A 54,623-nucleotide genomic window follows, 5' to 3' on the forward strand; every position below is an offset into this window, starting at 1 on the left:
GCGCCGGCATTATCGGCTGGCGGACTAGGTATCAGGTACCATTGTTGGATTCACGGCCAGGAACGGTACCTGTTTTTCGACGAGGGCCGCTGGTTCGCTGAGCGGGTGGGGTCGACCCGGCCGCTGCGGGAGGGCGAGGGGCGGTAATTACTCCGGCCCCTCTTTGTCGATAAGGTCGGCGGTGCGGGCGGCCTCCACGCATTCGCTGCACAGGTCAGGCTCTACCCAATAACAACCGCCGGGGCAGGCTTCGTTATCGGTGCATCCGCATACTCGGCAGCGGTGGCCGCTCTTTTTGATCTCCTCGACGGATTCTAGTAATTCGGGAATGTCAACGCAAATATAGGGCGTCATCGCATACATGAGCTCGGGCTCCATGCCTTCGGCCAGCAATATTACTGTTGGCTTGCTGGCTCCGATGGCCCATCCTGCTTCCAGGTGAGCGCTACGGCCGCACGGAAGGACGAGGACGCAACAATCGCAGTCATCCAGGGCATTCATATCAGACCAGAACCCAGCGCCCGCTATTTCGGTACACAGGGCATCCTTAAATTGTCGGGGCGACCAGGTCCGCCACTGCGGATCGATCTCCGACCAGTGAAAGCCGTTGTTGCCGGGGGCCGGATTTTTGAAGTCGTAAACTTCATGGCCGGCCTCGCGCAGCAATCGCACGATTTCCTGCTGAATCTCGTTACGCCAGGAACTGGCGACATAAATTTTCATTTCAGGTTCTCCTTTTCCTGGAATAGAGTGATATAAACGATTATCAGCATCCCGCTCACCATAGCCACATTGGCGATATAGTCGCACATCATTTCTGCCGGTGATTGCGGCTTCAAGTTCCAGCCGAAATACCACGTCTCAATGAAGTTGAACATTAGGCCGCCCCACACCCCGAATGCGCCGACAAAATATCGGCCTTTTCTTGAAGCAAGCCAATCGCTCACAGTTTCACGCCCTTTCCGGGAATGAGCCAGAACCTTGCCGGTAGTCTCCGCAATTTATCCCAGGCGCGCTGGCGGCGCCAGACGCGGGAATGGTTCATGTTCATCAGTTAACCCTCCCAATAATCCGGGTAGGTACCCGCCGTACGCCCCACTCCTGGGCTTCATGTACGGCGGACATGCCCACGAATATGTCGATATGGTCCGGGCCCCGGACGGCGGCGCCGGTGTCCAGGATGGTCACTAGGCCGACGCCGGCGCCGAATATTTTTGTACCGGCCGGGTAGTGCTCCGGATCGGCGGCCGCTACGCGCCAGGCGTCGGCGTCGGTCAGGCGGTACCCGGCGGAGGTGATGCCGTACGCGGGATGACCGGGGGCTTTGCCCGTCGATTCGGGGCCGGCGGTGTAGGCTGTGACCTTCATCACCCGGGCGCCGCCCCGGCTGGGCCCCGGTGTCGTGTTGACGCGCAGGGCCCGCTCCAGGACGTCGATGCGCTCGTGAGCCTGCTGGGCCAGCGCCGCTTGCTCCAGGACGACGGCCGCCGTGTGCATGATGATGGGGAATATGTAGACGGCGCCGGCCAGCAGCAGGCAGTTGGCGACGATGAGGGCGACGAGCAGGAAGCGCCTCATGTCAGCTTCTCCGTCATTTTGCCGATCAGGCCGGTCACGACGACCTTGTACTTCTCGCCGGCGTCGGCGTCGGCGACCTTGATCTCGCCCAGGGCGGTAAGCAGGTTGCGGAAATTGACCACCAAGGCGTCGAACTGGAGGCCAAATTTCATGACGGCGACAGCCGCGGGGTCGGGCTTAACAGTAGCCTCGACGGTGACCGGTTCTGCCAGCTGCTCGGTAAGTCGCCGGACCTCTTCCTTGGCCTCATCGAGCTCACCCTTCATTTCGGTGAGCTTTTCATCCGATGCGCCGGCCTTCTTCGCTTCGGTTAGCTGAGCGGTCAGGCGGTCAATGTCCTTCTTGGCCTTGTCCTGGGCGTCCTTCAGGGCTTTTTCGGCACTAGCCCGGGCGGTTTCTGCCGTTGTCGCCTTCGTCTCCGCTGTTGTCGCCCGCTTATCCGCGGCGGCTGCCTTGTCTTCGGCCTCCTTCTGTTTCCGGATGGCCTCCTGCAGTTCGCGGGTCTTCATGCTGGTGACGTCGTTCGCCTCCATGAATGCTTCCCGCTGATCAGCCGATAGCCCCAGCAGGGCAACCGCCTGGGTATAGCTCAAATCCGCAAGCGCTTGCGTTTTTGCGTTATCGCCGAATAGCGGGAGTTGGTCGGCGCCGTACTCCTCGAATATCTTCATGAGGTTCTGGGCGGTGCGCGGCGAGTAGTCGACCGATTTCTCTAGCCAGTCGGTCCACTGCCCATGCTCGAGCATGTCCTTGGCCTCGACCAGCCGACGGCCAATCTCGATGCTACCGCAGAGCATGACGGCCCGGGTCTGGGCCTTGATACCGTTTATCTCCGCCGCGATGACGTCGGCGGTTCTGGTGATGGTAATGTCGTTCATGGGTTACGCTCCTTTCATTATGCCGGGACAGTAACTCGGACGCGGACTTCATTCTCGGGCTGCATCCTGGCCGCGGTAAATGCGTCAACGAATTTTTTCACCCTGGCATCGGGATCGCAATTTCGGAGGCCGCGGCATTGGGTAATCATCATCTTGCCGTTGTATCCTTTATGGATTTCCATCGTGAAAAATGGCTTGTCAGGTTGTTTCTTGTTGCGGATCAGCAAAATGATAGATCGACCTTCAGCGTAGGCCCGGGCATAACCACCAACACAGTGTTCCAGCGACTTGCCTTCGGCGATTAATTCCTTCTGGTCTGCAGCCGGCCGGATAAACAGCCCCGATTTCTCGAAGCAGTATTTCTGCAGCTCGGCCACCTTGGCGACAAGTTTTTGGGCAAGCAGCTCATCGGCCTGATGCTGAACCTGCTTAATCGTGTTCTGGTGGGCTCGATACAGGTTCCGGGGGAACAGGGTCCGCTCGTTTGTCAGCTCCAGGTCGAGCTTAACGCAGTCGGCCAGGTAGTCACGCCAGGAGTGCAAAACAGCCTGCTCAGAATAGAAAGCCTGTTTTTTATCCGGGCGGAGCAGGGGAAACTGCTTGCTTATGTACGTCCAGGCCCGGCGCAACGTGGTTTGTTTTAGGATTTTCTGAAGGTCGCTATAGCACCAGCCGATGGCATTATCCACCTGCTTGATCTCGGTGAACGATAGGTTCGAGCCGTCTTTTCGGGAAACTTGCAGGTATCTGAGAAACGACGGGTCGACATGAATATCGGCGGCCTTGAGTTCACGCAGGTCTTTTTTTGACAACCTCAGAACCTTCATCACCGTCTTCCCGCGCCAGTTGATGCAACCAAAGGTATTGCCGCCTTCCAGCTTGGTCTCCACCAGATGGCTGAAGCCCATCTTTGTCAGATACTCGACGCATGGGTATTTCGCATATAAGGCAAAGAACTTGACCATGTCGCCGTGATCGTACTGCTCCCAGGTGCTGAATCGGAACTGAGTGCCGGCCACAGCTGCCGCGATGCTATTTCGGGAATAGCTGATAACAACGTCATTGCTTCCTCCCCAGCCGTTTGCCGTAATCGGAGTAAACAGGGAATAAACCGACTTGCATTGACTGAGGCTGCCCTTTTCCATTCTCGGGCGGCCGTCCCAAGTGACATAGTAACCGTGCTTGTGGCAGAGCATATGGGCCTGGCCAGGCCGGAACAGATAAAACGCCTTGGTAAGATAGATGGTTTTTACTTGCCGGTAGTCACCGCGATAGTCGCGTACTGCGTAAATCCCCCTGGCGATAATAGCCTCCGGGTCGTATGTCGACTTTTCGTAGTACACAAAATATCCCTCATCCAACAGCCGCTTTCGGCCGATACCAGCTGCCTTAACAATACAGGTGCTTCCGCAATGAGGGCATTTGGCCTGGCTATTGTGTCGTAGCTTGGTGTTGGCGGTTTCTTTCCGGCAATGGGTGCAGTAGGCGTACTGGCGTTTCCCTTCACGTCGGGTGAACAGGTACCGGCTCCACCGAAACACACTGTCAGTTGCATACTGCTTGATTTCATCGGACCGGTCGTCGGGGAAATGTTCCAGAATCTCGTTAATCTCCATGTGGTCAACCTCTCAGCAGGTCATCCAGGCTTACGTCGAAATCGGTGGATGCCGTTTTGGGGATAAGTAAAGCCGCCGGTACCGGCGAAGGGATCGACGCAGTGCCGCTGATTCCGAAGTACTCGAGTACGACTGCGAAGCCCTCGGCATCCGTCAGTACCGCGCAGTTGCCCGATTTCTTCTTTTCAGCAGCGGATCTCATTGCGGACAAGCTGCCGGCAATGGTTTTGCCACTGGCCATGACCTTCTCGGCCGCGGCGGGGTTGGCCGTCAAATGGTGCAGCAGCATATCACCGACAACCTGAACATAGGTATCGTTCTTCGCCACCATTTCGTCGCGAATTTTTTCGATGGCTTTATCAAGCATGATGGTACCTCCCTATTTACTCGGTCTCGTAACAACGGCCATACAGGCGACCCCGAGGCAAGGAATGTTCTCGGGCTTTGGTTTCGCCTTACAGCAGCCGGCGTAATTGTGCTGGCAGTTCGCCTTTGCGCCCATGATGCAGAGGGTCATTGACGTTCACCACCCTCGGCCAACAGCCTGTCGATCTCGGCGGCGATCAGGGCGCCGGCTTTTTGTAGTTCGTAGATTCGATCTTCGGGGCATGGTTTCCACCATTCAAGCCCCCAAGGCCAAAGCCGTTGTGCCATTCCCCATGCCATACGAACAATTTGAGGGAAAGCGTAACACCCTGCGGCGATAGCCAATTCACCTCTTGAGTGCTGGCGATCGTGCTCGGCTGTCCAGCCCTCCTGATCTATTTGCCGCTGACGCTCTTCGGCAATCAGTTGTACCCCTTTGGTCATGCTAACAGCTCCTTTCGCTCAGTCCCGGCATCAGAGCCGGCATTTGGTTCCGTTCATACGCCGCCGCGATCTGCGGTACCGCCCACTGACCGACCGTCTGACCATTCGGTAACAGCATCGGCGCCAGAAATTCATCATCGAAGGTGACGATGCCGGATTCGATTGCCTCCAGCTTCGCCTTGATAAGCAGAGACATCGCCCGCCACCGCTGCCGGCAGGCTTGCTCCCAGGCAGCTCTCGCCGCTGCGGGGCTTCGACGAACCTGCCGTTCCGGAGTGTACGTAAATTCCCTGTCGTTCTGGTCCGGCATCGGCAGGAGAAATCGACACATTCGGCCGTTAGCCTTGAACGTCAGCATGGCGTTGTTGCCCTCCCATGCGTAACCGAATCCCTGGGCGCCATACCTCCGCAAGGTGCGCTCGATCTCGCCGCGGGAACGGGATTCGTCGACCTGGGTACCCTCAGCGTAGCGGGTCATCCGACCTCACCCTTCCGCAATTTTGCCACCATACCCTCGATATACCCGAGAGCATAATCCAGAGATGGGCAAAACTTCGTGACGTGGTACCGGAGGAACTTGCTGTTTCGGAAAGCCTGGCCCCAGACAATGACTATTTTTCCCATCTCCCACGCCTCTCGGATCTCCATGGCGGTACCGATGTAACCGCCGGCTGCATTATTCATTTCAACCAGAACAATATCCGCCGACGCAATGTCGGCCAAGTCACGCTCGACGACCTCCTGAGGCGTCCAAGAAAGTGCCCCGTCTCGGGTCGGGTCAATAACCGTGACACCTATGGCTTCCAGCTCAGCTGTCGCTGCCAGTCTCCATTCGGAAGCATACTCACCGGTCACGTAGTCAATGGCTCCACATAGATAAACGATTATCGGTCGATTACCCGTTGCCGGTCTTTTCTCCCCGAACACGTCGGCCAATTCCTCCACCGTCGGCGTGTGCGCTGCGGCTTCCTGGTTGGCGGCGACGATCTCCTGAAACTTCTCAGAACCGATGAACGCGGCCATAGCGGCGGCGACGGCACCCGGTTGCTGGTCGGCTGCGGCCGGCTGGTCCTTAGGCTGCACAGCTGTGCCCCCCCCGGAGACGTTTTCCGGCTTTGTATTTTCCGGAGTGACAATCTTCGCCGGCCTGGCGCTGGGGAACTTAAATTTCATCTGGCTGGCCTTCCAGGACAGTGACGCCGGCGTCGTTCCGTACCCCTTTGCCATTTCCTCGCGGCTCAGACCGGCGTCTACGCACGCCTGCAGTCCTTCGACGGTAATATCTTTCATCCGGGATGGCTCACACGTTTCCAGCGCTTTCGTCGGCGCCATGCCCGCTAAAATACCTTCGTGAAATTTCATTGAGCATCTTTCCTCTCTTTTTGTTTGGTCAAACCCATAGAGGTCAATATCTTTTTCCGACGCCTCGTGCCGCTGGCCACCGCCAGCTATATGCGATCGAATAGAGTTAATCCATGACCGGCTGTGCCGATATAGTTCCTTAACTTGCGACTCGGTAAGCCCGGCGGCCAGTAGCCGCGCCTTCAGCTTAGGGGTCAATTCTTCCCGCGGCAGCCGCCGACAGTCGGACATAATGCGCTCCGGTGGCCAGCCAAGATCCAGGGCCTCATCGGGCGGCGGGAAATAGCTCTGCGTCACGCGGCAGGCGCTAGGCGCTGGCGCCGGTATGCGGCCCACTGGCGGTACCGAGATGCCCAATCGGTACGATTTGATTGATTTACGGCCGGACATAGACGATCACTTCCCGTCAAAATAGGTTGCAGCCAGGTCCGCCATGTGCAAAGCGGTGATGAGCGGATACTTTTTCAGGGCGGCGGCCAGGGCTTGTCCACTTGCGTACTGTCGGGCCGCGTCATCGAAGCCGGCCATGTGCCAACGGATGGCCATGATCTCGTCACCGGTCAGCGGCATGTGCCGCATGGCCAGGATGACGCTTTTCTCGCCGTGGCCGAGGGGGATTGTATCCTCGATGGCGTAATACGGCACCTTTTCCCATTGGCCAGTTTGTTCGTTTTTAACGTTCCTGGTACTGACGGTGTAGAAGTCGGCCTTGCAGATATCGTGGAGAAGGGCGACGATGATAGCCGTGGAATTACTGACGGGCAACAGCTTTTCCTCAAAGGTACCGGCAATTTTACAGAGATTGTTATACACCGCCAGGCTGTGCTCCAGTAATCCGCCCTCGTGAGCGCCGTGGTATTGGGTGCTGGCGGGGGCCGTGAAGAAGTCGGTGGATTCTAACCAGCTGGCGAGATCAGTTCTGCCGGGCCGGCCGGTAGAGGCCAGGAGTTCAAGATAGCGTTTTCGCATTGGCCGCCCTCCCTGCCAGTATCTCTTCAATGACTCGGGCCTGGCCGAGGGCATGTCCCGAGCCGGCGGACACAAAAACAGCGGCGAGCTGCTTTAGAGTCCCTGTCGAATATCCCTGCCAGGTCGCCAGGTGGTGCCGGCGGGCGTATTCGTAACCGCTGTCAAAATCTTGTTGTTCCATATGCGCCTCCATTGACTGATACCGCGGCGCGTGGTACGATATCAGTAGATTCGTGTCGTTAGGCTGCTCTTGTGGCAGTCTTTTTCTTTTTCTCGTTGAGTCTCCGTGCCAGTCGCTCGGCTATCCTCAGGGCGACTTTCATTTTTCGATAGCACCGGCGCCGGCAGTGGGGGTCATTAATCAGCGGAATGATTTGCTGGTAGGCGTTAACGACGCGCTGCTGTTCCCTCAACCGGATCGCCGTGGTTCTGATTGAGGCCACCTCTACACACCTCCCCTCGGTCGATTTCTAACCGTCGACACCGCTGGCATCGTCGCCATTCCCGGTTGAATATCCGTATGTGGCGCCATCGGTGGATACCAAGCCAGCAGAGCAGCCTCGCCCATGCCGGAGGACGGTTTTCCGATGGAAATGTCGTCGTAACGTACACCTTTCTGTTCATCTCCATCCTCCTACAAGCCAGGCCAGCCAGATCAGCACGCCGGCCAGGGCTACCGGGCCCCATCGACCGGCTAACCAGAACAGCAGACGCCGGCAGTTGATGATCACCCAGGCAACCAGGCGCGCGTCCCGCGATTGGCGCCATTGTTTGTCGAGTTGGATACGGATGCGGGACATAAGACATCATCTCCTTTACAGGAAATTGTTTCCTCCCGTCGAAATATGCGGCGAAGGGAGGTGATGTGCGTGGCGACGATTGAAGAGAAACAAATTGCCAAGGAGATTCTTATTGAACTAATTAGAAAGAACGCTCTTGATTTCGAGGCTTTCCCGGGAACTAAAAACTACAAAGATTTATCACTTCTGGCCTACAAAGACATTCTCAAGGTTGTTTCTGAGTCCGAATAACAACCGACAACTCAACTAGCGCCCTTACGACCTCCGGCAGCGTCTGAACCACGCTACTGGGGGTTTCTTCTTCTGTTGCCTTGATAATGAACTGGCACAGCGCATCGTGCACATCAAATAAGTTTGCCATCCCCTCACCTCCTTTCAGCCATTCATTGACCTGCCAGCCGCAGACGCGGATCGCGCTCATCACCTGGACGCTGCCGAGCAGTTCGTTCATGCGAATCCGCCTTCCTACTGCTCTTCCGGTTTCCCGCTCTTGAAATGAGCCAGCAGCTCGTCTGCGCGAAATCGCATGACGGCTTGACTCAATCGCACAATATGTGCGAAATTTAGGCATAGAAAAACCTAGGCCCCTTTGATTTCCTCTACAAAGAGATCGCCGATTTCGACGCCCAGCGCATCGGCAAGTAAGGGCACATCTTTGGCGTAAATCTGAACACTGCCGCCCTCTACCTGGCTTAACCACGAACCGTACTTGCCCAGCTTCTTTTGAACATGTCGTTGCGAAATGCCTTTGTCGATGCGAATTTGTCGAATTCTGTTGCCTATATCCATTTTCAACCCTCCTTTTTTGACAATTATTTCTTTTATCTGACTTTAGTATAATCTCACATTTTGTGCGTGTCAATTATAAATAGCACATATTGAAATATTTTTTTGACTTTTTCCCACATTTTGTATATAATCAAAACAAATATAAAAAGAGGTGTGATGATAAAAGAATGTTTGATAAGGAATTGTTGTTAAAAAGACTTAGGCAGGCTAGAGAAGATGCAAGATTAACACACGAAGAAGTTGCTAAAAACTTAGGATACAATTCATCAAGCACGATCGGAAACTACGAGGCAGGCAGAAGAGAAATTTCCGCTAAAGACCTGATTGCTATGGCTAAGCTCTACGATGTTTCTTTAAGTTGGCTCTATGGCCAAAATGATGAAAAGGATTTGTCACTTACTAAGGTTGATCGCAGAGAATGGTTATTGCTTCTAGCCTTTAGAAAAGCATCTGAAAGAGATAAGACTATTATCGAAAACATTCTCAACTCGTTTCCTGATAAAGGAGATGATGCTAATGAGCGTTCAGTTTAAAGATAACATATGGTATGCAGTTGTTTATTACCGCGACGAATTCAACAAAAAACGCTACAAATGGTACCCGGCCGAAGGGCAAAAGGCTGCCGAGCGCCTTGAAAGAGAAATCAGATCGAAGCTCGACAAAGGTGAGTTGACCATTACCAATAAAACTACTGTAAAACAGTATCTTAATAAATGGTTGGAGCTTGAAATAAAACCTCGCCGCCGGCCGGCAACAGTGCAAAATTATCAGGACCGGATCGACGCTCTCTGCGCCAACCTCGGCGAAGCCCAACTGGACAAACTGAAGCCGACGACCATCACCGAACATCTCAACAAGGAGCTTGCGCGGGGTCTGAAGCCGACCAGCATACAGGCGCAATTTGCCGTACTTAACCAGGCGCTTAAAAAGGCCGTGCTCTGGCAGTTACTCTCCCGGAATCCCTGCGACGCCGTTACCCCGCCGCAAAGAAACGAGCCGAACAACATGGTTTGGTCGCATGAACAGGTTACGCGATTCCTTGACTTCCACCGCGAAAACAGTATTTATCTCGTCTGGCTCCTCGGGTTCCTTTGCGGCCTGCGCCGGGGGGAAATTCTTGGACTCCAATGGGGGAATGTCGATTTAAAGAACAAGGGCGCTTACGTCGAATATTCGCTCGACAGGATGGATGAGGAAGAAGCAAAGCGGCTTTTGGAGCAGAAAGAAATTAAATGGTATGGCTGCAAGTCGAAAACCAAGGCTGACAAAAAGGGTAACCCCATCCCGCCCACCGTTCTGGCGCTCGGCCCCACGAAAACCAAACAATCAAAAGGATATGCCTCTCTTCCTGACATCGTTATTGCGGTCATGGAAGATATTCGCAAAAAACAGATGGCCGGCATCGGCAACAAGAAGAAGAATTCGAAGGTTAAGCAGGCGCAGCTCTGCGATCAGAACTTCGTGATCCGTCACCGGGACGGTCTGCCCTACGAGCCGGATTATATCACTCACGCGCTGCCCAAAGCCATCGAAGCATATAACAATGCCCAGACGGAAGAAAAAAACAAGTTGCCCGCTCTCCGGGTCCACGACATGCGTCACACCTACGTCACGATACTATACGAGCTTGGCCTGGACACTAAGGCCGTCTCAGAGGCCGCCAGACACGCAAAAACCAGTTTCACGGCGGATTACTACGTCCACCTCCGCAAAGAGGTTAAACAGCGGCCAGCAGAGATTATCAACCTCACTTTTAAAAAGGGATTAGGATAAGATTAGGAAAACACAAAAAAGGGCGCTCAGCTGCAATAGCCGAGCGCCCTTTGATTTCAATATGGTGGGGTTAAACGGACTCGAACCGCTGGCCTCCTCGATGTCAACGAGGCGCTCTAACCAACTGAGCTATAACCCCATATTTTTGCGGCAGAGATAGCAACTGCCGCAAGAAACATTATATTACTGTAAACAAGAATTGTCAAGGGGGCTGTTTAATACAAAATCTGGTTGGCGATAACGAGACGCTGAATCTGGTTGGTGCCTTCGTATATCTGCATGATCTTGGCGTCGCGCATGTACTTCTCGGTGGGGTATTCCTTGATATAGCCGTAGCCGCCGAGAACCTGAACGGCATCGGTGGTAACTTTCATGGCGACATCGGCCGCATAGCACTTGGCCATGGCCGCCTCTTTGGCGAACGGCAGGTTTTGGTCTTTGAGCCAGCAGGCCTTGAAGACCATGAGCCGGGCTGTTTCCACGGCGATAGCCATGTCGGCGAGCATCGCCTGAACGAGTTGGAACGAGGCGATGGGCTTACCAAACTGCTCGCGCTCTTTGGAATATTTGACGGCAGCGTCAAAGGCGGCCTGAGCGATGCCTACCGATACGGCCCCGACTAGCGGGCGAGCGGCGTCGAGGGTTTTCATGGCAATTTTGAAGCCTTCCCCTTCCCTGCCAAGTCGGTTGGCGGTGGGAATACGGACGTTGTCGAGGATGAGTTCGCAGGTGTTGGAGGCGCGGATGCCCATTTTGTCTTCCTCTTTGCCGACCGAAAAACCGGGGGTGTTTCGGTCGACAATGAAGGCCGTCAGGCCGCGGATGCCCGCAGATTTGCGGGCGTTGGCAAATATGATGAAGATGTCGGCGAGGCCGCCATTGGTGATAAAGCATTTGGTGCCGTTGAGGATGTAGTAATCATCGCCGTCTTTGACGGCGGTGGTTGCTACCGCACCTGCGTCGGAACCGGCTCCCGGCTCGGTAAGGGCAAAGGCCGCCAGTTTGCCGCTGTTGATGATATCAAAGTAGTGTTTCTTCTGCTCATCGGTACCCATGAGTATGACAGGATATGAGGCCAGGGCATTTGCGGCGACACTGGTGGCTACACCGGCGCAGCCTTTGCCAAGTTCTTCGTAGATAAGGGCGATGGTGACAGCATCCAGCCCCGGACCGTCGAATTCTTCAGGCACGACCAGGCTAACAATACCGGCTTCGTCAAGCTTTTGGAGCAGACCGGGCCGCATTTCCCCGTTGTGGTCCATCTCAAGGGCGTAGGGAGTAATCTCTTTGGCAACTACTTCCTGAGCCATCTTCTTGAGGGCAAGCTGGTCGGGAGTAAAGTTAAAATCCATTACTTATCCTCCTTGTTAAGATTCGGCGTGGCAAAAAATTACTTAAAAGGACATGGGGAAAAAACCCTAAAAATAAGTATACATTATAATAATTTTTTTGTGAAGGAAAATCTACTTTAGCAGCAACCTGGCACCGATCGCCAAAAGCGCCAGACCGGCGACCTGGCTCCAGCCGCACGGTATTTTCTGGAGACCGAAGCCGCCGAAATGGTCGATTACGACTGCAGTCATCACTTGGCCGACGATTATGGCCGTGGTGGCGTTGGCTACTCCGACGCGTGGGATGCTGGCAGCCACCAGGTAGATAATGAATACGCTTATCACGCCCCCGAGGTAGGAATACCATGGAGCCTGGAACAAACCGCCGAGATCGCCGCGTCCCATTTTGAGGATAAATAAAACGACGAGCAAGACTAGCGTCCCTATGGCGTGAACGACAAATGTCGCTTCCCACAGGCCTACTGCCTTGCTCAGCGCGGTATTGACCGAACCCTGCACAGCCATCAGCACGCCGGACACTAGCGCCAGGAGGAGCGGCAGCAAATGGGCGGGTACCAAGTCCAATGGGCTGAGCCTCCCTTGTCAAGCAGAATGCTTTCCTGGGTAGTATAAGCCCAATTCGCGATTATATGCAGGTCGGCTTCACCAGTCGCGCGGAGCCGAAAAGCCGGCCTCCAGCCAGGCGAGCAATGCCGCGGACGCTTGTTCGTGGCCACTGAGAAAGCGGTGATCGGCTCCGGGGACGACGGTCATCTTTTTCGGTTCACCAGCCTGATCGAATATTTCGACAGCCTGCCGCAGGGGGACTATTTCGTCGTTTTCGCCGTGGACAACGAGCATTGGCCGGCCGCTGACCAGCCTGGCGCAAGCAAGGAGGTCGAAACGGTCGAAATCGCCGAGAAAATCGGGGGTCATGCAAACATGGCCGAATTCGTCGGCTATGCTGACTGGTTCCCCACCAAGCAGCCGGCTGTACGCTTCCTCTCCCAGAGAGAGGCGGAATGTCTCGTGGAGGTTGTGGGGAGCGGACCACAGGCAGAGGCCGCCGATGAGCCTGTCGGCGGCTGCGACGGCGAGAGCGGCGCTGCCGCCCATGCTGCGCCCGAAAAGAACGATTCGGTCGCTGACCTCGCGTCGGCTGTAGGACACAACTGCCCGCAGCTCTTCGACCTGTTCGGAAAGCAGGCTGAGAGGCGCAAAGTCGAACAGCAGGGCGACAAAACCGTTTTCGGCAACCCTTGCAGCGAGTGACGACGCCCGCCCGCCCCCCTCTTTGGAGCCCCGGAAGCCATGACAGAATATGACGGCATAATCGCGCTGGCGTTCCACGGGAAGATAGAGGATAGCGTTCAGTTTGCCTGCCGCGGTTGGGATCATTATTTCCCGTTTTTTAATCAAGGTCGAGGCTGCCGACGACAAAGAAGGTTCCCCTCGCTTTTGCCAAAAGTCTGCCGGCCGTGTCGCGATGTTCGGCTTCCACGACGACGGTGTGCTGGCCGTTGTGCACGACCTTCGCCACAGCTGTCATCGTCTCGCCGTCGGCCGCGCCGTATATGTAGTTGATGTTGAGATCCAGGGTCACGACCCTTTTACCGAGTGATACGCAGACGAGTCCCATCGCCGTGTCGGCCAGTGACGCCGTAGCACCGCCGTGCGCCATCCCGTACAGATTGCCGTGGATTGCCTGGATGACCGGCATCGACAGCGTTGCTTCCCCTTCTTTGACATCCTCCACTTTCATCTGCAGAAGCCCGACGAAGGGATTGCGTTTGTAAAGGTTATGCATTTTTTCTTTGAGTCTGTCGATTTTGTCTGTCATAGCGCCGCTTCCTGGATGAATTCCAGCCTCTCCCCGTCCGGGCCGGCGAAAAAAAAGATCTTTTTGTCGCCCAGAGCAGTGCGGGGCGCGTCGAAAAGCAGCGTTACCCCTTTTTCCCGCAGTTTGGCAATAGCGGCGTCGATATCATTCACTTTGAAGGCGAGGTGATCCACAATCCCGGCCCGGCGCGGTTCCTTTTCGCCAGCCTGGTATTGGACCAGCTCGATTATCTGCGTCCCTGCCTTCAAGAAGGCGATCTTGACCCTTTCATCCTCATAAGCGCCCGCCGGCTGACAGCCGAGAACATCGCGGTAAAACCGGCCGGAGCGGTCGGCATCTTTTACGACAAGGCCGATGTGAGCTATTTCGTACATGAGCATCTTCCCTTCTGTGTAGGTTAATATGGTATACGCCACAGCCAAGCGCCATTCCTTTTTATGAAAAAAAAGCAGGTTTGACCTGCTCTTTAATCGAGAATATAGACTGTAACCTTCTGGACGCCGAATTGGAGAGCGTCAGCGCGGTTTTCGAACGCGAGGTCGATTTTGTTGCCCTTGATGGCGCCGCCGATATCGTCGGCGATTGCAAAACCGTAGCCTTTGATGAATAACCGCGTGCCAAGCGGGATAACTCGGGGATCGACCGCCGCCAGCCCCCGTCTGAGTTCGTGCCCGCGGTAGGTGTGACTGCCGTTGCCGTCATCCTGAGCCGTGTAGGCGGTAGCGGTCATCGTCAGTTCGCGGTTGTAGCGATTTGGCGCAGTGCTGGCCCGTTCGCGCTGGAGGAAGGCGATGGTTTCTTTGCCGACCACGCCGTCGGGCTTCAGGCCGTTATAGGTCTGAAATCTCTGAACGGCCTCAAGGGTAGCGCCGCCGAAGATGCCGTCGATCTGCCCGGCGTAATAGCCGGTATCGGCCAGCAGCTTCTGAACCATCTTGACGTCCTCGCCCCGCGCTCCCTGTTTGAGGGGCTTGTCCGCCGCAGGCGCAGGGGCAACCGCTGCAAGCGCGGTGGCGTTGGCAAGCAACAGCGCCGCCAGTATCGCCGCAATATAAACTTTTTTCATCAATTCACCCCTCTTGTTGCTGGCCTCCGCGGCGCCGTTCGCGTATAACGGAACCGCTTGGCCTAATGCCTCGGGGATTAGCTGTCGGGTTCGGGCGAAGAGGATTAGACGCCCTTCCGCTGTCGCGGATTCACCCCTGTGTCTCTAGTGGTTCTCCCCTACCGGTTAGGATTCGGCATTATAATGTATTCGACAAAAGACGGCAAAATCATTTATTTTGCCCTAAAAACGCTCCGGTGCCGCCAAACAGGCACCTTTACACTGTCGCCAGCCACGCTATAGGCCAAGCTTTTCGAGCGTTTTGCGGTCGGCGACCCCGGTCGGCCTGAGTCCTTTGTCGTGCTGAAACCTTTTCAGCGCCTCTTCGACGTCCCGGTTGAACAACCCGTCGGCTCGCCCTTCATAATAGCCGTTTTTGCGCAGCCTGGTCTGCAGCAGGACAACGTCGGGCCCCGTGGAGGTGTAGCGCAGCTGGCGTTCGATGCGCACCCTGCCCCCTTCGATGCGCACGGGGGTGCCGACAGGCACCCACTCAAACAATTCCTCGATGTCCCTGTTCCGCATGCGGATGCAGCCCTGGCTGGCGAATTGGCCTATTGACCACGGTCTGTTGGTGCCGTGGATGCCGTACCCGCCCCACGGGACGTTGAGGCCTAGGAATCTGGTGCCGAAGATGTCGCCGGAGTGATAGGCTTTCCAGGTGACGATCCACTCCCCGTACGGCGATGGGGTTTCCGAACGGCCGACGGCAATGCGGTATTGCTTGTATAATTTGCCGTCGCTCAGCACTTCAAGACGGCGTGCCGGCACATTCACCACCAGAATTACACTGCCTTCGGGCCGTGTCGCCGGCTGATTGGGAACGGACGCGAGTTCCTGTTCGTCCCAGTATTCGAAACCGGCCAGCCCGGTAAGCAGCCCGGCGACAGCCAGCAGGGCAACGCAAAAGGATACACCATGCCTCCTGTTCCTAAGCGCGGTCAGCAAATTTTTCTCCCCCTCCCGGCATTTCCTGGTCAAATATATGTAGCGTCTGCGGGCGATATCCCTGCAGGCGGCTTTGCTGCGTCGCCGGTGTCGGGTATAATGGGTTTGAATGCGCATAACGGAGGTAAGGGCAACTGTGACTGAAAAATTGTATTATGTTGATTGTTATCAAAAAGAGTTTACAGCGAGAATTAAGGAATTGCGCACTCTGCCCGATGGCAGCTATGGCGTCGTACTTGACCGGACGGCATTTTATCCCGAGGGCGGCGGCCAGCCCTGCGACAAAGGTTGGTTGGACGATATCCCGGTGGTGGCGGTATACGAGGAGAACGGCTCGGTCGTGCACGTCACCGCCGTCAGACCGGCGTCGGAAGCGGTCCATGGCCGCCTGGACTGGGAACGGCGTTTCGACCATATGCAGCAGCACAGCGGCGAACATATCCTGTCGGCGGTGTTCTCCGACCTCTTCGGCGGGGAGAATATCGGGTTTCATCTCGGCAGCGACGGGGTATACATCGATGTCACTATGGAAACGCTGACCGTTGAGCAGGCGGCTGCGGCGGAAGCGGCAGCCAACGCAATTGTGTTCGCCAATCTGCCGGTCAAGAGCGAATTTGTCGCCGGCGGCGACCTCGCCGGGTTCCCGCTGCGCAAACAGCCGGCGAAAGGCTTCGCCGCCATCCGCCTTGTCAGCGTGGCAGGAGTGGACTGCTGCCCGTGCGGCGGCACGCATGTAGCGGCCAGCGGCGAAATCGGCCTGATCAGGATTCGTTCCTGGGAACGCAAGGCCGGGGCTGTCCGGGTGGACTTCGTGTGCGGCGGCCGGGCCCTTGAGGACTACCGGCTGAACAGCGCCGTGGCCCGCGATCTATCCGTACGGTTGTCCGTGCCTGTCGTTGAGGTACCGGCAGCGGCCGAACGGCAACAGTGCAAGCTGGAAACGGCCACCCGGCAACTGCAGGCCGCAAAACAGGAACTCGCCGGCTACAGGGCCGACGAGTTATATGAAAAGGCTGACAAGTTTTCTGACATAAAGCTGGCCGTTTCTGTCATCGCGGACGCGTCGGCTGCCGAACTGTCGGATCTGGCCAGAGCGGTGCTGGCCCGCGGCCGCGCCGTCGTCCTGTTGGCGGCCGGGAGCGCCGAGCTTGACAAATCTCACTTTGTCTTTGCCTGCACTGCGGGCATCCCGGCCGATATGGGCAAGCTGCTGAAGAAGACGCTTGCGCTTACTGGGGGCAAGGGCGGCGGCAACGCCCACTGGGCGCAAGGCGGCGGCAGCTGGAGCGACAAGTTGGAAGACGCCCTGCGGGCTGCCCGCGCGGACGTCTTCAGTTAGCCGCTTAGGTATTAACGCTCCCGGCCGCACATCAGGAAAGCGGCAATCAGGGCTGTCAGCGGGATGGCGCAGATAAGGCCGATGCTGCCGGTAAGGGCGCGGGCGATCTCGGTGACGATCATATTGAGATTCATGATTTTGAGCGCCGAGGCCTGCGGCTGGGAGGCGATCAGCAGCATAAGCGGCAGGGATGTGCCTACATAAGCCAGGATGAGGGTGTTGGACATCGTACCCATTATATCCCGGCCGACATTCATCCCGGTCATGAACAGGCTTTTCCTGTCCATATCCGGCTGGAGGGCTTTTACTTCGTAGAGGGCCGACGCAATCGAGATGGCAACATCCATTACCGCGCCGAGGGCTCCGAATACCATGCCCGAGAACAAGACCCCCTGGAAATCGATGTCGGCCATTTTCGTTGCCTTGAGCATCATGGCTTCCTCGCTATCGAGCCCCGTCAGGTGCATCAGTTGGATGGCGAGCAGGGAGAGCAGCCCGGCGATGGCCACGCCGCCCACCGTGCCGAGAATGGCGGCTAAGGACTTCTTGTTCCAGCCGCTGATGGCGACCTGAGTCACGGTGGCAATCACGGCGCAGACGAGCAGGGTCAGGAGCGTCAGGTTTATTCCCCTGGCCAGCACCTGACCGATATAGACCTGAAAAATCAGAGCGGTGGAAAAGCCGATTACGAAAACTGTCTTTACGCCTACGACACCGGCGAATATCACCAGTGTGCCGATAAACAGGGCCAGCAGGACATAAACATAATCGAAGCGGTCGAAATCGCTTACGTGGTATGACGTCCGGCCGAGGTCGTAGGCCACGGCGACGATGATTTTGTCGCCTGGTGCTACTTTGATTGCGTAGGGCGAACGCTCGGAAACAAAATTCAAAGTGTCGACGACCTTGCCTGTTTCCGGACCGGTGGTAATTCGTACCGTGACAAGTTCGCCGCGTTCGAGGAGGTACTGCTTCCGCGTAGCATCATCGAGCGGAGCGACCGACAGCACAAGACCTTTTTCGTACTGGACGGGGGGCGGGGCGGCGGGAGCGGCGCCGGCAAGGTTTAACCCGACGCTGAGGAGCATTATCAGTATAATGAATGTCTTTTTCAAGCCTCTTCCCCTTGTGGTCATTTTGTTTTCCTCTCATATATTCGTCATTTATCATAGTTGTTCCTAGTAAAAAAAACCGGCCTTACCGGTTTTTATTTATGTAAACGGTAAGCCGGCCCTTGCCGCTTACCGTTTTTGAATGTTGCTAGTCTTCGTTGCTATCGATCCCGGTCACTTAAGGATTTGCGCCGCCCCGGCCAGGCTGCTGCTGTCGCGGACGGTTTGGGGAATAAGCCCGGCGTTCTGCAGAATAGAGGCAAGCAGGTTGAGGCTCTCTTCGTAAGGACCGAGCCTGGATGCCAACTGGGTTGTGACTTCTTGCCGAACGGCGGTTTCCACAGTGCCCCGGATATCCCCGCCGTTTGCGGCGGCGGTTACCAGTCCGGCCAATTCTCCCTGACCGGCCCGATCAATGGCGACCTGGGTCACGCGGCTGACGATCGCTCCCCGGCCGCCTTGCTCAATGTCCTGCTTGAGGGCAAGCAGTTCCTGGACTTGGGCGGCTTTAGGGTTCTGGGCAATTATCTGCGCGAGCACATCGTCGGCGGTTGCGGCGTGAACCGAGGGCATCAGGGGTGAATAGGCAGCGGCAGCCATGGCGAGCATGGCCATGATAACGATTTTTTTCATAGACATCCCCTTTCCACGTTGCTCAGCCTCCATTTTACCATGCATGTTACGTAAACTAAAGGCGAAATATTTACCTTAAGATAACCGACCCGACTGCTAGCAGGCAGCCGGGTCGGTTATTTCTCCGCTGAGAAATTCAGGGACGATGTCGTAAAGATCATGCCGCAGGCAATAGCCAATATCTCCTCCGTAGCCGATGGCGGCAAGATTCCTGGCATGGGCGCCCTGGGACGTCCGCCGCACAAGGTCGGCGCGGTAATCGTTGTATATCGCCCGGGCGGCTAGGGCCGCATCGCTAAGGTCGCTATGGCCAGTAAGCCTATCGGCAAGCAGTCCGGCGCACAGCGCGTCCTCGATGGTCAGGTGGCCGCGGGTTCCGGCGCAGAGAATTACAATATTCATCGATATTGAGGAAAGCTTCCGGCAAAGGGCGGCGGCGTTGACAAACGCACCGACATAGACTTTCGCCGCTTTCTCGGCCGTCTTAAGAGCGGCGGTGCCGTTGGTGGTCGTCATGATGATCGTCTTGCCGGCTACCGCGGCTCGGTCGTACTCACCGGGCGAGTTGCCAAGGTCGAAGCCCGGAATGGGGCGGGCCTGGCGTTCACCCGCAAGCAGCGCCCCGAGGTGCAGTTCCTTGAGAGTTATGGCTTCTTCTACTGTCATGACCGGTATGATGCGGCGGCACCCGTTGGCGAAGGCGGTGGCCATCGATGTCGTAGCGCGGAAGATGTCGAGGACGGCGACGGCATGGTCTCCCTCGGGCGGCCTGGCAATATAGTCCAGGGGGGTAAAGTATACGTCGACTGTCATGTAAACACCTACTTGGCGAGCTGCTTGATAGTGGCTGTCAGGACGTCGATGCCCTTCACAATGTCGTCGGCGTCGGCCTCTTCTTCCGGATTGTGGCTGATGCCGCTCCGGCAGGGAATGAATATCATCCCGGTGGGGGCTATGGCGGCCATGTTCATAGCGTCGTGGCCGGCGCCGCTGTTCATCAGCCGGTAAGGCATGGTGAGCTGACGGCAGACGGTTTCGATCGTCTGGATGATGTCTGCGTTCATGGGGACCGGTTTGTCGGCGGTCACCACTTCGATCGCCACCGGCGTTTCCTGGCCGTCGGCGATAGTGCTGACAGCGTCTTTGATGTCCTGGATGGTTTCGATTATGCTGTCGTGGTCCACGCCGCGAATGTCGACGCCCATCTCCACCCGCCCGGGGATGACGTTCATTACATTAGGGTGGTTGCGGATTACGCCTACCGTCCCGACTGTGCCGCGATGGTGCTGCTCAAGGGCGATTTCCTGCACTGCGAGGATTATCATTGCCGCGCTCACGAGGGCGTCCTGACGGTCGCCCATCGGCGTCGTTCCCGAGTGTCCGGCCACTCCGTCGACAACGATCTTGAGGCGGGTGGGGGCTGCGATTGCCTCGACGATGCCGATCGTATCATTTGTCCTCTCGAGGACCGGTCCTTGTTCGATATGCAGCTCAATGAAGGCCTTTAACTCGTCCCGGCTACGGCCGGCGGCCCGGGCATTGGCCAGGTCGAGGCCATGGCGGCCGATAGCGTCGGGAAAGCTTTCGCCGGCCTGATCTTTGGCTTTCGACCATGACGGGTTGACGGAACCTGTCATCGCTTTGCTGCCCATGGTGGCAAAACCGAAGCGGCTGGATTCTTCCGCCATGAATACAATGAGCTCCAAGGGATGGGCCAACGGACCTTGCCCGGCCAAGCGGCGGATGGCAGCCAAGCCGCCGACTACCCCCAGGACGCCGTCGAAGCGGCCGCCCTCGGGAACGGTGTCAAGGTGCGAGCCGGTGGCTACCGCCGGAGCTCCCGCTACAGCGCCTTCCAGCCGCCCGATAATGTTGCCGAACGCGTCGCGGTGCACGGTCAGGCCTGACTGGCGCATCAATTCCTGGATATATTCTCCGGCGCGGCGATCCTCGTCGCTGAAAGCGAGGCGGGTGATTCCCGGCCCGCCTGTGCTGAATCCGGCCAATTCGGCGATAGTGGCCATTACCCATTCTCTGTCCACGGCAATGCCTCCTTAATTATTCATGTCCGCTGCCGCGCCCGATCAGAGGGTGATCATCAAGGTGTGGATGAACATCACCACGCCGGCGCCACCGCTGACCAAAGCCATGTACCAGTAATACGGCACTTTGTTTATTGAAGCCAGGGAACTCAAAAGGATGCCTATCTGCAGGAAAATCATCGATTGCCCGAAGCGCGAGTTGAAATCCCGGGCGATGTCCCGCTCTTTCTCCAAGCGCTGGGCCTCTTCCATTATCTCCTTCTTTTCCCCTTTGTAACGGCTGATTTCTTTATCGAACTCAGCGAGTTTCGCCGCGTAAGTCTGTTCTTTGCCCGGCAGGGGCGAAACGAAGCTTAGGCTGTCGCGTTGGACCTGATAAGCGGTTTCTTTGATACTCTTCGCCTGGTAATAGGCCCACTGATCCGACGCCTGGCTTTGCGCCAGCACCATTTTGTTGCCGTAGCCGGCGGCCTTGAAGGACGCAAGTGTGGCGCAGACAGCGAGAATCACCGTCGTTACGGCAATCAGAGTCGGCAGTTTTTCGGACAAAAAAGAGCGAGCGGCAGGACCGGTCTTCTGAGCAACTGCATCGGTTCCGGGCATCAACTATCCTCCCCGTATCTTTCAAAAAATAAGCGCCGTAAGGCGCTTGGGCTGCAACAATTACCTAATAAAGGATACAACCATCACCAACAAAAGGACGGCTGCGGTAACACCTCCGACGACAAGGGCGGTGCGGTTCACCTTCTGCATGTCCTGCTTGTGATAGCCTCGCTTGCTGGGTCCCCTAGGCATCGCCCATCCCCCTATTCAGAAGTTCGTCATTAATTCAATTTTACATTATTTGGCGAATAATTCAAGCCGTCCTAAGCCCCGAAGGCAAAATCCTGCTGGCATTTCGAACAAAATATTTGTTCGCCGTTGACAGCCTTGCACATGGGAACGACAACGATGGCGCCGCAGTGGGGACAGATAATCTTTACTCCTTTTTCGATCGGACATTTGCGGCGCCGATGCCGCCTCAGCATGACACATCCCTCCCGCTAACATGATATGCGGGGTGGGCTGCGTCGGAAACGTCAATACTTTACGGGCTTGATGACGTTGTGGGCATAGGTTTCCACAAGATATTCCAGGATGTTGTCAGCGGAGGTGAGAATCGTTTCGCCGTCCACCAGCACCGGCACCGAGTATTGTCCGGTCAACTCGAATACCTGGGTGCGCTTGGCTTTCGCCGGACTGACGTTGACACATATATACGTAAGCTCAAGTTCGGCGAGCTTTTCTCTGATGCTCTGGCATTCCGGACAGGCATGGAGGTTATAGAGTATAAGCCTCGCATCCATTACCGTTCCCTCCTTCGCTTACGCCCAGGCGTCGATCATTTCGCGGAGTTTGACGACATGGGCCTGTTCTTCGCCCTTCAGGAGACGGAAGACGTCCCTGGCCTCGGCGAACTTTGCCCTGGCGGCCAGTTCATCGTAAAACAGCACTGAGTCTTTCTCCGCCTGCATGGCAGCCTGCAGGACAGCCTGCACGCTTGTCAGCTCGGCGACGTGTTTGCCGGCGTCGTAAGGTTTGGGGAAAACGTGTTCTTCGGCGATAACCGTAAGGTAGCGGGAAGTCTCGGGGTCGAAGAGGTATTCGGCCGAATGGGCTTCCTTTCGGTTTTCGATCATGTTGAAGAGGGTGGTAAATCTAGCCAGATGGTGTATTTCCTCGTTTTTCAGCCACAGGAACAATTCTTTGTGGGCAGGGTTAGTGGTTTGCTGGTAAGCCTGTTGATAAAAGTCCCGCCCGCGGGCCTCCATCGCCATTGCGATGCGCAACCCTTCAAGATCACTGAACATGTTGGCCATACCGTATTCCTCCTAATGGGTTTTGGTATTATATTCATTGCGCCGCTATCATATTCCTTCTTGGCGGGGAGCTTGGGTCACTGGCTGTGATAAAGGCGCCAGTACAGTCCCCGGCAGGCGACGAGCTCTTCGTGGGTGCCGGCCTCGGCGATTAAACCACGGTGAAGGACAAGGATGCGATCGGCATTCTGAATGGTGGACAGGCGATGGGCGACAACAAGCATGGTGCGCTGTTTGGCGATGTGTTCAAGCGCCCCCTGGATCAGCATCTCGGTTTCGCCGTCGATATTGGAGGTGGCTTCGTCCAGTACCAGCACGTCGGCACGGCAGGCCAGCATTCGGGCGAGAGAAAGCAATTGGCGCTGCCCGACCGAAATCATCGCTCCCTGATAGCCAATCGGCGTATCGTAGCCTTGCGGGAGCTTTGCGATGAATTCGTGGCAATTCGCCACAGTGGCGGCGTCGATGATATCCCGGCGGGATATCGCGGGATCGAAGAGGCTGATATTTTCGGCCACCGTGCCGTTAAACAGGTGAACATCCTGAAACACCACGCCGATCGTCCGCCGGAGAACGTCCAGGGGGATCTCGCGAATATCGACACCATCGACGAGGATTCGGCCCCGCTGCGGCTCGTACAGACGGAGCAGGAGATTGATGACCGTGGTCTTGCCTGAGCCGGAGAGACCGGCAATACCGATGAATTCGCCGACTGCCACCGAGAATGACAAGCCGCACAGCACCCAATGCGGTTCTTCATAAGCGAACCATACGTCTTCGAAAGCTATTTCGCCGTTGACGCGCCGGTGGGTGTTTTGTCCGTCAGGCTCTTCGGCCGGGCGATCGGCGGCAATCAGTTCGTAGACCCGCTCGGCCGCCGCCAGGGCCGACTGCAGCAGGCTGTATTTCTCGGCCAGATCTCTGATTGGCCAGAAGAATTTCTCCATATATCGCAGGAAGGCAACAACTACGCCGATCTCTACGCCCCCCAGGCTGCTTTGCCAGTCGCCGTACCACAGGAGTAGCACGACCGCAAGGGTATAGACGAGATCGACAAACGGCCGGAAAAGGGCAAAAGTGCGCATTTCCTTCAAGCCGGCGGCCAGGTATTCACGGTTGACGACGGTGTATTCGGCCTCGCTGCGCAGGAAACGGGCAAACGCTTTGACAACGCTGACTCCGTTGAGACTTTCCTGGAGAAAGCTATTGATGGCGGCCGTTTTCTCGCGCACCTGGCGGTAGGCCCGCCGGGCGTATTTCTGATAGAGAGCGGCGAGGACGATCATCACCGGGATGACGGTGAACGAGACGAGCGCCAGCCGCCAGTCGATGGCAAGCATGACGGCGATGATGCCGATCAGTACCAGCAAATCGCTGGCGAAGGCGACGAGCACATCGGTGTAGAGGTCTTTGATAGCGTCGGTGTCGTTTGTCACCCGCGTGACGATACGCCCCACCGGCTGGCTTTCAATGTCGGTGTAACGCATGTAGATGAGTTGCTTGAAAACTTTCTGCCGGACGTCGAAGATTATTTTCTGGCCGATATACTGGAGCAGGAGGGTTTGCCCCCAGGCAAAAAGCATACCGGCGGCGATAGTGGCGGCGTAAAGCCATGCGGTGTTACGTAGGCCGGCGAGGTCGCCGAGGAGTATCTGGTTATCGATGGCGATTTTGAGAAGATATGGCCGGGCCAGATCGGCGGCCGTGCCGAGGAGCATTACGGCAAGAGCCGCCGCCATAAGCCCCCTGAAAGGCCGGGAAAAACTCCACAGCACCTTCGCCACTTCCCGGTCGAGTGGACGGTCGGGGGGAGCGGAGTCGTATTCCCTGCCGCGAAAATACATGCTCATGGCTGTTCACCGTTTACGAGCTGCTGCTCGTACAGTCTGAAGTACAGGCCGCCCTGGGCGATGAGTGCGGCATGCGTTCCTTGCTCGGCGACGCCGCCATCATCGAGGACAACGATAAAATCGGCATCTTTGACCGCGGCGACCCGTTGGGAAACAATGATGGTGGTGCGGCCGCCGCTGAAGTCCTTCATATTGGCGAGAAGCTCGGTCTGAGTTTCGTAATCCAGCGAAGCGAAGACGTCGTCGAGGAGAAGGATTTCCGGAGTCTTTACCAACGCACGGGCGATCGCTACGCGCTGCTGCTGGCCGCCAGACAGACGACGGCCCTTTTCGCCGAGAACGGTGCCAAAGCCGTAAGGCTTGTCGTCGATTGCTTCCCTGACAGCGGCAAGACCAGCCGCTTTTTCCACGTCGTCGCGCGGGTAGTCGCGATCATAGGCGATATTTTCGCCAATGGTACGGGCGAAAAGGAAGCTGTCCTGCGGTACATAGCCGATTCCTTGGCGGAGTGACAGAAAGTCCAGCGTAAGTATCTCCCGGCCGCCGATGAAAATGGCATCGGCAGGCGGTTCGTAAAGACGAAGAAGAAGTTTGAGCAGGGTGGATTTGCCGGAACCGGTTCTGCCGACGATCCCGACGACAGCTCCCGCAGGAATGGAAATAGTGACGTCTTTGAGAGCGGGGTTGGGGCTGTCCGGGTACCGAAAGGTCAGATGACGCAGTTCGACGCTACTGCCGGGAAGGGCGGACGGTGACGCCGGCAAGCCGGTCTCGTAGGCCGGTTCGGCCAGCAGGGCGGCAATGCGGGCCAGCGACGCCGAACCGCGCTGCACGGTCGCGATGAGGTAGCTGAAGCCGGTGACCGGCCATATCATTAGGCCGAGGTAGCCGAGGAAGGCTACAAGGTCGCCGACGGTAAGGACGCCGGCAACGATAAGCTGCCCGCCGCCGTGAAGGGCGATGGCGTAGCAAAACAGCGGCGCGGTATGGGAGACGGGGAAATAAGCGGCCTGCAGACGGGCCATGGCCAGATTGGCTGCAACATTATCCCGGCTCACGGCGGTGAAGCGGTCGATGGCCACTGCCTCGGCGGCGAAACCTTTTACTACCCTGGCGCCGGCAAACGTTTCCTGTACCATCTCGGTGAACTGGCTGAATTTTTCCTGGACGATGCGAAAGCGGTCATGGATCGGCCGGCCCATCAGGGCGGTGGCTAGCAGCACGAACGGCAGCGGTACGACCGACTGCCAGGTGAGTTCCCAGTTAACCACTTCGACCATTACGATCAGCGAGGCCAGCCCCATGATGAGTGCGTCTACGAGCAGGAGAGCGCCGAGGCCGACCGCGACGCGGACCGCCGTGACGTCGCTGATGGTGAGGGCCATGACCCGACCGGGGCCGAAGCGATCGAAGTATACTGGCGGCAGACGGAGAGCATGGGCAAAGAGTTTATCCCGCAGGTAGTATTCGAGGTGACGGGTGGTGCCCATAATGAGTACCCGATAGCAGTAGCGAAGGATGGCGATTAAGATGGCCAGAGCCGTCAGCGCGCCAAGCAGCCTGACAAGGCCCGCGTCGCCTGCCAAGAGCAGATCGACCGCCTTCCCCGTCAGACGAGGAATGGCGAGCTGCAGTAAGTCGACAACTATGAGAACAAGGACGCCAAGCCCGTAATAAGGCCAGCGCCGCCGGAAGAATGGCGTCAGTATGTGGATGTGGCGCAAAAAATCCATATTTTTCACCTTTGCCGGAAATACCCTTAGTTATGAAATACGGCCCGCGCCCCCTCAATTCCTGCGAAATAATCATACTGGTGATACTTTGCCCCGCGACGCCTCAAATACTAATCCGACAGTCGGGGCAAAATATGGTATAGTGAAAATACCGCCCCAATAAGGGCGGCGAAGTGACCGAGTGTTTAAACCCCGGAGCGACCGCTCCGGGGTTTTGGGTGCCTTTTGTCAGGGCAGATTGATCTTTTTTGCGGCAATAGGCGTGGACAGCACGAGGTGGGTCTCGGTGCGGCCGTAAATAGTCAGATCGTCGAGCAGTTTTTCTAACGCTGCGGTATCGGCGACGGCCGCAGCAAGCAGATAGGAGGCGCTGCCGGCAAGACGGTGGCACTCGAGAAGCCGGGCATGGCGGCGGCAATAGTCGAGGAGCTCTTCACCCGAGCCGCCGCCGATGGTGACGAGGATGAAGGCCCGAACCGGCAGGCCGGCTTTGGCAATGTTTATGTCGGCCCGGTATCCGCCGATGATGCCGCTGTCTTCGAGCTTCTTGACGCGCTCTATAGTGGCCGGGCTTGTCAGCCCTACCCTCTGGCCCAATTCTTTCATGGTTATCCGGCCGTCGGTCTGAAGGATGTCGACAATCCTCAAGTCGATATTGTCCATATTCCACCTCAGAAATAATTCTCCTAATCCATTTTAGGTTAATTTTCTTCTGATTTCAAGTAATATTCCGACAAAAAATTAAATCCCCCGGCTGGATGCCGGGGGATTAATTCAGCCTGCTAGATTATATTGCGTTTGTATTGGGCATAAAGGGCTTTGATTTCGCCCATTTTTGCGGCCATCTCGATTTGCATGTTCGAGGCGGCTGCATAGTCGCCGTTTGCCACTGCTTCCCTGATCCGACTGAACAGGCTTTTGGCGGCGGGTGTATCTTTTGCGATATAGGTGCGCAGGGCGCTTACTTTCTGCCAGGCCTTTTCGTCAATTTCGTCCTTGGCATCATGCACGGGTTTGCACTCTTTAATCATTTCGCAATTCTCGCCGATAATGCGGTTGACCAGCTCGGTCCGCCAGCGGAGAAGCGCCCCGGCCACGAACGCGTCGATGAGTTCCTTGCGGAAGGCGTTGCCGGCGGTAAGAACGGCAACCTTCTGCGGATACTTTTCGATGTTGAGCATGTTTTCCCAGACGGTGGCAGGCGGCTTGCTGAAGAGACGGTCACGTTCCTCGGCGGTGTAGTCCTCGAAAACGTCATGTTCGCTTCGATAGGCGCGCCCCTTCTCCAGGTAGAACCCAGCGGTCGCCGGGTCTTTTGAAAGTTCGGCCTCAAGCTCCTTGGTGGTCTTGCCGGCGCTGACGGCGGCCTTGATGCCGTCGAGCATGCTCAGATAGAAAGCGGTGACGGCGATATAGGTGTTGGTGAAGGGGTTCGGAGCACGGACCTCGAAACGGGTGGCCAGCGGATTGTTGACGTCGCGGACAAGGCCGGCCAGGATGGTGCGGTTACGGGACGGCACGGCCGGGCTGTGACCAAGCGAGGTTACGATGCAGACCGGGGCTTCGAAACCGGGCTTAAGGCGGTTGAGCGAGTCGTTGGTGGCGGAGATGAACGGGTTGACAACTTCGTAATTTTTGAGGAGGCCCATGATGGCGCCGTAACCGATAGCGCTCAGGAAGTCGCCTTTCATATCGCCGGGCGCGAAGAGGTTCACCAGTTTACCCGACTTCAGCCTGGCGGCAATCCCTACGTGGGTGTGTTCGCCGCTGCCGGCGACACCGGTGATGGGCTTCGCTTTGAATGTTACCTCAAGGCCGTTCTCGCGGAATACTTCCTTAACAAGGATGCGGGCCTGGAGTTCGTTGTCGGCGGCCTGCGTGGCATTGGCGAAACGCCAGTCGATCTCCATCTGCTCGACTACATGGGCGAGGTTGCCTGATTCGCCGATACGGGCCTTGAGACCGCCGACCTCTTTGTGACCCATCTCGGGCTCGAGGCCGTACCTCTCCAGCATAAGCATGGCTTCTTCCAGGGCGGTGCGGGCCTGGCCGCGCGCCCGGGCCCAGTAGTTCTCCTGCATGACCTGGGTAGCCGACAGTTCTTCGATTTCCGCGGTTTCGTCAGGCGTCTTGACCCAGAATTCGAGCTCAGTGCCGACAGTAAAAACGATATCGTCGATTTCAGCGGGATCGAGATGCTCAAGACCGGATACTTTACCGGCTTTCTTCAATAACTCGAGGATTTCCCCTTTAACGTATTCAAGGCTCTGCGCCAGAATAGAGCGAGAGTCGACCCGCAGGCCGTTGTGGACGAGGAAAGCAGGGATGCGGAGTGAGCCGACCGGTTTGCCGGTCTCTTCATCGACACTCTCCCAGTTGTAATCGATAAACCAGTTGACATTGGGGTCAACTACCATATCAACCTTGGCGTTGTTTAGAGTCGCCAGGCCGGTGAGGACGACTGACGAACCGTCTGTTTCGACGGCGCCGCCCAGGAAGAATTTCTCAATATCTTTCAAAAATAAATTTATGGGGATTTTTTCGTCGGTATCGTTGCCTGCCAAGTCAATGCCGACCAGGGACACGAACTTGATTTCGGGATGCTCCTTCAGCAGATTGACCAACTGTCCGTTGGTGTATTTTCCTGCCGGGATGAAGTAAAGCAAATCGTTTAACATACTAAAATCCACCTCTCAAAATAATTTAGTTTAAACAATACTCAGGTATTAAGCCACTATGTTATTATCCCGCCCCTGGCTTTGAGGCATTCCCCCGCCATCGCCGCTAGACCAGAAATGCAGCAAGGAAGCGACTTGCCAGTATAGTGGCATGCGGGTGAAATCTTCGCTGCCGGCTAACATCATATCCCTCCTTTATCCCTCTGAAACAAGCTCGACTCCGGGATATTTTCGCGCCGCACGGCCGTCGCATGCAGCGGCCGAGAAAAGCGCAAAGGACTTCCTAAAATATTTCAGGAAGTCCTCATCGACTTATAGTTATTAATTTTGTATTTATTATAGTTTTCGCCGACGCTGTTTGTCAATACTGCGTCAGCAATTTTTTCGTAATTTCCTCCGGGATTGTTGCTGTACACGTGCGGACATGGTATCTTTAAATCTGGAGACTCATTCGGGGAGGTTTTTTTCCATGGCCCACGCCAGCCTCGTCATACTAAACGCCGCCGTGTGGACGGGCATCGGCTCGGCAGGTCGCTGCCAGGCGATAGCCGTTAATGCTGACCGAATCGTCGCCATAGGAAGCAACGCAGATATTTCACCGCTCGTCGGGACGGCGACGAAAGTGATCGACGCCGGCGGCAGGCTTATCCTGCCAGGCTTTAACGACAGCCATGCCCACTTCCTCCTCGGCGGCCGCCAGCTTTTAGCCGTCGATCTGCGTGATGCTTGCAGTTGTAATGATCTTGCCGCCAAAATCGCGTCAGTTGCCCAGACGGTTCCTGCGGGGCGCTGGCTGATAGGCGGCAATTGGGATAACGGTGCATGGTCCGATCCGCGCTTGCCGACTAAGGAAGACATCGATCCTTTCACTCCGGCCACACCGGTTTTCGTCACCCGCAGCGACTTGCATATGGGCTTGGCCAACAGCGCTGCCCTGACCGCCGCCGGAATAACGGCCGGAACGCCGACTCCGTCCGGCGGCGCGATAATACGCCACCCCGTTACCGGCGAACCGACCGGCATATTGAAGGATGCCGCACTCGAACTTATCCGCCGGGCGATACCGCCGCCCAGCATGGACGAGTCGCTCGCTGCTGTCGGAAAAGCGTCCGAACTCGCCGCCTCTCTGGGTGTGACCTCGCTCCAGGATATGGCTGTCGGGAAAGAATGGGAAAGCTGGCGCGTGTTTCAGACTTTTCGCAGTCAACAAGCGCTGACAGTCAGACTAAGCCTCCACATGCCCTTGCCCGACTGGACCAGAACCCGTCAACTGCCTGACGGTCAGCAGGACGCCTGGCTAAGGCTTACCGGTGTAAAGGCTTTTATCGACGGATCGCTCGGTTCTTCCACCGCACTGTTCTTCGCCCCTTACGACGATGAGCCGGATAATTCCGGCCTCCTGATGCAGACTGCGGACCAACTGGGCGGACAGCTCGCTGCAGCCGACCTGGCCGGCCTGCAGGCAGCCGTTCACGCCATCGGCGACAAGGCCAACAACATTCTGCTGAACATATTTGACGAAATAGCGGCACGAAACGACCGGCGCGAACGGCGCTTCCGCATCGAGCACGCCCAGCATCTCTGCGCTGAAGACATCGGCCGGATGGCGGCTCTGGGGGTTATCGCCTCGGTGCAGCCTAGCCACGTCATCGACGACGGTCGCTGGGCCGAAAAGCGTATCGGCCCTGAGCGGGCAAAGTATGCCTACCCCTTCCGCTCTCTTATAGACGCCGGAGTCAGGCTGGCCTTCGGAAGCGACTGGCCGGTCGCATCTCTAAATCCTCTTGAGGGCATTCAGGCTGCCGTAACCCGCAAACTTGACGGCGGACAATCCTGGCATCCAGAACAAAAGATAACCGTCGCTGAGGCAGTCAACGCCTACACCGCCAACGCAGCCTACGCGGAGTTCGCAGAAAGAGAAAAAGGCGTTTTGTCTCCTGGTATGCTTGCCGATTTTGTCGTTCTGTCCCAAGATATCTTCGCTATACCGCCGGAAGAAATCGCTGCTGCCAAAGTAGTTTGTACCGTCTGCGGCGGCAGAGTTGTCTACGAAAAGTAGTGAGGAGGACCGCAAGTGGCGAAGACGGCGCATGCAATCAAAACCCTGCTGGCGTTGGCCGATACTGCGAAAACAAAGGGTTGCCACGAAGCCGAACCGCTTCTGACGCGCGAAATCGTCGTTGATCCGCGCGTCAGGCTCAAATGCCGGCTTAACCTGTGCGGCCAGTTCGGCCGAAACCTGATGTGCCCGCCAAAAGTGTGGGCTTTGGACGAAACTTTGGCAATCCTGACTCGGTACACATTCTCTCTTCTTGTGCAAATCACCCGCGAGGCTGAGCCCCATGAATGCCAAAATGTGTTCGACAGGGAAAAGATCGCTATGAACAAGATTATTGTCAGCCTTGAGCAAGAAGCATTCCGCAACGGCTTCAGTCTGGCTGTAGGTCTTGGCTGCGGACATTGTCAGCTCTGCCAAGCATGTGCGGACGGAGATTGTCCGCCCGTTTGCCGTCTGCCTTCACAAGCCCGTCCTTCCTTGGAGGCGGTGGGAATCGACGTGGAAAAAACCTGTGCCGCAGCCGGGCTTCCGGCCGGATTTTCTCCTGGCCGCGTCACGCTCACCGGACTTTTGCTCTTGGACTGAATACAAGGCATACCAATAGCCGGAAAGGAAACTGAAATGGCCAAATACTCGACTCCTTTCTATCTCGTCGCCGCAATAACGGCAATCGTGATCCTCAGTTCCTCGCTTGATATTCTTGACGCTATTTTCGGCACAAAAATGGCCGCCTACAGTGGCATATGGCTTGCCTTGGCGGCGACGGCACTTTTCATAGCCTATCTGGTATATGCCTATAAAATCTGGAAAAGGAAGAAATAGACATCATAGCGAAAGCCACGGTCCCCTAGGGACCGTGGCTTATTATTATGGTTTGAGCATCCTGTAAGGAAATGACTGCCCCTCTATCATCCGGTACACAGTCACAGATTTCACCACATTGTGGTCGGCTGCGTCGATACGGATCGTCCCCAGCAACCCTTCGGCCTCAATACCTTCCAGGGCGGCCCGCACGCTTTCTGGATCGGCGTTGCCGGCCTTTCTTATCGCCTCCACGAGAACGACTGCCGCTTCATAACCCATTGCCGCCTCAGACCCTGGCGGGCGTTTATATTCCTTCTCAAACGCTTCAAAGAACTTGTCAACCTTAGGTAACACTTTACTTGCGGCGTACTGGTAAAAAAAATAGATATCATTAAGCGCTTCCTCGCCTGCGTAAGCCGCTATCCGTGGCGAGTCCCACATATCAGGCCCCAGCAGCGAAGCGCCTATGCCGCTCTCGCGCAAGCCTCGGATGGTTTGCCCTGCCTCGCGATAATTCAGCGGAATGAAGACAACCTCGGGCTCGGCTTGCCGGATCTGGGCGACATATTCCTGTGAAGCTTCCTCGCCACTGCCGATCTGCTCTTTGGCGACAATTTTTCCCCCGAAGGCCGCGAAAACCTGTTCGAAAGCAGTCGCCATCATGCGAGAAAAATCTGCTTTATCGTTATAGACGATCGCGGCTTTCTTAGCCCCCAGCTCTTCAAACGCGAACCTGGCCATATAGCCGGCCTGCTTATTATCCGAGAAACACGTCAGGAAAGCATAAGGCTTTACCTTGCCATCGCTCCCCGTCAGCATAAAACCACCGGCCGTGGGGCTTACCAAAGGTATCCGGTTCTGTTCGGCAATCACATAGGCCGACGATGTATTGGCAATAGTTAGGCAGCCTAATACCGCCGATACATTCCCCCTGGCGGCCAGGCTTTTCATCACGACCGCTGCCTTTGCTTTGTCGGAGGCGTTATCAAGAGGTACGAACTCAATCTTGCGGCCAAGCACCCCGCCGGCATCGTTGACTTCTTTGAAGGCCAATTTAGCGCCCATAACCACCATTTCGCCGAAATAGGCGTAACGCCCGCTGAGGTCGAAGTTGCCGCCGATGCGTATGGGATCAGCGGCAGGGCTTGTTGGTGCTGCCGGAGCGGCGCCAACCGGGGATAAGCCGGATAAAGCAACAAATATTACGGCTGTCAATAAAGAGAAGAAACAAGAATACAAACGACTTTTCCGCATCACCTTCACCCTCTTCCCCACCATTACAATTCAACCCAATGAGAGTTCAAAGGTTTGGCCTTGTTAGAATTTTGCTGGCTCGTAACGTCTGCCGGAAACCCCAAAATCGCATTTAATTTGGCCTGTAATTCCTCGGCCGATGGCTCACCAGGCACTGGTGTAATAATAGTCCGCCCGGCCAGCTTGAGAGTGCCGAACTCTACCGTGGCCGGGTCAGGTGGCCGCGGCTGCTGGTGGAAAACACGGGCAAGATTGCCGGCTACCAGATGCGCGCGCTCCTCAGCCAGCCGCGCCCCAATCGGCCGAGTATTCATCAGGAGCTGCCCTTTGACGTTCACTGCCGTGCCGCTTACCGTAACATTATTACCTGAATAAGCAGTAAGTTTGGCGGAAAAATTCTCGATTCGCTGTTGATTTGTAGGGTGTGTACGGGGATTAAACAAGGCGCGCATCAAATCCGGCTTGTCGACATAATACGACTTCATCCGGACAAAAGCGGCGGCGGCTCCTCCCGGATTATAACCGGCGTTGACGGCGTATTCGAAGCCGGTATTGTCGGCCTCGTACTCGAAGGGAACAGAATAACCGCTATTTTGCACGTGTAGAAGAATTAGACCGGCAAGTTGCAACTGATAATCTGGAATATATTCTCCATATCTTTTTGCGATTAGACTCGCGATGGTCCTTAACGGGAGCATGCCTTCGATCTGCCGCAAGGAGTGTTGTTTAGTGCCGTGGCCCATTTCGTGAGTCACGATAAAAGCGACCATATCCTCATTGAAGCCAAACTCATGAAAAACGCCCGCATTTATTCCGATAACATTGCCAACAGATCGAAAACCATTGATGGAACCATCGGGGATAACAAAATAGCTGGGCGGCCGGGCGAGAATCTCGCCGTTACCGGGTGCGGCGCCCACACGGGTGAAAACACGGTGCAGCATCTCGTTGGCGGCGTCGTCTCGGCTGACGCCGAATTTCTGTTTAGTATTTTGGAATACCTGATACTGCATGGTAAATTCGGTCTTTTTCATCATTTCGCGGACTAATGCATAAGTATTGACAGCGTCAAGCACGTCGAGAATAGCGTCGAAGGTGTCGGCCCGTGCCACAGTCGGTAATGCAAAGCCGAAACCGAGGTTGAAGGTTACGACAAAAGTGAGGATCACGCACAGTTTTTTCATCGCGATACCTCCGAAAAGCTTGTCATTATTTGTAATTAAATTATAGAACATATGTACGCTTGCTGTCAATATGTGGTTTTATTGTTTATAATTCCCGATTAAATCTTTTTCAAAGTAGTCATGACACAACGGTCAAAAATAAAAAGGCCCAGGAATAAAACTCCTGAGCCATCTCGTTACTGGTGCCGGAGACCGGGGTCGAACCGGTACGGAGATTTCTCTCCGACGGATTTTAAGTCCGTTGCGTCTGCCTGTTCCGCCACTCCGGCGTGTATTAATATCCCGGCAGCATCAGCTGCCGGGACAGCGTAATTATTATACCGCAAATCCGTTTATCTGACAAGAGTGCAGGAAGGTCCAACCCGAGGCAAAATAAGGCTCCGCAGTATGCGGCACTTAAAAAGTCAGCCCGACGATAGCAATATCGTGGGTTTTGGTCAGATCAATAAACTGCCCGTCCTCGGTTTTCAGAACAGGGGAAGTCGGGTTGATAGTCGGCAGAAAAACGACCTTTGCCTTGCGCCCGTCGTTCAGCTTGACAGGGTTATTCATAAGATAATCGTTGATCCGCCGGACGAAGGTATCGCACACCGCAGGGTCAAGTCTGGTGAACATTTCACCCTTGACTGTTTCCACCATGTTGAACGGGTTGAGTCCGCCGGGCCCTTCGGCAATATGGCAAAGACGGTCGGCCACAGTGACGATGCGGGCGAACTGATTGATACCATCACCGGACAATGCCAGGGGGTAGCCGCTGCCGTCCCGGTACTCGTGATGCTGTGTGACGGCGGCGAGCACGTTGGGCGGCAACCCGGGAACATCCCGGAGTAGCTCGTAGGCAAGCAGAACATGTTTCCTAAGCATTTCCTGGCGTTCGGGAGTGGGGTCGTTATCTATTATCAGGCTGCGCGGCATCCTTATTTTGCCAATATCATGGATGAGACCGGCGAGAACGACTTCATCAATTACGGCAGGCGCCAGTTCCATCCACGACGCCAACATCCCGGAAAGAGCAGCGACCGATACTGAATGGCGCTCAAGATAGTCTCGGTCGCGGTTGACGGTTATTCTGAACAGCAGTCGGTTTACAGCCTCGGCGGGCTGAACGAGATGGCGGGCGACTTTAGAGGAAATTTGCCGGCAACCGGCCGTTTCGAAAGTACCTCCAGATCTTAACGCTTCAAAAAAGTCGGTTACATTGAACAACGCTTCTTCCAAGTTGCAGGTGAAATTGATTACCTTCTTCGCCATCGCATCCGGCAGGATTTCCAGTACCGGATCGATTACCGCGGGAGGCGGAGTCAGCAGTTCGGCTTCCGAAGTTTCCGCGATCATAATAAAGGCGATATCCCAATTCTGAATTAGGCGGATAGCTTGCTCGGTAAGCTGGCTGCCGGCTGGAATAAGAATCTGCCTGCCATCGTTGGAGAATACCGGTTCCGCGGTTATCATGCCTGGCTGCAGATCAAAGGATATTAATTTCCGCACGCGAAAGCCTCCTCAGAGTAGGAGTGGTTAGCGTCTCTTGCCGTACCAAAACGTTCTCGGAGCAAAAAAAAGCCTGCCAACATAATATCGTGGAAATAATAAGAAAAGTTAAGTCTTAAACACTATATTTAGTTGATTCTGTCAAAAAAAGCATAATAAAACCACCCGTCGCGGGTGGTTTTCCTTTTGGAGGCGGCACCCAGACTCGAACTGGGGAATAGAGGTTTTGCAGACCTCTGCCTTACCACTTGGCTATGCCGCCAGATAATGGAGCGGAAAACGAGATTCGAACTCGCGACCCTCGCCTTGGCAAGGCGATGCTCTACCACTGAGCTACTTCCGCATGAATGGTGCCGCAGGGCGGAATCGAACCGTCGACACGAGGATTTTCAGTCCTCTGCTCTACCAACTGAGCTACCGCGGCAAAAAAATATAAATGGCGACCCCGATCGGATTTGAACCGACGATCTCCGCCGTGACAGGGCGGCATGTTAGACCACTACACCACGGGGCCGTTTGAAACTGCATTATTTAGTATATATGATTCAAGTTTACCTGTCAATGAGCCACAAAATGGATAATACCATGTTACATAACTAATGTCAATAGATTGCTGCCGGTTACTTTGCCAGAATGCCTGCTACAGTCTTCACTACCTGTTCCTCCACAAACGGTTTGACAATGAAATCGAGCGCACCTGCGGCAATGGCTTCGCGAAGTATCGGCTGCTGCCCGATAGCAGTAACCATAACGATTTTCGCTTTTTTATCCTTACCGCAGATCAGCTTGACCGCTTCGATACCGTCGCACTCGGGCATGGTTATGTCCATTGTTGTAAGATCAGGCTTATAGCGGCGATATTTCTCCACAGCCTCGTTTCCATTGGCAGCTTCGGCAACCACTTCGTGGCCCATATTGCTCAGAACCCGCGTGAGCAACATCCGCATAAAGGCCGAATCGTCGCAAACCAATATTCTAGCCACATTCATTCTCCTTCGCTTGCCACGCCTGCCTGGGAATAAAGCTCATAGAAATGGTGTGTCGGCCCGACGCCTTTTCCTAGAGGAAACCCGTGTGTGATTGCAACGGTGATATAGCGTTTGGCCGCCGTGACGGCCTCGAAGACAGACATGCCTTTGGCCAGACCAGCGGCGATGGCGGATGAGAAAGTGCAGCCTGTTCCGTGAGTATGCTTGGTCTCAATACGTTTATTGGCAAGAACGGCAAACTCGACGCCGTCATAAAAAAGATCGCAGGCCGCTCCAGGCAAATGTCCGCCTTTCACCACCACGTACTTCGGCCCCATAGCCTTGATGACGATTGCCGCCCGTTCCATCGCTGCGCGGTCGCCCACAGGAAAGCCGACGATCTCGGCTGCTTCATGGAGATTGGGTGTTACCACATCGGCGACGGGAAACAAATACCGGATAAGAGCATCGACCGCCTCGGGTTTCAAGAGACGACTACCGCTTTTGGCAACCATCACCGGATCGACGACAATGTTCGTGGCGCCGTGCCTGACGAGCGCGCCGGCGACAACACGGGTAATAGCGGCGCTCGACAACATGCCGACCTTCACCGCTCCCACCGGAATATCCTCATAAACCGCTGCAATCTGGTCGACGATTATTTCCTCATCCAGTTCGCGAATATTGGTCACGCCACACGTATTTTGCGCCGTAATAGCGGTAATCACGCTCATGCCGAAGACGCCAAGGGCGGAAAAGGTTTTGAGGTCTGCCTGAATCCCGGCGCCGCCGCTTGAATCCGAGCCTGCGACCGTAAGTGCTGTTTTCATGATTAGCCTTCTCCCTCTGAATGTGCGATGCGGCCGCGCAGATCGGCCAACGCGGGCCTCAGTTCACGGTCTATTTTTGCGGCCAGCTCGCCAAGATCTCGCGTATCGAAAGTGCCGATCATATGCGGCGTTTGCCGCAAGCGGATCTGGCCGAAAAACTCGTCTCGGTAGACGTTGTAACTTATGCTGAGGTTGCTGGCGGCGGCAAAATCGCTGTAATCAAGAATAATATACGATCCGTTGACCGTCTTCAGCGGCTGCCGCGGCGTAATAAATAAGCGGAATCCGGCCACCTCGCCGGCCAGTTGTTCACTGTACGGCCATTCAAGGATCTTCTTTGCCCGGAAGATGCTCTCGTACTGCTGTCCGCCGCTCAGATCGACAAGAGCAGCCGCCAGCTTTGCGGTCAAAATCCTCTCCAGGCTCGCCAGGTCGGGACAGATAAAGCTGACATCGTAAAACTCGTTGAGCCCCACCGCCACCCTCGCCAGAAAATCCTTCGTCGCCCGGTCGTAAACGACGGAGAAGCTTCGCAGCTCCTCCGCATTCCGGTAGGAAAAAACGTTATACTGTACCCCGTCCTCGGCAAGGTCGAGGCTCAGGGAAAAACTGGCCTGGTTCGCCGGAAGTTGGTGTATGAACGGCCATTCATTTACTTGCGCGATTATCTCTTTCATTGCTACCATCCATTTCTGCTTTCAAGCTATATTATGGCCGACAAATCAAAAACCTGCAAGGGCTGTAACCAAAAAACGCCGGGGAGAATATCGTGTACTATTCGAAAATGCAGTCGTGGAGGGTTGCTTATGAAGAGAAAAACAGGCGTTATCCTGGCCGTATTCCTGGCCCTAACCTTGATAATCGTCGGCTGCGGCCAGCCTCAAACCGCCCCGGCAGCAGCCAAAGGCCCGGCCTGGGCGCCGGCGCTCTTGCCGCTACAGCAGGAAACGGTTGTCAAGGTTGGCATGAAACAGGTCGTCTCCGATTCCGGTGTCCTGATCGGCATGGCCAAAGGCTACTATAAAGATCTGGGCATCAAAATCGAGCCTGTCCAGTTCAATACCGGCCAGGAAATGATCAACGCCCTGGCGGCCGGGCAGCTCGACGTGGGCGCCACCGTAACCGCATCCGGCCTGTTTAACGCCATGTCCCGCGACATCCCCGTAAAAATCGTCGCCGACAAAGGCATCAACGTCCCCGGCAAAGGGTACTACCGTCTCGTCATCCGCAAGGACCTCGTCGGCGCCATCAACGACTTCGCCGACCTGCGCAGCCGGAAGATCGCCGTCGTCGGCACCGCTTCGCTTGATGAAATCGCTCTCGACCGCGTCCTCAACAAGGGCGGCATGTCCACCAAAGACGTCGACCTGCAAGTCATCCGCTCCTTCCCCGATATGCTTGTCTCCCTGGGCAATAAAAGCATCGACGCCGCCATGGTCATCGAGCCCTTCATCGCCGTAGGCATCGCCAAAGGCATCGTCGACCCCTGGAAAGACCCAGCCGAATACGACCCTGACGCCCAGACCGCCCTGTTGGTCTTCGGCACGAGCATGACAACCCGGCCGGACGTCGCCAACCGTTTCATGACTGCCTACGTTAAATCCCACCGCGACTACAACGATGCTTTCTTCAAGGACAAAGGCAAAAAAGAGCTCATCGATCTCCTGTGCAAATACTCGGTCGTCAAAGACCCTGTCATGTACGAAAAAATGTTCCCTGTAGGCCTTAACCCTGACGGCTACCTGCGCATGAAAGGCATCGAAATGGACCTGGCCTGGTATAAACAGCGCAACCTTTTGAAAACCGACATCAAACTCCAGGAAGTCGTTGATAACAAGTACGTCGATTTTGCCCTAAACGTACTCGGCAAATACAAGTAACCAGCTCCGGGAGGTGGCGTGTATGGCAAAACTCCCTAACGGCGGCCTGTTCATCCGCGTCGTCTCCGTCCTGTCGCCGCTGACCTTGCTTATCGCCTGGGAAATCCTCGCCCGTGTCAATGCCATCGACACTAGGCTTTTCTCCAGTCCCAGCCTCATCATCCAGGCGTTCGTTCCTCTCCTGTTCTCGGGAGAGCTGATCTACAACACTGCCGTAAGCGTCCAGCGCGTCATCCTCGGCTTCATAGTCGGAGCCGTGCCGGGGATCATCCTCGGCATCAGTATGGGGTTATCGCCCTTCGTCCGTTCGGCCGTCGAGCCGATGATCGCCGCTACATACCCCATCCCCAAGCTGGCCATCATGCCCCTCATCCTCCTCGTCTTCGGCCTGGGCGAAACCTCGAAAGTCTTTACCATCGCCATCGGCGTCTTCTACCTCGTCGTTATCAACACCATGGCCGGCGTGCTCGACATCGACAAAATCTACCTCGACGTCGCCCGCAACTACGGGGCTAACCGGCGGGACTTCTATCTCACCGTCGCCTTCCCCGGCGCCCTGCCGATGATCTTCGCCGGCCTCAAACTTGGGATGGGTATGGCTCTCATCCTTATCGTCGCCGCCGAGTTATCGGCCGCCAAGGCCGGCGTAGGGTGGATGATATGGCGCGCTTACGACATGTTCGACATTGAGCAGATGTTCGTCGCCTTAATAGTCCTCTCCGTCCTCGGCTACATCTTCTCGCTGCTCCTCGACGCCGTCGAACGCTGGATCGTCCCCTGGAAACAAACTTGACCGGGAGGTGCCACGCCTTGGCCTGCGGAACCGGAATTACTCTCAGAAACGTCAACAAAACCTTCAGCGCCCAGGGAGGCACCGTTGACGCCCTCCAGGATGTCAGCCTCGACATCGGCGGCGGCGAATTCTTCTGCATCGTCGGCCCCTCCGGCTGCGGCAAAACCACCCTGCTGAGAATTCTTGCCGGTCTTGAAGACAGCACCGGCGGCGAAGTCTGCATTCCCGCCGCTCCAAACGGCCGCCCGCTGAACTCGATGGTTTTTCAGGAGCAAAGTGTTTTCCCCTGGATGACAGTAAGAAACAACGTGGCGTACGGTTTGAGGCTTCGTGGTTTCGGCAGAAAAGAGCGCCATGCCATCGCCGACCGCTACATCCGCATGATCGGCCTCACAAAATTCGCCGACGCTTACCCCCATCAGCTCTCCGGCGGCATGAAGCAGCGGGTCAGCGTCGCCCGCGCCTTCGCCAACGACCCCGAAATCCTGCTCATGGACGAACCATTCGGCGCCCTCGACGAACAGAACCGCATCCTCCTTCAGCAAGAGCTCCTCCGAATTTGGGAAGAGAGCCGCAAAACTACCGTCTTCATCACCCACAGCATCGACGAGGCCCTCTGCCTAGGCGACCGGGTAATGGTCATGACCGCTCACCCCGGCCGCATCAAAAGCATCGTCGACATCGACCTCCCCCGCCCCCGCGACATCGCCGCCATCCGCACCACCCTCCGCTACAACCAGTTATTCCAAACCATCTGGCTTACCCTGCGCGACGAGGTGCTGAAAGGCAAGGAAATAGAGCTTGCCCACTAGGGCAAAAGCCAAAAGGCCCGGCAATTAAATCGCCGGGCCTTCTTGCAGGATTTTACATATTAATGTAAAACTCGTAGCGAAACTCCGGGAACCACGCCTTCCCCAGCATAATCCGGAAATTAATCTCCATCTCCCGCTCCCACATCGCCTCCGACATCCCCCGTTTCTGTTCCTCCCGCCACGCCGCCGACCGCTTCGCCGGATCGGCCGTATAATGCACCCTCACCACCGTCAGCCCCTGCCTGGTCCGCCAGCGGTTAACCCCCTCGGGAATCTCCGACATTGCCAAATCTCTCCCCCCCTTCTGTTTGAAAAAAAGACCCCCAGGATTGCTCCTGGAGGCTATGGGAGAAAACTCCCGTTACTCTTCTCGCGAAATCGACATCCCGGCTTCGTCAGCCCACCGCAGCGGCAAATTGCCCTCCGTGCCGCCGCCGGACTATGCAAAACCGACACATACACCCTTATTACTTGGTAATATTTACCACTTTTTGTAAATTGTAACACGGTTTTTGGATTATATCAATACCTTTTTACCATTTTATTCCAAAAAATTTTCAAAGCGGCTAACTGCGCGCTTTTGCGCCCTTTTGCCGCCCAAATTCGCCACCTTTACAGCTCGCCGTGAATAAGCCGGTCGAAAAAACCCGGTCCCGCGCTCGAATCGATCGTCACCTTCCCGCCCCCCTGGATTGTCGGCAGCAGCGACGCAAACGTCTCCTCCGCCCACTCCCAGAAAGCCAGCTCCGTCAGATACACGTGCGAAGCCGTATACTGACGGAGCTGGTCCGGCCCCTGGCCCACCGCCGCCACATAAGACCCGTTCGCGAACCTCAGATACGCGTACCCCTTGCCGCTCTTACCCGCCATCGCCTTCTCCAGCGCCGGCCAGGGAAACTCCTGCGGCAGCTGGCGGTACACGAACATCAGTCGGTCCTCCCCCAGCAAAAACTCGCTGTCCTCCTGCTTCTTCGACTGAATGAACACCGCCGCGTTCGGCCTCGTCAGCGCCGCCCACAGATGCAGACACAAAAACAGCCACGTCATCAGCATCCGCCGGCTCTTCGGAATCGCCAGCAAGCTCTCCTCCCGCCACACCTCCGTCACATACCGCAGATACCCCTTGTCCGGCACACTCTTGACCTTGCCCCCGTCCGCCTCATCCTTCGTCCGGCAGCACTCCTTCACGAACAGCCACGGGTCCTCCCCGTACTGCCGGTATGCCTCCAGCATCGCCAGCTCCGCCAGCTCCTCACCGCTCAGCATCGCCGCCGCCCCCGTCTCCCGCCTCTCCCCTGACGGCAGTCTGTCCGTCATCCTTATCCCTGCGCCGCCGCCACAGCTCCTCCAGCCTCGCCGCCACCGCCGCCGGGTCCGAATAATCCAGCAGCGTCCTCGCTCCCTGCCGCCCGTCCCCCTCGTCGCGCCTCTCCCCCTGCCGGCCGCGGGCCCGGTCCAGCACCTCCTGGGCCGCCCTCAGCCGCACCGAATCCGTTTCCGCGTTCTCCATCAGATTCAGCAAAATCGCCAGCGCCTTCGCCGACTCCCCCGCCAGCTTCGCCTCCACCCCGCCTCTCACCTCGGCAATCGCCGCCTGCACCTTCGCATTCCTCATCATCCGGTAACCCGAGCTCTCCGGGCTCTTCACCCCCGCCGCCCGCGCCGCCTGCAGCACATTACCCCGGCTCGCATACTCCCGCACAAACGCCTGCTGGCGGTGCGTCAGCCCTTTTACCCCCGCCATCCCGTCGCCCTCCCTCATATGCTATAATAAAAAAAACAACCCGCCGAAAGGACCTTACTATGGACGAAACCACGGGAAAATTATCCCTCCGACAAAAAGCCCGCCTCCTCAAAAGCGACATCCTCGCCCTCTTCTTTGCCCTCAAGCACCCTGCCACCCCCTGGTACGTCAAAGCCCTCGTCGCCCTCATAGTCGGCTACGCCCTAAGCCCCGTCGACTTCATCCCCGACTTCATCCCCCTCCTCGGCTACCTTGACGACGTCATCCTCCTCCCCCTCGGCATCGCCCTCGCCGTCAGGCTCATCCCGCCCCCCGTCCTCGACGACTGCCGCCGCCAGGCCGCCTCTTACGGCAACATCATGCCCAAACTCTGGCTCGGCGCCGCCGTCATCCTCCTCCTCTGGCTCGCCATCGCCTATGCCGTCTACCGCCTCCTCGCCTAACCCCGCCTCACCGCAGCACAGTCACCCGGTCGCCCACCCAGCGGCCCCGCGCATTCCTGTGGCAGCCGCACCGGAACGTCCGCATCAGACCCTCCGCGCTCACATACTGGCAACACAGCCCCTCAAAAGACCTCGTCCCCTCATCCTCCCGGCAATTGCCCGGCCAGCCGCGGTCGTGATTCAGACAATCGTGCTTATAGCACCCCTTCATCTCCTTGCCCCCTTTTGCATATCACAAACGGAAAAGACCGCCCCCTGGCGGTCTCCTTCACGCTATCATCATATCACACTTTTTTTGTCAAACAGTCCACTAAAAGTCCACTTTTCGTCCAAAACGCATTTTTTCGCAAAAAAATTAAAAAAAATTTAACCCTGACTCGAAAAAGTCAGGGTTTTCACTTCAAATATCAAAGCTGCTTGGCCCGCTCCTGTAGCTCGGCCTCCTCATCGTCGCTCGGCTCGATCACCAGCCCGTGCGGCAGAGACTTGCCCTCCAGGTCGACATGCACGAACGTCATGAACCCATCGACGATAACCTCGTCGTCGTTAGCGTGCTCCACCTTCACATACGATACCAGCTTGGTCCGCGTAGCATGAACCACCTTGCTGATATACCTGATGATCTCGCCCTTGCGGACAGGTCGCTTAAAGGTCATCCCGTGAATCTTAAGGCAAACGACATTCTCCGGATTTGTCATGGACGCGGCGGCGGCAAACCCGGCCTCCACGAACCATTCGGCGCCGCGGCCGGCGTACAGTGTCCCGTGATGGTTGAGATCCTGTCCCTTGATAAGGTGATGGGATACGAACTCTCTCACGACGACAACCCCTCTCAATCTTCTCCCCGGCTCGGCTCTACTTATTAGCCGCCTTCCCCAATTCCTTCACCGTAATCTGCCGGACATCCGTCGGCGTCGCCAGCACCCTCTCCTCGGTGAACTTGCCCTTCAGCCGGCCGGTGTAGATGGCCGTAGCCAGCCCCTCCGTATTCAGCTTGGCAAGATAAATCACGTTATTCTCAACGCCCACCAGGCGATATTTCCCCGTCTGCGGCGAAACCACCTCCCAGCTGCCGTCCACATGCCTCGCCGTCACCGTGCCCTCGGCCACATTATCGTAAAACATCGTGTCCTGGTCGTACAGCACCGCTATCCGGCTGATCTTGCTCGCGTTCAGGTACACCCTCTTCAGATCGCGGTTGGCATCCGTGCGGTAAACGCGATACTGTTCGGGATTAGTCGAAACCTGCACCTGCATATAGATAACATTCGTCGCCGTCGAATACGCCACATCCACAATCTTGCTGCCCCGCGGCAGCTTGCTCACCGTCTCCGCCAGCTCGTGCTCAGCCCCCATCGGGTGAATCTGCGTCAGCGTCACCGTGCTCGTGTCGCCGACGTCCTCGTGCAGCGCCATCAACGCCAAGTCACGATCCTTCAGCCAGCGGAAATACGACACCTTCTTGTTGGCTCCCAGCTCCACCGTCCGGATCGGCTCTTTGCGGGGCGCCATATAAATATCAACGCTGCCGGCCTTCACAATCGCCGTATAGCGGCGGTCGCGGGAATAGTAAGCCTTGCCGCCGGCCACCGTATCCGCCGCCGCGCTCACCTCGTACGAGGAAGTCGGCGCCAACAATATCTGATCGAAATATAAATAAATACTCCCCTGGAAAATCAGGCTGGCCACAATCCAAATGGCAAGCTTCCGCCGCTTTTCGTCCACCCCGTGCCCTCCCTACTTAACGATAAACGCCGTCGGCACCATGCGCTCGCCCAGCATATCGGCCGGTTTGTTGATAACCTTGCCGTTGTAGAAAAGCGTCGCGCTTGAGCCGCCGTCGAGATTGGCCGCTGTATAGGCTCCCTGCTCAAAAAGAATATTCTGGACGTCGAGCAGCGTCGCCCCGATCGAATACCCCGGCTGGCGGCCGTCGATAACAAGGAAAAGAATCGTCCCGTCCTTGCGCTGGCCGATAGCGGTGCGCGGGGCGATCCCCCACCCTCCGTCGCCCTGGGTAATAAGCTTCTTGCCGTTTTTGATCAGCGACGGTCCGAAAGTGACCGCCTCGGCGACATTCATCGCCTTCATCTCCGCGATAGTATGATTGCCGGTTACCAGCATATTGCTCTTCGAAAGCCCTACGACATCAATGCTCTCCTTGATATCGCCGCCCACCAGGAACTTCCCGTCGCGGACGATGATCCCCCACGGCAGGCGTCCCGTCCCCGTGCCCTCGGGATCGAAGAACCCGCCGGCGTTGATCGCCGCAATCGCGTTATTGTTGAGCGCGATCGTGCTGACCGTGTCGCCGATCTCCTGGATATCGCGCGCCGTAGCCACCTTAACCCTTGCCGGGTTGGGCACTTCCAGCAGATAACCCTTGAATCGGCCCCCCGTGATATTGATCAGGCGCAGCGAATCATCCTCCCGCTTCGTGAACTGCAGGGCCTGCTGCCGCACCGTCTGCCCCTGATTGGTTTCACCGAGGATATCCTTGATCTGACGGTCGGAAAGCAACCACGTTATATAGTGGGGATGGCGGGAAGTCATGACCGCCCCGATAACACTGCGCTTGATATTCTCAAACGGGCCGAAAATAACCAGAAACGGCCCGGTAAGAATCAGAAACGCCAGATTGAGAACCAGAAACCGTATATAAATGTTTGTCGGTAATGACAACCTTATCATCGCGTACCTCTTTTGCCCAAGATATAAAAAGCACATCTAAAGGATCGGGTAATTCTCGCTGGTCAGCCGCGCCTCGAAATGCTTCAGGTCGACCCCGTTGCCCATCCAGACCCTCTTCAGCAGCAGCGGGTTATCGCCGCGCTTCACCCACCCCGGCTCGATCGTCACCGCCAGGCTAAACCCCCTTGCCTTCAGCAGCCGCAGCGTCTCGCCGTCATAACTGCCGTTGGGATAACAGAAATAACGGCTGTCCTGTCCCAAGTTCCGGTCGAGGACCTCCTTGGAACGCTCGATCTCCGCCGCCTGCTGCGTAGGCGTCATCACACCCAGATCGCGGTGGGAAAAACTATGCGAGCCGATCTCCATTCCGCCCGCCTTCATCTCCCGCAGCTCCTCCCAGGTGAGGCGCCGGTCGGTCTCCCCGGCGGGGATAAACAGCGTACTCTTGAAACCGTACTTCTTCAGCACCGGCAGCGCGATCTCGTAAGTATCGCGATAACCGTCGTCGAACGTCAGCACCACCGGCTTCGGCGGCAACTCCGCCCGGCCGCCCAGGTAAGCCTCCAGCTCGGCCAGGGAAAGCGTGCGATAACCGTTCTTATGGAGAAACTCCATATGCTCGGCGAAGCGGGCCGCGGAAATCACCGCGTCGTTACCCCTCTCCTCGCCGATCTTATGATACATCAGCACCGGCACCCCGGCCGGCGGCGGCGTTTTAACCGGCTCAGCCGCGACAGGCTTAACAGACTGCTCGCCGGCCGGCGCCACGGGCTTTCCGCCCGCCCCCGCGCAGCCTGCCAACAAGACGCCAGCCAATGCGAACGCCACAATACTTACTGCCAAAAATCGTTTCATATAGCCACCAATACGGAATTTTCGCCCCTAGAAGATTCTACACGTAGGCCAAAAGTCCCTGCGTCGACAATAATATTCTTCAAAATACCAAAACAACCGCAAAAAGCGGCCCCCATCGAGGGGCCGCTTCCGGTCATAGTCTGGGCCAGGTGATCACTCATTAAAATCCCAGATTCTCGCCGACCACCACCACCGTGATATCGGTCAGCATCGGCCGCCGCTTCAGCACCGTATAGATCCGGCAACCGCGCTTATCGGCCTTGCAATCCATGCAATAGCCGGTCTGCACGCACGGCGTCGGCGCATTGAGGCGCCTCAGATTCATCGGCCCCGCCACTCTCTCCATTCGCTGCCAGGCGCTCGCCAGATCGGGCACGATCTTATTCGTCCCCGCCACCACGATCACCTTCCGCGGCCCGAACGTCATCGCCCCGGTGCGGTTGCCGGTGCCGTCCACGCTTACCAGATACCCTTCCATCGTCAGCGCGTTCACGCTGCAAAGATACACATCACTCATCAGTTGCTTGCGCCGCGCCTCGAACATCGCCTCCGGCTCGCCGTAAGCATTCTCGATCAGCGTCGCCCCCGTAGCCTTTATTTTGTCGATGATCGCCATATCCCGCGTCAGCGTCGCCGACCCGCCGTGAGCAACCACCTTGCCGGGGACGCAGTACCCCAGCACATACTGCGTAGCAGCCTCGCGGTCAGGCACATACAGCGCATCGAACCAATTGGCCTTCAGCGCCTCCACCACCCGCTTGCCCAGCGTCTCGCGCTGCCAGCCCTCCACATCGTTGCACCATTGATCCTGTTTCACAATCATATCGTCAGCCTCCTTATCATAATCGAAAAAATTAATATCACCGTCCGCCGCGCCCGCTCACTTCTCAAGGCGGGCGGCCACCTTCTGCCAGTCGTGCCTGTCGAGGAAACTGCCGGGCACATTGGCCTCCATCTCCCGGAACATTGCCAGCGGCGCCGAAAACGACAAAAGATCGGCGTCAATGAACGGCCGGGCGCTGATATCCGTCATCCCCACCACCGCCCGCGGCCGGGGCTGCTTCCCCTCGTGCCACGGGATGAGGAACGCCGAATGGCAGCCCGCCGAAAACGGGGCGATCACATTATCACCGCCCGGCCGGCCGTAATTGGCCAGCACCACCAGCGCCGACAGCTGGTCGGCATTCGCGTAAAACACGACCACCGCCGGCTCCTCGCCCTCCGTCACCGCCTCCAGCGGCTTAAAGGCCACATACTTGCTCGGTATTTCTGCAGTCGGCAGCCATTCCCTGAAGCTTGCCGCCAGCTCGGGCGTCTTCTTATAGCCCTCGCCCGGCGGAAAGCCCTCGCCCCGGCCGGTCGACAAAAAATAATCGAACCCGCCCGGCGTATCCGGGAACGCAGCGCATAACCCAAGACCCACGCCGCCGCCCGGGCAGCCGTGGCGCCCGCGGCCGAACACCGCCTGCCGGCCCTTGGCTGCCGCCGACAGCATCGCCGCCACGCAGCCCCATTTACCTTCCTGAAACTCGAGCGCCCCGACCGGCTTCTCCTCTGTAAGCACAATAGCTACAGGCCCGTACCGCAGCTTCAGACGCGCCGCAATCTCACTCCTCATCCCGCTCCCCCCTCCGTGCAATTACTGCTACAAATTTCGCCGGCTTGCAGCCATTTCCCTCCGCCGCGCCCGCCGCCAAAAAAAGAAAAAGCCATCATCATGGCTTTTCCCCCGTTGGCGCAGGCCGGCATCCGGAAGCGACCAGCGCCTCCTTCCGCCGCCTGTCCAATTTCTTGATTTCGCACTCTCGCCGCCGCGCCTGGCCCTGGTCGCCGTACTCCTCCCAGTAAACCAGCGCCACCGGCCCCCGGCCGCGCGTATACCGCGCCCCCGTGCCGGCGTTGTGGGCGGCCAGCCTTGCTTCCAGATCGGTCGTCCAGCCGGTGTAAAGCGTCCCGTCGGCACACGCGACCATATACGTGAAAGCAGTGCTACTCGCCATCAACCGTAACCTTTTTCATCTCCACCGGCTCGATCGGCCGGTCGCCGCCATCCCGTTTCACCGTGCTGATCTTATCCACCACATCCATGCCGGACACCACCTTGCCGAATACCGCGTGGCGGTTGTTCAGCCACGGCGTCGCCGCCACAGTCACGAAAAACTGCGACCCGCCCGTGTTCGGCCCGGCATTTGCCATCGACAGGATTCCGGGAACATCGTGCATAAGTTCGGGGTGAAACTCGTCCGGGATTGCGTACCCTGGGCCGCCTCTGCCCGTCCCCGTCGGGTCGCCGCCCTGGATCATGAACCCCGGAATCACCCGATGAAAAATAACCCCGTCGTAATATCCCTTCTTCGCCAGCGTGACGAAATTCTCCACCGTCACCGGCGCCTTATCGGCGAACAGCTCCACAGTGAACTCGCCCAAAGTAGTCTCGAACTTCGCGGTCGGATTCTTCTCCATAGTCAGAACTCCTCCTTATTTCTGCATCCCTGTTAGCATTAGCCTGCCGCCGCACAATAATGCGGCGCGGCGACTACCGTCCTTACACTCTATTCTTCGCCACCGGCCGGGCATCTCCTCCCGCGTCCCGCCGTCCACACCAGCAGCGCCATAGCTGCCAGCAAAGACGCCGCAAACGTCATCACCGCGCCAACGCCGGCCACCTGCTTCAGCCAGCTCGACAGCAGCAGCGCCATAATACCGCCCCCCGCGCCGACCGAAAGAAAAAACGTCGTCAGGCGGGGCGACGGCCCCGGCACAAGCTCAGTGCCCAAAGACAGGATCGTCGGATAAAGACCGGAATAACCCGCGCCCATCGCGGCCGTCAGCCAGAGCGCCGCCGCGGGCGTATCCGCCGTCAGCAGCGCCGCGAAAGCGCCGGCCGCCAGCAGCGAAAACCCGCCGATATAGCGCCCCACTCCCAGCCGGACGATCAGCGGGCCCGCCGCCAGCCGGCCAGACCCCATCGTCACCCAGAACAGCGACAGCGCCAAACCGGCTGTCGCCACATCCGCCGCCAGGCGGTCCATCATATACGTAACAAGCCAATAAGTAAACGCCATTTCCGAAATAACATAACAGATCAGCGCCGCCCCGATGACATAAACCGGCCATCCCCACCGGGAACGGTCGCCGTCCGGTCCCGCCAGCCGGGGCGCCGGCGGCCGGAGCGTGAACCGGGCGGAAAGCGCCCAGGCCGCCGCCGCGAACGCCAGCGGCGCCGTCGCCTGAAACACCGCCTGCCACGAGGCGCCGCGCTGCAGGGCCAGGCCGGCCAGTACCGGCGCCGCCACCGACCCGACGCTGAAAAAGAAATTCAGCACATTCAGCTTGGCCGCCCGGACCGCCTCATCGTACAAATTCACGATAACGAAATAGCCCACCGAGCACAATACGCCCAGGAAAACGCCATAAGCAAAAATCGCCGCCGCGAACGCCGCCAGCGACGGCAACAGCGTCGCCGCCAGCGCAGCCAGCCCGGCCGCCGCAGCGGCCAGCGCCGTCTCCCGACCGGTATCCACCCGGTCCAGCAGAAAACCGTTGCCGAAGATCGCCGCGCTGTAGCCGACCGAAAACAGCGTGAAAACATACCCCACCAATCCCGTATCCACCGCGAACGTGGCGGCGATCTGCTTAGTAGTCACCCCGGCCAGGCTGAAAGTCACGCCGATCGACATCATCATGAAATACGCCAGAGCGGTCAGCCGCCTGGCGTCATCATCCGCGCTGCCGGCCATAATTGTCCCCCCGCAACACCCTTAATCGGCACCAGGGACGGCCGTTACCCAAACTTGATTACCCCCGCCTCCATACTCTCGATCACCGCCAGCGACTCGATCCTGATGCCCTCGGCCCGCAGCTCCTGGCCGCCCCCCTGAAACCGCTTCTCGATAACGATGCCCGCGCCGGCGAGCTTCGCCCCCGACTGCCGCACGATCTTCACCAGCCCGCTCAGCGCTTCGCCGTGGGCCAGAAAATCGTCGACAATCAGCACCACATCTTCCGTGGTCAGGTACTTGGGAGCAACGGTGATATGCACCGACTCGCGGCGGGTGAACGAAAAAATCTCCGCCGAATACAAATCCCCCTGCTGGGTGACTGCCGGCTTCTTCTTCGCGAACACCACCGGCACGCCCAGAGCCAGGCCGGCCGCGGCCGCCACGGCGATGCCCGAGGCCTCCACCGTCAGCACCTTGGTCACACCCTCGCCCGCGAAGCGCCTGGCGATCTCATTGCCCATCCGCTGGATAAAGGCCGGATCGATCTGATGATTGAGAAAAGAATCAACTCTGAGGACTTCGCGGCCGATAACCTCGCCGTCAGCCACGATTCGTTCGCGCAACTCCTGCATCATTCGCTCCTTATATCATCGATCTTCCCGGTCGTACGGCAGCCCCAGGGCCCCCGGCGGCACAACCCGGCCGCCGCTCTTGGCCATCAGCAGCGTCAGCACCAGGATGGTGAACAGATAAGGCATCATACTGAGGAAAAACGTCGGCACCGTCACGCCCAATACCTGGAGATTAAAGCCCAGCGCGTCCACGCCGCCGAACAGATACGACCCGATCAGCGCCCGCCACGGATCCCACAGGGCGAAAACCACCAGCGCCACCGCGATCCAGCCCCGCCCGGCCGTCATATTCTCCAGCCAGCTCGGCGCGTAAGCCAGCGACAGGTACGCCCCGCCCACGCCGCACAGCATCCCGCCGACGACCACATACATATGCCTGAGCGAAAATACCTTAAAGCCCAGTGCGTCGGCGGCCGCAGGGTTCTCGCCGATAGCCCGCAGAATAAGGCCGGGCCGCGTGCGATGGATGAAAAACGCCATCGCCGGCACCAGCAGATAACTGGCATAGACCAGCACATCATGCTGGAACAGAATCGGGCCGATATACGGGATATCGGACAGCGGCCCCAGCGACGTCGCCTTAAAAGCCTGCGGCACCGGCATACCGATATACGACTTGCCCAGATACCCCGACAGGCCTGTGCCGAAAAGCGTCAACGCCAGACCGCTCACCGTCTGGTTGGCCCGCAGCGTAATCGTCAGCACCCCGTGGATGAAAGCCACCGCCCCGCCGGCCGCCATCGCGGCCAGCAGACCCCACCAGCAGCTGCCCGTGGCCACGGCGGCGATAAAGCCCGACACCGCCCCCACCAGCATGATCCCCTCGACACCGAGGTTCAGAATACCGGCCCGTTCGGTGAGAAGCTCGCCGAGCGCCGCATAGAGGATCGGCGTGCCTGCGGTCACAGCGGCCGCGAGAATTGATATGATTATCGACTGCTCACTCATCCGCCTTTTCCGCCCCCTTCAAGCTCGGGAAAACAACCCGGTAATTGGCGAACATCTCGCCGCCGATCACGAAAAACAGCACAGCCCCCTGGATCATCGCCACCATCGACGCCGGCACCCCGAAAGTCTGCACAATATAACCGCCCACCTGCAGCACGCCGAACATCCCGGCCACCAGCACGATCGCGATCGGATTCAGCCGCGCCAGCCAGGCGACGATGATCGCCGTATAACCGTAGCCCGGACTAAGACCCGGCTGCAGCCTCCCGGCGATACCGCTGACCTCCGTCATGCCGGCCAGGCCGCACACCGCGCCGGACAGCGCCATCACCAGCAGCATATTGCGCTTGATATCCATCCCCGCATAGCGCGCCGCCCGTTCGCTCGAGCCGATTACCTTTATCTCGTAGCCCCAGCGTGAATTGCGGAAAATAACGATAAACACCACTACCAGAGCCAGCGCCAGCAGCAGGCCGATGTGGATCCGCGAGCCGCCGAAGGTCGGCAGCAGCGCCGCAGGCGGGAACTCCGCCGTCAGCGGAAAATTAAACCCCTTGGGATCGCGCCACGGACCGTAAACGAAATAATTAACCACTAGTATGCCCACATAATTAAGCATCAACGTCGTAATAATTTCGTTGACCCGCCATTTTACCTTCAGATACCCCGGTCCCAGCGCCCACAGCGCCCCGGCGGCCATGCCGAGCACCACCATCGCCGGCAGCATGATGAACGCCGGCAGGTTCGGAAAAGTCAGCGGCACCCAGGTCGCGGCCAACGCCCCCAGATGAAGCTGGCCCTCGGCGCCGATATTCCACAATTGCATGCGATACGCCAGCGAAACGCCCAGACCGCACAACATCAGCGGAATCGCTTTGACCGTCGTCTCCGACAGGCCGTACGCCGACCCCAGCGCGCCTTCCAGCATGGCGAAATACAGCTCGAAGGGATGACGGCCGGTAAGCGCCAGGAAAGCGGCGCAGAACAGCAGCGCCAGCACCACAGAAACCACCGGCACCGCCACCGTCATGAACGGCGAAGGCGCCAGTCGCTTTTCAAATCTCATAAGCATCGGCCTTCCCTCCCTCCGTTCCCGACCCGGCCATCAGCAGGCCGATCCTCTCGATATCCGCCTCTTCCACCGGAAACTCGCCCACCAACTGGCCGTTATACAGCACGCCAACCCTGTCGGCCAGTTTCATAATCTCGTCAAGATCCTCGGAAATCAGCAGCACGGCCGTCTTCTCGGCCTTGAGATCGAGCAGCAGGCGGTGAACAGCCTCAGTCGCCCCCACATCGAGGCCGCGGGCGGGATACACCACCACCATCAGCTTCGGCTTCTCCGCGATCTCCCTGGCCAGCAGCAAACGCTGCAAATGGCCGCCGGAAAGCATCCTCACCGGCTGGTCGAGACTCGAAACCTGCACCTTGTATTCTTTAACAAGCTTGGCCGCCCGCTCGCGGATCGCCTTGCCGTCGAGCAGCCAGCGGCCGGAGAATTCGGGCTGCTGATAACTCTTCAGCAGCAGATTCTCCAGCACCGACAGCTCCGGCACCAGGCCCACCCCCAGGCGGTCTTCCGGCACATAGCTCACCCCGCGGGCGATCATATCCGCCGGGCGGAAATTCGTCACATCCTCGTCATACAGCCTGACCGTCCCGTCCGCCATCCGGCGCAGCCCGGTGATCACCTCGGCCAGCTCCCGCTGACCGTTGCCGGCGACCCCGGCAATACCGAAAATCTCACCTTCGTTGACCGTCAGCGACAGGTCTTTCAGGCCGTACATCCCCATATCGTTGAAGGCTACCGCCTTTTTCAATTCCAGCACCGGCCGGCCTTCCGGCACAGCGTCCCGCTCGTACTGGGAAACGACATCCCGGCCGACCATCATCCACACAAGCTTCTTCGTATCAAGCTGATTGCGGCCCAAAGCGCCGGTCACCTTGCCGCCCCGCAGCACCGTAACCCGGTCGGCAAGCTCGTACACCTCGTTGAGCTTATGGGTAATAAACACGATCGCACAGCCGTCGGCCGCCATGCGGCGCAGCGTCTTGAACATCTCGGCCGCTTCCTGGGGAGTCAGCACCGCCGTAGGTTCGTCGAGGATCAGCACCCGTGAACCGTGGTAAAGCATACGGACGATCTCCACCCGCTGCTTCTCCCCCACCGAAAGCTGCCACACGCTCGCCTCCGGTTTTATCGCCAAGCCGTATTTATCGCCAAGTTCGGCGATATCGGCCGTCATTTTCTCTGTTGAAAGCATGAACGAGCCATGCTGCCCGCTCATCGCGATATTCTCGGCCACCGAAAACGGCTCCACGAGCTTGAAGTGCTGGTGGACCATGCCGATGCCGCAGGCGATGGCGTCACGCGGCGAGCGGAACCTCTTCTCCTCGCCGTTCACGCAGACCGTGCCGCCGTCAGGCATATACAAACCCGACAGAACGCACATCAGCGTGCTTTTCCCCGA

68 protein-coding genes, 6 tRNA genes and 1 riboswitch (1 of these 75 running past the window's edge) are annotated in these 54,623 nt (G+C 57.3%); of the genes, 11 read left to right on the top strand and 63 right to left on the bottom strand.

What is annotated here, in order from left to right; translation table 11 throughout:
* Positions 1-147: 147 nt before the first annotated feature.
* The 12 genes from RIN56_13290 to RIN56_13345 form a co-directional block, all read right to left on the bottom strand.
* Positions 148-723, bottom strand: coding sequence for a hypothetical protein (locus RIN56_13290; protein MDR7867782.1), 576 nt, complete (start codon positions 721-723; stop codon positions 148-150).
* Positions 720-878 carry a hypothetical protein gene (locus RIN56_13295; GenBank protein MDR7867783.1) on the bottom strand — a complete coding sequence of 53 codons (159 nt, stop codon included), beginning with the start codon at positions 876-878 and terminating at the stop codon, positions 720-722. Before RIN56_13295 ends, RIN56_13290 begins: the two co-directional genes overlap by 4 nt.
* A 172-nt stretch (positions 879-1,050) precedes the next feature.
* Positions 1,051-1,578 carry a 3D domain-containing protein gene (locus tag RIN56_13300; protein ID MDR7867784.1) on the bottom strand — a complete coding sequence of 176 codons (528 nt, stop codon included), beginning with the start codon at positions 1,576-1,578 and terminating at the stop codon, positions 1,051-1,053.
* On the bottom strand, positions 1,575-2,456 hold the full coding sequence (locus RIN56_13305) for a DUF3102 domain-containing protein (protein MDR7867785.1): 882 nt from the start codon (positions 2,454-2,456) through the stop codon (positions 1,575-1,577). The genes RIN56_13300 and RIN56_13305 overlap by 4 nt, the downstream gene beginning before the upstream one ends.
* A 17-nt stretch (positions 2,457-2,473) precedes the next feature.
* Positions 2,474-4,072: a PcfJ domain-containing protein gene (locus RIN56_13310; GenBank protein ID MDR7867786.1), complete on the bottom strand. Its 1,599-nt coding sequence runs from the start codon at positions 4,070-4,072 to the stop codon at positions 2,474-2,476.
* Between the two features lie 4 nt (positions 4,073-4,076).
* Positions 4,077-4,439 carry a hypothetical protein gene (locus RIN56_13315; GenBank protein ID MDR7867787.1) on the bottom strand — a complete coding sequence of 121 codons (363 nt, stop codon included), beginning with the start codon at positions 4,437-4,439 and terminating at the stop codon, positions 4,077-4,079.
* 146 nt (positions 4,440-4,585) lie between these two features.
* Complete coding sequence (locus tag RIN56_13320; GenBank protein MDR7867788.1) at positions 4,586-4,882, bottom strand: hypothetical protein; 297 nt, start codon at positions 4,880-4,882, stop codon at positions 4,586-4,588.
* Between the two features lies 1 nt (position 4,883).
* Complete coding sequence (locus tag RIN56_13325) at positions 4,884-5,360, bottom strand: hypothetical protein (GenBank protein ID MDR7867789.1); 477 nt, start codon at positions 5,358-5,360, stop codon at positions 4,884-4,886.
* Positions 5,357-6,541: a hypothetical protein gene (locus tag RIN56_13330; GenBank protein ID MDR7867790.1), complete on the bottom strand. Its 1,185-nt coding sequence runs from the start codon at positions 6,539-6,541 to the stop codon at positions 5,357-5,359. Before RIN56_13330 ends, RIN56_13325 begins: the two co-directional genes overlap by 4 nt.
* 99 nt (positions 6,542-6,640) lie before the next feature.
* The gene (locus RIN56_13335; GenBank protein ID MDR7867791.1) at positions 6,641-7,213 is read right to left on the bottom strand and encodes an HD domain-containing protein; all 573 of its coding nucleotides are present in this window, start codon (positions 7,211-7,213) and stop codon (positions 6,641-6,643) included.
* Entirely contained in the window at positions 7,194-7,394 is a 201-nt protein-coding gene (locus RIN56_13340) for a hypothetical protein (protein ID MDR7867792.1), read from the bottom strand. Before RIN56_13340 ends, RIN56_13335 begins: the two co-directional genes overlap by 20 nt.
* Before the next feature lie 58 nt (positions 7,395-7,452).
* A complete protein-coding gene (locus RIN56_13345; protein MDR7867793.1) occupies positions 7,453-7,656 on the bottom strand; it encodes a hypothetical protein in 204 nt (67 codons plus the stop codon).
* 426 nt (positions 7,657-8,082) lie between these two features.
* Here RIN56_13345 and RIN56_13350 point away from each other — a divergent pair, with 426 nt between their 5' ends.
* Positions 8,083-8,244: a hypothetical protein gene (locus RIN56_13350; protein ID MDR7867794.1), complete on the top strand. Its 162-nt coding sequence runs from the start codon at positions 8,083-8,085 to the stop codon at positions 8,242-8,244.
* Here RIN56_13350 and RIN56_13355 read toward each other — a convergent pair.
* Both RIN56_13355 and RIN56_13360 read right to left on the bottom strand, forming a co-directional pair.
* Positions 8,219-8,464, bottom strand: coding sequence for a hypothetical protein (locus tag RIN56_13355; GenBank protein MDR7867795.1), 246 nt, complete (start codon positions 8,462-8,464; stop codon positions 8,219-8,221). The two genes, RIN56_13350 and RIN56_13355, sit on opposite strands and share 26 nt — an antisense overlap.
* Before the next feature lie 128 nt (positions 8,465-8,592).
* On the bottom strand, positions 8,593-8,802 hold the full coding sequence (locus tag RIN56_13360; protein MDR7867796.1) for a helix-turn-helix transcriptional regulator: 210 nt from the start codon (positions 8,800-8,802) through the stop codon (positions 8,593-8,595).
* Between the two features lie 167 nt (positions 8,803-8,969).
* Between RIN56_13360 and RIN56_13365 the strand changes: the two genes are divergently transcribed.
* Both RIN56_13365 and RIN56_13370 read left to right on the top strand, forming a co-directional pair.
* Positions 8,970-9,335, top strand: a complete 366-nt coding sequence (locus tag RIN56_13365; GenBank protein ID MDR7867797.1) for a helix-turn-helix transcriptional regulator — start codon at positions 8,970-8,972, stop codon at positions 9,333-9,335.
* Positions 9,319-10,575, top strand: a complete 1,257-nt coding sequence (locus RIN56_13370; protein MDR7867798.1) for a tyrosine-type recombinase/integrase — start codon at positions 9,319-9,321, stop codon at positions 10,573-10,575. The genes RIN56_13365 and RIN56_13370 overlap by 17 nt, the downstream gene beginning before the upstream one ends.
* 62 nt (positions 10,576-10,637) lie before the next feature.
* Here RIN56_13370 and RIN56_13375 read toward each other — a convergent pair.
* The 8 genes from RIN56_13375 to RIN56_13410 form a co-directional block, all read right to left on the bottom strand.
* A tRNA-Val gene (locus RIN56_13375) sits at positions 10,638-10,714 on the bottom strand.
* Positions 10,715-10,790: 76 nt separating this feature from the next.
* Entirely contained in the window at positions 10,791-11,927 is a 1,137-nt protein-coding gene (locus RIN56_13380) for an acyl-CoA dehydrogenase family protein (GenBank protein ID MDR7867799.1), read from the bottom strand.
* Positions 11,928-12,038: 111 nt separating this feature from the next.
* Positions 12,039-12,491 carry a DMT family transporter gene (locus tag RIN56_13385; protein ID MDR7867800.1) on the bottom strand — a complete coding sequence of 151 codons (453 nt, stop codon included), beginning with the start codon at positions 12,489-12,491 and terminating at the stop codon, positions 12,039-12,041.
* A 78-nt stretch (positions 12,492-12,569) separates the two neighbouring features.
* Positions 12,570-13,304 carry an alpha/beta hydrolase gene (locus RIN56_13390; protein MDR7867801.1) on the bottom strand — a complete coding sequence of 245 codons (735 nt, stop codon included), beginning with the start codon at positions 13,302-13,304 and terminating at the stop codon, positions 12,570-12,572.
* A 13-nt stretch (positions 13,305-13,317) separates the two neighbouring features.
* Entirely contained in the window at positions 13,318-13,746 is a 429-nt protein-coding gene (locus tag RIN56_13395) for a PaaI family thioesterase (protein MDR7867802.1), read from the bottom strand.
* Entirely contained in the window at positions 13,743-14,120 is a 378-nt protein-coding gene (locus tag RIN56_13400) for a VOC family protein (protein ID MDR7867803.1), read from the bottom strand. The genes RIN56_13395 and RIN56_13400 overlap by 4 nt, the downstream gene beginning before the upstream one ends.
* Positions 14,121-14,212: 92 nt before the next feature.
* Positions 14,213-14,812, bottom strand: coding sequence for a peptidoglycan-binding protein (locus RIN56_13405; GenBank protein ID MDR7867804.1), 600 nt, complete (start codon positions 14,810-14,812; stop codon positions 14,213-14,215).
* A gap of 51 nt (positions 14,813-14,863) precedes the next feature.
* Positions 14,864-15,000: riboswitch (cyclic di-AMP (ydaO/yuaA leader) on the bottom strand.
* A gap of 88 nt (positions 15,001-15,088) precedes the next feature.
* Positions 15,089-15,796: a L,D-transpeptidase family protein gene (locus RIN56_13410; protein MDR7867805.1), complete on the bottom strand. Its 708-nt coding sequence runs from the start codon at positions 15,794-15,796 to the stop codon at positions 15,089-15,091.
* Positions 15,797-15,998: 202 nt separating this feature from the next.
* On the opposite strand from RIN56_13410, the gene RIN56_13415 reads away from it, so the two are divergent.
* Entirely contained in the window at positions 15,999-17,138 is a 1,140-nt protein-coding gene (locus tag RIN56_13415) for a DHHA1 domain-containing protein (GenBank protein ID MDR7867806.1), read from the top strand.
* Between the two features lie 11 nt (positions 17,139-17,149).
* Here RIN56_13415 and RIN56_13420 read toward each other — a convergent pair whose 3' ends face one another.
* From RIN56_13420 to RIN56_13480, 13 genes are all read right to left on the bottom strand, one after another.
* On the bottom strand, positions 17,150-18,253 hold the full coding sequence (locus RIN56_13420) for a YibE/F family protein (GenBank protein MDR7867807.1): 1,104 nt from the start codon (positions 18,251-18,253) through the stop codon (positions 17,150-17,152).
* Between the two features lie 171 nt (positions 18,254-18,424).
* Positions 18,425-18,883: a hypothetical protein gene (locus tag RIN56_13425; GenBank protein ID MDR7867808.1), complete on the bottom strand. Its 459-nt coding sequence runs from the start codon at positions 18,881-18,883 to the stop codon at positions 18,425-18,427.
* Positions 18,884-18,979: 96 nt separating this feature from the next.
* A complete protein-coding gene (locus RIN56_13430; GenBank protein MDR7867809.1) occupies positions 18,980-19,696 on the bottom strand; it encodes a 2-phosphosulfolactate phosphatase in 717 nt (238 codons plus the stop codon).
* Between the two features lie 8 nt (positions 19,697-19,704).
* Positions 19,705-20,925, bottom strand: coding sequence for a Zn-dependent hydrolase (locus tag RIN56_13435; protein MDR7867810.1), 1,221 nt, complete (start codon positions 20,923-20,925; stop codon positions 19,705-19,707).
* Between the two features lie 42 nt (positions 20,926-20,967).
* Positions 20,968-21,528, bottom strand: coding sequence for a DUF4337 domain-containing protein (locus RIN56_13440; GenBank protein ID MDR7867811.1), 561 nt, complete (start codon positions 21,526-21,528; stop codon positions 20,968-20,970).
* 60 nt (positions 21,529-21,588) lie between these two features.
* Complete coding sequence (locus RIN56_13445; protein MDR7867812.1) at positions 21,589-21,720, bottom strand: hypothetical protein; 132 nt, start codon at positions 21,718-21,720, stop codon at positions 21,589-21,591.
* Between the two features lie 71 nt (positions 21,721-21,791).
* Positions 21,792-21,953, bottom strand: coding sequence for a hypothetical protein (locus RIN56_13450; protein MDR7867813.1), 162 nt, complete (start codon positions 21,951-21,953; stop codon positions 21,792-21,794).
* Positions 21,954-22,004: 51 nt separating this feature from the next.
* Positions 22,005-22,271 (bottom strand): glutathione S-transferase N-terminal domain-containing protein, encoded by a 267-nt coding sequence (locus RIN56_13455; GenBank protein MDR7867814.1) that lies wholly within the window; start codon positions 22,269-22,271, stop codon positions 22,005-22,007.
* An 18-nt stretch (positions 22,272-22,289) separates the two neighbouring features.
* The gene (locus tag RIN56_13460) at positions 22,290-22,784 is read right to left on the bottom strand and encodes a ferritin family protein (GenBank protein MDR7867815.1); all 495 of its coding nucleotides are present in this window, start codon (positions 22,782-22,784) and stop codon (positions 22,290-22,292) included.
* Positions 22,785-22,861: 77 nt separating this feature from the next.
* Positions 22,862-24,634 carry an ABC transporter ATP-binding protein gene (locus tag RIN56_13465; protein ID MDR7867816.1) on the bottom strand — a complete coding sequence of 591 codons (1,773 nt, stop codon included), beginning with the start codon at positions 24,632-24,634 and terminating at the stop codon, positions 22,862-22,864.
* Entirely contained in the window at positions 24,631-26,367 is a 1,737-nt protein-coding gene (locus tag RIN56_13470) for an ABC transporter ATP-binding protein (GenBank protein ID MDR7867817.1), read from the bottom strand. Before RIN56_13470 ends, RIN56_13465 begins: the two co-directional genes overlap by 4 nt.
* A gap of 228 nt (positions 26,368-26,595) precedes the next feature.
* Entirely contained in the window at positions 26,596-27,030 is a 435-nt protein-coding gene (locus tag RIN56_13475; protein MDR7867818.1) for an Lrp/AsnC family transcriptional regulator, read from the bottom strand.
* A gap of 119 nt (positions 27,031-27,149) precedes the next feature.
* Positions 27,150-29,045: a glutamine synthetase gene (locus tag RIN56_13480; protein ID MDR7867819.1), complete on the bottom strand. Its 1,896-nt coding sequence runs from the start codon at positions 29,043-29,045 to the stop codon at positions 27,150-27,152.
* A 469-nt stretch (positions 29,046-29,514) separates the two neighbouring features.
* On the opposite strand from RIN56_13480, the gene RIN56_13485 reads away from it, so the two are divergent.
* The 3 genes from RIN56_13485 to RIN56_13495 are packed head-to-tail and all read left to right on the top strand — an operon-like array spanning position 29,515 to position 31,926.
* Entirely contained in the window at positions 29,515-31,104 is a 1,590-nt protein-coding gene (locus RIN56_13485; protein MDR7867820.1) for an amidohydrolase, read from the top strand.
* 15 nt (positions 31,105-31,119) lie between these two features.
* Positions 31,120-31,689 (top strand): DUF2284 domain-containing protein, encoded by a 570-nt coding sequence (locus RIN56_13490; GenBank protein ID MDR7867821.1) that lies wholly within the window; start codon positions 31,120-31,122, stop codon positions 31,687-31,689.
* Positions 31,690-31,725: 36 nt separating this feature from the next.
* A complete protein-coding gene (locus RIN56_13495; GenBank protein MDR7867822.1) occupies positions 31,726-31,926 on the top strand; it encodes a hypothetical protein in 201 nt (66 codons plus the stop codon).
* A 45-nt stretch (positions 31,927-31,971) separates the two neighbouring features.
* Here RIN56_13495 and RIN56_13500 read toward each other — a convergent pair whose 3' ends face one another.
* From RIN56_13500 to RIN56_13550, 11 genes are all read right to left on the bottom strand, one after another.
* Entirely contained in the window at positions 31,972-33,162 is a 1,191-nt protein-coding gene (locus tag RIN56_13500) for an ABC transporter substrate-binding protein (GenBank protein ID MDR7867823.1), read from the bottom strand.
* A gap of 23 nt (positions 33,163-33,185) precedes the next feature.
* Positions 33,186-34,346 carry a M48 family metallopeptidase gene (locus RIN56_13505; GenBank protein ID MDR7867824.1) on the bottom strand — a complete coding sequence of 387 codons (1,161 nt, stop codon included), beginning with the start codon at positions 34,344-34,346 and terminating at the stop codon, positions 33,186-33,188.
* 180 nt (positions 34,347-34,526) lie between these two features.
* A tRNA-Leu gene (locus tag RIN56_13510) sits at positions 34,527-34,615 on the bottom strand.
* Between the two features lie 127 nt (positions 34,616-34,742).
* On the bottom strand, positions 34,743-35,834 hold the full coding sequence (locus RIN56_13515; GenBank protein MDR7867825.1) for an HD domain-containing phosphohydrolase: 1,092 nt from the start codon (positions 35,832-35,834) through the stop codon (positions 34,743-34,745).
* A gap of 187 nt (positions 35,835-36,021) precedes the next feature.
* Positions 36,022-36,096 (bottom strand) — tRNA-Cys (locus RIN56_13520).
* Positions 36,097-36,102: 6 nt separating this feature from the next.
* Positions 36,103-36,177, bottom strand: a tRNA-Gly gene (locus tag RIN56_13525).
* A 5-nt stretch (positions 36,178-36,182) separates the two neighbouring features.
* Positions 36,183-36,258 (bottom strand) — tRNA-Phe (locus tag RIN56_13530).
* Positions 36,259-36,271: 13 nt separating this feature from the next.
* Positions 36,272-36,348: transfer RNA gene (locus tag RIN56_13535), tRNA-Asp, on the bottom strand.
* Positions 36,349-36,454: 106 nt separating this feature from the next.
* On the bottom strand, positions 36,455-36,817 hold the full coding sequence (locus RIN56_13540; GenBank protein ID MDR7867826.1) for a response regulator: 363 nt from the start codon (positions 36,815-36,817) through the stop codon (positions 36,455-36,457).
* A gap of 2 nt (positions 36,818-36,819) precedes the next feature.
* Positions 36,820-37,632: a bifunctional hydroxymethylpyrimidine kinase/phosphomethylpyrimidine kinase gene (gene thiD / locus RIN56_13545; GenBank protein ID MDR7867827.1), complete on the bottom strand. Its 813-nt coding sequence runs from the start codon at positions 37,630-37,632 to the stop codon at positions 36,820-36,822.
* A gap of 2 nt (positions 37,633-37,634) precedes the next feature.
* Complete coding sequence (locus tag RIN56_13550) at positions 37,635-38,309, bottom strand: hypothetical protein (protein ID MDR7867828.1); 675 nt, start codon at positions 38,307-38,309, stop codon at positions 37,635-37,637.
* A gap of 129 nt (positions 38,310-38,438) precedes the next feature.
* Between RIN56_13550 and RIN56_13555 the strand changes: the two genes are divergently transcribed.
* Genes RIN56_13555 through RIN56_13565 form a run of 3 tightly spaced genes read left to right on the top strand, consistent with a single transcriptional unit; the run spans position 38,439 to position 41,117 of the window.
* Positions 38,439-39,512 (top strand): ABC transporter substrate-binding protein, encoded by a 1,074-nt coding sequence (locus tag RIN56_13555; protein MDR7867829.1) that lies wholly within the window; start codon positions 38,439-38,441, stop codon positions 39,510-39,512.
* A gap of 22 nt (positions 39,513-39,534) precedes the next feature.
* Positions 39,535-40,305 (top strand): ABC transporter permease, encoded by a 771-nt coding sequence (locus tag RIN56_13560; GenBank protein MDR7867830.1) that lies wholly within the window; start codon positions 39,535-39,537, stop codon positions 40,303-40,305.
* Positions 40,306-40,322: 17 nt separating this feature from the next.
* The gene (locus RIN56_13565) at positions 40,323-41,117 is read left to right on the top strand and encodes an ABC transporter ATP-binding protein (protein ID MDR7867831.1); all 795 of its coding nucleotides are present in this window, start codon (positions 40,323-40,325) and stop codon (positions 41,115-41,117) included.
* A gap of 52 nt (positions 41,118-41,169) precedes the next feature.
* Here RIN56_13565 and RIN56_13570 read toward each other — a convergent pair whose 3' ends face one another.
* The 3 genes from RIN56_13570 to RIN56_13580 form a co-directional block, all read right to left on the bottom strand.
* Positions 41,170-41,400 (bottom strand): hypothetical protein, encoded by a 231-nt coding sequence (locus RIN56_13570; protein ID MDR7867832.1) that lies wholly within the window; start codon positions 41,398-41,400, stop codon positions 41,170-41,172.
* 329 nt (positions 41,401-41,729) lie between these two features.
* Positions 41,730-42,434: a hypothetical protein gene (locus RIN56_13575; GenBank protein MDR7867833.1), complete on the bottom strand. Its 705-nt coding sequence runs from the start codon at positions 42,432-42,434 to the stop codon at positions 41,730-41,732.
* Positions 42,370-42,861, bottom strand: coding sequence for a terminase small subunit (locus tag RIN56_13580; protein ID MDR7867834.1), 492 nt, complete (start codon positions 42,859-42,861; stop codon positions 42,370-42,372). Before RIN56_13580 ends, RIN56_13575 begins: the two co-directional genes overlap by 65 nt.
* Before the next feature lie 59 nt (positions 42,862-42,920).
* Here RIN56_13580 and RIN56_13585 point away from each other — a divergent pair, with 59 nt between their 5' ends.
* The gene (locus RIN56_13585; GenBank protein MDR7867835.1) at positions 42,921-43,304 is read left to right on the top strand and encodes a YkvA family protein; all 384 of its coding nucleotides are present in this window, start codon (positions 42,921-42,923) and stop codon (positions 43,302-43,304) included.
* A gap of 7 nt (positions 43,305-43,311) precedes the next feature.
* Here RIN56_13585 and RIN56_13590 read toward each other — a convergent pair whose 3' ends face one another.
* The 14 genes from RIN56_13590 to RIN56_13655 all read right to left on the bottom strand — a co-directional run.
* Positions 43,312-43,515 (bottom strand): hypothetical protein, encoded by a 204-nt coding sequence (locus RIN56_13590; protein MDR7867836.1) that lies wholly within the window; start codon positions 43,513-43,515, stop codon positions 43,312-43,314.
* A 196-nt stretch (positions 43,516-43,711) separates the two neighbouring features.
* A complete protein-coding gene (locus RIN56_13595; protein MDR7867837.1) occupies positions 43,712-44,122 on the bottom strand; it encodes a hotdog domain-containing protein in 411 nt (136 codons plus the stop codon).
* Between the two features lie 37 nt (positions 44,123-44,159).
* Positions 44,160-45,029 carry a hypothetical protein gene (locus tag RIN56_13600; GenBank protein MDR7867838.1) on the bottom strand — a complete coding sequence of 290 codons (870 nt, stop codon included), beginning with the start codon at positions 45,027-45,029 and terminating at the stop codon, positions 44,160-44,162.
* Between the two features lie 12 nt (positions 45,030-45,041).
* Positions 45,042-45,995, bottom strand: a complete 954-nt coding sequence (locus tag RIN56_13605; protein MDR7867839.1) for a phosphodiester glycosidase family protein — start codon at positions 45,993-45,995, stop codon at positions 45,042-45,044.
* 36 nt (positions 45,996-46,031) lie between these two features.
* On the bottom strand, positions 46,032-46,850 hold the full coding sequence (locus RIN56_13610) for a polysaccharide deacetylase family protein (GenBank protein ID MDR7867840.1): 819 nt from the start codon (positions 46,848-46,850) through the stop codon (positions 46,032-46,034).
* 160 nt (positions 46,851-47,010) lie between these two features.
* Positions 47,011-47,673: a lactate utilization protein gene (locus RIN56_13615; protein ID MDR7867841.1), complete on the bottom strand. Its 663-nt coding sequence runs from the start codon at positions 47,671-47,673 to the stop codon at positions 47,011-47,013.
* 57 nt (positions 47,674-47,730) lie between these two features.
* Positions 47,731-48,468: a DUF169 domain-containing protein gene (locus RIN56_13620; protein ID MDR7867842.1), complete on the bottom strand. Its 738-nt coding sequence runs from the start codon at positions 48,466-48,468 to the stop codon at positions 47,731-47,733.
* A gap of 97 nt (positions 48,469-48,565) precedes the next feature.
* A complete protein-coding gene (locus RIN56_13625; protein ID MDR7867843.1) occupies positions 48,566-48,850 on the bottom strand; it encodes a GIY-YIG nuclease family protein in 285 nt (94 codons plus the stop codon).
* The gene (locus RIN56_13630; GenBank protein MDR7867844.1) at positions 48,840-49,313 is read right to left on the bottom strand and encodes a peptidylprolyl isomerase; all 474 of its coding nucleotides are present in this window, start codon (positions 49,311-49,313) and stop codon (positions 48,840-48,842) included. The genes RIN56_13625 and RIN56_13630 overlap by 11 nt, the downstream gene beginning before the upstream one ends.
* An 89-nt stretch (positions 49,314-49,402) precedes the next feature.
* Positions 49,403-50,590: an MFS transporter gene (locus RIN56_13635; protein MDR7867845.1), complete on the bottom strand. Its 1,188-nt coding sequence runs from the start codon at positions 50,588-50,590 to the stop codon at positions 49,403-49,405.
* A 44-nt stretch (positions 50,591-50,634) separates the two neighbouring features.
* Positions 50,635-51,204 carry a xanthine phosphoribosyltransferase gene (locus RIN56_13640; protein MDR7867846.1) on the bottom strand — a complete coding sequence of 190 codons (570 nt, stop codon included), beginning with the start codon at positions 51,202-51,204 and terminating at the stop codon, positions 50,635-50,637.
* Positions 51,205-51,219: 15 nt separating this feature from the next.
* Positions 51,220-52,152 (bottom strand): ABC transporter permease, encoded by a 933-nt coding sequence (locus RIN56_13645; GenBank protein MDR7867847.1) that lies wholly within the window; start codon positions 52,150-52,152, stop codon positions 51,220-51,222.
* Positions 52,145-53,224, bottom strand: a complete 1,080-nt coding sequence (locus tag RIN56_13650; protein MDR7867848.1) for an ABC transporter permease — start codon at positions 53,222-53,224, stop codon at positions 52,145-52,147. Before RIN56_13650 ends, RIN56_13645 begins: the two co-directional genes overlap by 8 nt.
* On the bottom strand, positions 53,208-54,623 hold the 3' portion of the coding sequence (locus tag RIN56_13655) for an ABC transporter ATP-binding protein (protein MDR7867849.1). It continues 123 nt past the right edge of the window; only the last 1,416 of its 1,539 coding nucleotides appear in the window; the start codon falls outside the window, past its right edge — the gene reads right to left on this strand; its stop codon occupies positions 53,208-53,210. Before RIN56_13655 ends, RIN56_13650 begins: the two co-directional genes overlap by 17 nt.

Source organism: Sporomusaceae bacterium (assembly GCA_031460455.1).
Taxonomy (GTDB): Bacteria; Bacillota; Negativicutes; order Sporomusales; family UBA7701; genus Anaeroselena.

Bases quoted from the DNA above. Each gene is read 5' to 3' on its own strand.
- RIN56_13605 (MDR7867839.1), bottom strand. From the start codon at position 45,995: ATGATAAGGTTGTCATTACCGACAAACATTTATATACGGTTTCTGGTT.
- RIN56_13645 (MDR7867847.1), bottom strand. From the start codon at position 52,152: ATGAGTGAGCAGTCGATAATCATATCAATTCTCGCGGCCGCTGTGACC.
- RIN56_13570 (MDR7867832.1), bottom strand. From the start codon at position 41,400: ATGTCGGAGATTCCCGAGGGGGTTAACCGCTGGCGGACCAGGCAGGGG.
- RIN56_13365 (MDR7867797.1), top strand. From the start codon at position 8,970: ATGTTTGATAAGGAATTGTTGTTAAAAAGACTTAGGCAGGCTAGAGAA.
- RIN56_13635 (MDR7867845.1), bottom strand. From the start codon at position 50,590: ATGGCCGGCAGCGCGGATGATGACGCCAGGCGGCTGACCGCTCTGGCG.
- RIN56_13550 (MDR7867828.1), bottom strand. From the start codon at position 38,309: ATGAAAGAGATAATCGCGCAAGTAAATGAATGGCCGTTCATACACCAA.
- RIN56_13475 (MDR7867818.1), bottom strand. From the start codon at position 27,030: ATGGACAATATCGACTTGAGGATTGTCGACATCCTTCAGACCGACGGC.
- RIN56_13500 (MDR7867823.1), bottom strand. From the start codon at position 33,162: ATGCGGAAAAGTCGTTTGTATTCTTGTTTCTTCTCTTTATTGACAGCC.
- RIN56_13450 (MDR7867813.1), bottom strand. From the start codon at position 21,953: ATGCTGAGGCGGCATCGGCGCCGCAAATGTCCGATCGAAAAAGGAGTA.
- RIN56_13445 (MDR7867812.1), bottom strand. From the start codon at position 21,720: ATGCCTAGGGGACCCAGCAAGCGAGGCTATCACAAGCAGGACATGCAG.
- RIN56_13480 (MDR7867819.1), bottom strand. From the start codon at position 29,045: ATGTTAAACGATTTGCTTTACTTCATCCCGGCAGGAAAATACACCAAC.
- RIN56_13400 (MDR7867803.1), bottom strand. From the start codon at position 14,120: ATGTACGAAATAGCTCACATCGGCCTTGTCGTAAAAGATGCCGACCGC.
- RIN56_13470 (MDR7867817.1), bottom strand. From the start codon at position 26,367: ATGGATTTTTTGCGCCACATCCACATACTGACGCCATTCTTCCGGCGG.
- RIN56_13465 (MDR7867816.1), bottom strand. From the start codon at position 24,634: ATGAGCATGTATTTTCGCGGCAGGGAATACGACTCCGCTCCCCCCGAC.
- RIN56_13380 (MDR7867799.1), bottom strand. From the start codon at position 11,927: ATGGATTTTAACTTTACTCCCGACCAGCTTGCCCTCAAGAAGATGGCT.
- RIN56_13405 (MDR7867804.1), bottom strand. From the start codon at position 14,812: ATGAAAAAAGTTTATATTGCGGCGATACTGGCGGCGCTGTTGCTTGCC.
- RIN56_13485 (MDR7867820.1), top strand. From the start codon at position 29,515: ATGGCCCACGCCAGCCTCGTCATACTAAACGCCGCCGTGTGGACGGGC.
- RIN56_13555 (MDR7867829.1), top strand. From the start codon at position 38,439: ATGAAGAGAAAAACAGGCGTTATCCTGGCCGTATTCCTGGCCCTAACC.
- RIN56_13355 (MDR7867795.1), bottom strand. From the start codon at position 8,464: ATGAACGAACTGCTCGGCAGCGTCCAGGTGATGAGCGCGATCCGCGTC.
- RIN56_13320 (MDR7867788.1), bottom strand. From the start codon at position 4,882: ATGACCAAAGGGGTACAACTGATTGCCGAAGAGCGTCAGCGGCAAATA.
- RIN56_13640 (MDR7867846.1), bottom strand. From the start codon at position 51,204: ATGCAGGAGTTGCGCGAACGAATCGTGGCTGACGGCGAGGTTATCGGC.
- RIN56_13390 (MDR7867801.1), bottom strand. From the start codon at position 13,304: ATGATCCCAACCGCGGCAGGCAAACTGAACGCTATCCTCTATCTTCCC.
- RIN56_13505 (MDR7867824.1), bottom strand. From the start codon at position 34,346: ATGAAAAAACTGTGCGTGATCCTCACTTTTGTCGTAACCTTCAACCTC.
- RIN56_13575 (MDR7867833.1), bottom strand. From the start codon at position 42,434: ATGACGGACAGACTGCCGTCAGGGGAGAGGCGGGAGACGGGGGCGGCG.
- RIN56_13305 (MDR7867785.1), bottom strand. From the start codon at position 2,456: ATGAACGACATTACCATCACCAGAACCGCCGACGTCATCGCGGCGGAG.
- RIN56_13290 (MDR7867782.1), bottom strand. From the start codon at position 723: ATGAAAATTTATGTCGCCAGTTCCTGGCGTAACGAGATTCAGCAGGAA.
- RIN56_13650 (MDR7867848.1), bottom strand. From the start codon at position 53,224: ATGCTTATGAGATTTGAAAAGCGACTGGCGCCTTCGCCGTTCATGACG.
- RIN56_13455 (MDR7867814.1), bottom strand. From the start codon at position 22,271: ATGGATGCGAGGCTTATACTCTATAACCTCCATGCCTGTCCGGAATGC.
- RIN56_13620 (MDR7867842.1), bottom strand. From the start codon at position 48,468: ATGAGGAGTGAGATTGCGGCGCGTCTGAAGCTGCGGTACGGGCCTGTA.
- RIN56_13630 (MDR7867844.1), bottom strand. From the start codon at position 49,313: ATGGAGAAGAATCCGACCGCGAAGTTCGAGACTACTTTGGGCGAGTTC.
- RIN56_13615 (MDR7867841.1), bottom strand. From the start codon at position 47,673: ATGATTGTGAAACAGGATCAATGGTGCAACGATGTGGAGGGCTGGCAG.
- RIN56_13610 (MDR7867840.1), bottom strand. From the start codon at position 46,850: ATGAAACGATTTTTGGCAGTAAGTATTGTGGCGTTCGCATTGGCTGGC.
- RIN56_13425 (MDR7867808.1), bottom strand. From the start codon at position 18,883: ATGAAAAAAATCGTTATCATGGCCATGCTCGCCATGGCTGCCGCTGCC.
- RIN56_13430 (MDR7867809.1), bottom strand. From the start codon at position 19,696: ATGACAGTCGACGTATACTTTACCCCCCTGGACTATATTGCCAGGCCG.
- RIN56_13440 (MDR7867811.1), bottom strand. From the start codon at position 21,528: ATGCCCGGAACCGATGCAGTTGCTCAGAAGACCGGTCCTGCCGCTCGC.
- RIN56_13585 (MDR7867835.1), top strand. From the start codon at position 42,921: ATGGACGAAACCACGGGAAAATTATCCCTCCGACAAAAAGCCCGCCTC.
- RIN56_13340 (MDR7867792.1), bottom strand. From the start codon at position 7,394: ATGGAACAACAAGATTTTGACAGCGGTTACGAATACGCCCGCCGGCAC.
- RIN56_13495 (MDR7867822.1), top strand. From the start codon at position 31,726: ATGGCCAAATACTCGACTCCTTTCTATCTCGTCGCCGCAATAACGGCA.
- RIN56_13590 (MDR7867836.1), bottom strand. From the start codon at position 43,515: ATGAAGGGGTGCTATAAGCACGATTGTCTGAATCACGACCGCGGCTGG.
- RIN56_13625 (MDR7867843.1), bottom strand. From the start codon at position 48,850: ATGGCGAGTAGCACTGCTTTCACGTATATGGTCGCGTGTGCCGACGGG.
- RIN56_13325 (MDR7867789.1), bottom strand. From the start codon at position 5,360: ATGACCCGCTACGCTGAGGGTACCCAGGTCGACGAATCCCGTTCCCGC.
- RIN56_13300 (MDR7867784.1), bottom strand. From the start codon at position 1,578: ATGAGGCGCTTCCTGCTCGTCGCCCTCATCGTCGCCAACTGCCTGCTG.
- RIN56_13370 (MDR7867798.1), top strand. From the start codon at position 9,319: ATGAGCGTTCAGTTTAAAGATAACATATGGTATGCAGTTGTTTATTAC.
- RIN56_13360 (MDR7867796.1), bottom strand. From the start codon at position 8,802: ATGGATATAGGCAACAGAATTCGACAAATTCGCATCGACAAAGGCATT.
- RIN56_13315 (MDR7867787.1), bottom strand. From the start codon at position 4,439: ATGCTTGATAAAGCCATCGAAAAAATTCGCGACGAAATGGTGGCGAAG.
- thiD (MDR7867827.1), bottom strand. From the start codon at position 37,632: ATGAAAACAGCACTTACGGTCGCAGGCTCGGATTCAAGCGGCGGCGCC.
- RIN56_13395 (MDR7867802.1), bottom strand. From the start codon at position 13,746: ATGACAGACAAAATCGACAGACTCAAAGAAAAAATGCATAACCTTTAC.
- RIN56_13560 (MDR7867830.1), top strand. From the start codon at position 39,535: ATGGCAAAACTCCCTAACGGCGGCCTGTTCATCCGCGTCGTCTCCGTC.
- RIN56_13335 (MDR7867791.1), bottom strand. From the start codon at position 7,213: ATGCGAAAACGCTATCTTGAACTCCTGGCCTCTACCGGCCGGCCCGGC.
- RIN56_13460 (MDR7867815.1), bottom strand. From the start codon at position 22,784: ATGGCCAACATGTTCAGTGATCTTGAAGGGTTGCGCATCGCAATGGCG.
- RIN56_13580 (MDR7867834.1), bottom strand. From the start codon at position 42,861: ATGGCGGGGGTAAAAGGGCTGACGCACCGCCAGCAGGCGTTTGTGCGG.
- RIN56_13310 (MDR7867786.1), bottom strand. From the start codon at position 4,072: ATGGAGATTAACGAGATTCTGGAACATTTCCCCGACGACCGGTCCGAT.
- RIN56_13295 (MDR7867783.1), bottom strand. From the start codon at position 878: ATGTTCAACTTCATTGAGACGTGGTATTTCGGCTGGAACTTGAAGCCG.